Source organism: Streptosporangium sp. NPDC049644 (assembly GCF_040675205.1).
In the GTDB taxonomy this organism is placed as follows: Bacteria; Actinomycetota; Actinomycetes; order Streptosporangiales; family Streptosporangiaceae; genus Streptosporangium; species Streptosporangium fukuiense.
On sequence record NZ_JBFAOJ010000028.1, the window covers coordinates 55,185 to 96,932 of the forward strand.

Here is a 41,748-nt window from a genome sequence, read left to right on the forward strand (position 1 = left end):
TGGCACTCCCCGATCCCGGAGCTGCTCGCCGCCGCCACACCGGAACGGGTGCTGCGGAACGACGTCCACCACCTCGCCACCCCGTTGCCCGCCATGCACCGGGGCAGGGTCGCGCTGCTGGGCGACGCCGCGCACGCCATGCCCCCCAACCTCGGCCAGGGCGCCTGCCAGGCGATCGAGGACGCGGTGGTGCTGGCCCACGTGGTCGGCGACGGCGAGACGGGCAGGCTGGCCGACTACACCGCCGCCCGGCTGGAGCGCACCTCCAGGATCGTGGCCCGGTCCGCCGCGGTCTGCCGCGTCACCCGGCTGCGCAACCCGCTGGCCGTGCGGCTGCGCGACACGATGACGGCGCTCAGCTGGCGGATCGCCCCCTCACGCGCGAACGGCGCGATGGACGAGGTGCTCGGCTGGACGCCGCCCTCGGCCTGACCCGCCGCCCGGACGTCTACGGCGAGACCGCCGCCTTCTCGCGCGCCGCGGCCGGGACCCCCTGGTCCGGGGAGAGCCTCCCCAGGACGACCGTTCCCCAGACCACCAGCGCGCCCGCGAAGAGCGCGGGGACCACGTTCAGCCAGCCGGTGGGCACCGCCTCGTCGAGCAGGAGCACTCCGGCGAGGATCGAGGTGATCGGGTCGACCACCTGCACCGCCGCGTAGGAGATGCCGAAGTAACCCACCTCGTAGGTCTTCTGCAGCAACACGACCGCGCAGACGAGCAGCACCGGGATGGCGACCGTGAACCAGCTGAGCAGGTTGCCGAAGTCGCCGCCGAAGTTGCCGCCCACCACCCGGACGAAGGTGGAGACGCTGGCGGTCATCGCTCCGGCGGCGACCGACAGCATGAGCGCCTTGGCCGAGCCGCCCATCTTCCGCCCCAGCAGATGGGTCGCCAGGATGACCAGCCCGACGCAGCCGAGGAAGCCCAGCGCCTCCTGGTTCGTCAGGTGCGGTTTCACCGGGTGCACGGGAACCAGCAGCAGCAGGCCGAGCAGCCCGACGGCCACCGCGATCGAACCGCTGATCTCCGCCCGGTGCGGGCGTCTGCCGTGCAGTATCGCCGCCAGCGGCACCGCGAACACCAGCGTCGCCACGCTGATCGGCTGCACCGCTATCAGCGGCGCGAAGCTGAGGGCGACGGCGTGCAGGGACGCCCCGGTGAACCCGATGACACCGCCGATCCACCAGCGGGGCCGCCTCATCAGCTTCAGCGAGGCGCCCTCGGAGACCGCCTCGAACTGCTGGAGCGCGGCCCCCAGGGCGTAGCCCAGCGCACCGACCAACGCGATCGATATCCCGACCCAGGTCATCGCCACCCCGCAGAGCGAACAGGACATCTGGGAAGAAGCGCTTCTTGGGTCACCCCGCAAGCTTAGAGCGCGAGACGAACGGGTAGAGACTTGCGCCGCCTCTCATCGCACCCGGCGGCGGGCCGCCGGGTGCGATGACCGTCCACGCTCGCCGGGTTCGGCGGCGGGGCCCCGGAGACGGCCTACTGGTCGCCCGTCGGGCAGACGCAGAACAGGTGGCCCTCGGGGTCGGCGAGCACCACCCACTTTCCCTCGCCCGGTTGGAAGGCGGGCCTGGTGGCCCCGAGTTCCAGGTAGTCCCGGACCGCCGTCTCCACGTCGGCGACGCGGACGTCCAGGTGGAACTGCTTGTCGGGGCCGGGCCACGCGGCGGGCTTGCGGTCCAGGTTCTGCTGGAAGTAGAGGGTCATCGTGCCGTCGCCGATACCGGCGTAGGTGTCCTCCGCGTACTGCACCTGGTAGCCGAAGACGGCCGCGTAGAACTCGGCCAGTCGCCTGGGCTCGGCGCAGTCTATGTTCACGGCGAGGAATTTCGCTGTCATGGTCATGGCACGATCCTCTCGCCCATACCTGTCAGCTGCTGTCACGTTCACCGGCCGGTTCCCGGTGAAAACCGGTGGGCCCCGTTCTCCGCGCCCCACGACGAGCGTCCCCGGCCCGGCTCACCGCGCGGCCCGCGAGGTCACACCGGACGCCTCGTCCGGCGAGGGCACCGCGACGTCGAGCGCCCAGCAGCAGAAGCTCAGCTCGTCGACGTCCTGTTCGACGAGCGCCGTCAGCGTGGTGCCGCCGCCGTGTCCCGAGGCCCGGAGCGGCAGCAGGAGATAGGGGCCGCCCTCCTTGGCCTCGGACTGGAGCATGGCGACCATCTTGAGCGGATCGTGCGGCGGTGCGACCCGGTCGTTCAACGCCGGCACGAACGCCATCACGGGATAGCGGCGATCGGCTCGGACGTTGTGATACGGCGAGTACCCGGCGAGATAGGCGCCCTCGACGGGGTCGTCGGGCGAGCCGTATTCGACGGTCGCCGAGCTCAGGTGGCCGAATCTCGGAAAGTTCAGCATGTCGAGGACGGGCGCGCGGCAGTAGACGGCTCCGAACACCTCGGGTGCCTGCATGGCGGTGACGGCGACGAGCAGACCGCCGTTGCTGTTGCCGCGCGAGAGGAGCCTGGAGGGTGTCGTGTAGCCCGCCGACTCCAGCCGGCGGGCCGCCGCGATGTAGTCGTCGAAGGCGTTCTGCCGCCGCGTCTTGACCGCCCCCTCGTGCCAGGCGCGGCCGTACTCGCCGCCGCCTCGCACGTTGGCGAAGGCGAGCACGCCGCCCAGTTTCAGCCAGGCGGCGTTCAGCGCGGAGAAGCGCGGCTCCAGCGGGATGTTGAAGCCGCCGTAGCCGCTCAGCCGCACGGGCCGGCGGCCGTCGCGAGGCAGATCCCGGTGATGAACGACGAACATCGACACCCGGGTACCGTCCGGCGACTCGTACCAGTCCTGGTCCGTCACGTACGCGGAGGCGTCCAGCCCCACGTCGGGTACGTGGTACGGCGACAGGCGGTCGGCCGCGTAGTCGTACCGGTAGACCGACGGCGGCTGCACGTACGAGGTGAAGTTCACCCACACCTCGTCGCCGCTCCAGGAGCCGCTGACACCGCTGACGATGCCCTCGCCCTCGTTGCGATTCACCGAGCCGAGCCCCGGCAGCGCCAGGTCGCGCAGATAGGCGCCGTCTTCGGCGTGGATGCGCACCCGGTGCGACGCCGCGTGCGAGTAGACGGCGTAGAGCCGGCCGCCGATGCCCGTGACCGTCTGCAGCGTGTCCGAGTTCTCCGGGATGAGCGTCCGCCACTCCGTCGGGGCGGTGAGCGACGCGACACAGAGGCGGCCACGCGGCGCGTCGAGGTCGGTGTGGACGAGCAGGGAGTCGCCGACCACCTGCACCTGGTTGAGAGAGCACATGACGGGAGCGACCGGCAGGAACGCGTCGTCGGCGAGGCGCAGCAGGTGGACGACGTTGGCGTGCACGTAGTCCCACTTGTACAGCACGGCGAAGCGTCCGCACTCACTGATCCTGACGGAGCACCAGTACTCCTTCTCGTGGTCGTCACCGAAGATCCGGCGGGCCGGCTCGTCCGACCCGAGCCGGTGCTCGTAGACCGCGTTCCAGTGCGCCTCGTCGCCCGCGGGCACCTCGCCCGGCTCGGGACAGGCTGCGTAGAAGAACCCCGACCCGTCGGGTCGCCAGGCCGGTGCCGTGTGGCCCGTGCCGCGGGGCCGGTCGGGAAGGAGCCGCCCCGCCTCGACGTCGAGCACCTGGATCACCGCGTCGTGGGTACCGCCGACGGCCTTCCCGAACGCGACCAGCGCGCCGTCGGGCGACGGCACGGCGAACACCAGCGCCTCGTCGCTCGGCCAGGTGTTGGGGTCGAGCACCGCCTCCAGCGGTGCGCCCCCGTGGCGCCGGAGCATGAGGGAGAGCTTCTCGTCGCCGGCCTCCGCCCGCCAGACGAACTCGCGTCCGGGCGGCCCGGCGGGAATCGGCGGCGACAGCCGCGCGTGGCGCGCCGATCGGGACACCGCCGCGCGCAGCCAGTCGCGTCCGGGCTCCGCGCGCAGCACGGAGTGCGTGACGGCCTCCTGCGCCGCGATCCACGCCTGGGTCTCCGCGTCGTCGAGCCGCTCCAGCCAGGCGTAGGGGTCGGCGAACCACCTGCCGTGCAGCGTGCGGCCACTGTCCGGATCACGTCGCGTCCCGGGAACCGCCAGGGCCCGGTCCGGCTTCCTCGTCATCTGATCCTCCGCTGGTGCGACCAGCCTGTCGTCGGGAGCTTCCGTGAGCCCGGTTTCCGGGGGAATGCGAATTGAGAATCTACAGAACGCCTGGCTAGGGTGAGTCCGTGTTCCTGATCACTGCCCCGCCGACCGCCCGCTAGCGGGCGGCCCTCTCTCCTGACGACCGGACCCGAGCGGTCCGGTGGGTGCTTGCCGTCCGCATACGTGCGACCTGACGACGATCACCTCATCTGGGGAGACCTCCATGACGCATGTCTCCGTGCGGCGGGGCCTGCTGTACGTGTCCGTCGCGGCGACCGCCTGGGGCACCGGCGGTGCCGCGGGCGCGCTGCTCTACCGGGCGGGCGGGCTCGGCCCCGTCGCCGTCTCCTTCTGGCGGTTCGCCGCCGGAGCCGCCATGCTCCTGCTGGCCGCCGGCCTTTTCGGCCTCGGCGGAACCCGGTCCGCCGAATCGCCCACCATCCGCAGGACCCGTTCTTCACGGCCCCGGCTCGGTGGAGGGCTCACCGGTGTCCGGTTCGGGGCCGCCCTCGGGCGGATCCTGGTCACGGGCGTGGCGATGGCCGTCTACCAGACCGCCTACTTCGCGGCGATCGCCGGATCGGGACTGGCCGTGGCGACGGTGGTCACCATAGGCGCCACTCCCGTCCTCGTCGCCGCGGGCGGGCGGCTGCTCCTGGGCGAGCGGCTGGGCGCGGCCGGGCTGGGCGCGGTCACGATCGCCCTGACCGGTCTGGCGATGCTGACCCTCGACGACGGCTCCGCGGCCTTCTCCGCGGCCGGCATCGGGTGGGCGCTGCTGTCGGCGGCCGGGTACGCGGGCGTGACCCTGCTCAACCGGGCCTCCTCCGGCGAGCCGTACCGCACCGCCATGGGCGGCTTCGTCGTCGGCGGGCTCTGCCTGCTGCCCGTCGCGCTGGCCCAGGGCCTGCTGCCCTCCGGCGACCCGCTCGCCTCCTGGGCGATCATCGCCTTTCTGGGCACGGTTCCGACGGCGCTGGCCTACGGCCTCTTCTTCACCGGGCTCGCCGCGGTGCGTGCCACGACCGCCTCGGTGATCTCTCTGGTGGAGCCGGTCGGCGCGGCGCTCCTCGGCGTCCTGCTGCTCGGCGAGCGGCTCACCGTGGCGGCGGCGTGCGGCGGCGTCCTGCTGCTCGGCGCGGTCGCCCTGCTCGCGGCGGGCGAGAGGGGAGGGAGAAACGGCACGACCTGAGCCGTGCCGAATCACCGCGAGCCGCGGCGCCGTCCCCGGAGGAGGGCGACGCGGCTCGCGGGCCGTCAGTCGAACAGGTCGGGTTCCGTGGCGACGATCTGGTCGTGCAGCGGCTGGAAGTTGATCCAGCCGACCGTGTCGTTGCCGATCTGCCCGTGGGTGAGCTTGGCGTTCTCGTGGCTGATCTGGACGGTGGGCCCCGCGGCCTTGGCCAGCAGCTGCGCCTGGCACGAGCGCTCCATCGTGATGAACCACCAGGCCGCGGCGTCCACGCTGTCGCCTACCGTGAGCAGGCCATGGTTGCGCAGGATGACGGCCTTGTGGGAGCCGAGGGCCTGCGCGATGCGGCGGCCCTCCTCGGTCTCCACCACGACACCGGTGTAGTCGTCGAACAGCGCGTGGTCCTCGTAGAACGCGCAGGCGTCCTGGGTGAGCGGTTCCACGAGCGTGCCGAGCGACGACAGCGCCTTGCCGTACACCGAGTGGCTGTGCGCGGCGGCGACCACGTCCGGCCTGGCCTGGTGGACCATCGAGTGGATCGCGAACGCGGCCTGGTTGACGTGGTAGCGGCCCTCGACCACCTGGCCGTCGTGGTTGACCAGGATCAGATCGCTGACCTTGATGTGCTTGAACGACATGCCGAACGGGTTCACCCAGAAGTGGTCCAGGTGCTCCGGGTCGCGGACCGTGATGTGCCCGGCCACCCCCTCCTCGAAGCCGAACCTGCCGAACAGCCGCAGCGCGGCGGTCAGGCGTTCCTGGCGGTGCCGCCGCTCCTCCTTCACGTCGTCGAACTTCTGCGGCAGCCGGAAGGCGAGCTGGTCTGTGGGAACGGGCTGCAGGTCGGACAGGCTCATCGTGCCTCCAGGGCGGTCGTCGTTTCCACGGTGGTCGTATGTTCGGTGGTCGTCGTATGTTCGGCGGTCTCACAACCTTCGTGCCGATCATCGGGGATGTCCACGCCTCCCCGGCAGAGAATAAGTCCGATTTATTACGCTATGACATAACAAACCTTGGATAAATTCGTATCTCGCGTCATCGGCCGGGCCGGTGACCTGGCCCTTCGGTGTCCCTCGGTGTCCCACCGGCCCGACGTCCACGGCGAGCCACCCGCCGCCGCCCGGTACCGACCGGGTCTCGCCTGCCCGTTCCGATCCATAAACAATCGATCTTTGCACCACAATGTGCGAAGAGACGGAACGCGAGCCCGCAAACGGGCGTTGGAGGAGACGTGGCCTCGATAACTCAGCTCTTCAGGCGCTTCCTCGAACGCCCCGGCACCATCGACCTGTCGAAGTTCGAGCGGGTCGTGGCGGATGCCGGGACCCGCGAGGAGCGGATCCGCGCGCTCGACGAACTGCCCACGCCCTCGGTCGACGACCTGGCGGAGTTCTGCGCGATCGTCAGGGAGGCCGCGCGCCGCACGCTCGACCTGCGGCCGTATGACGTGCAGCTGGTCGGCATGCTGGCGATGCTGTCGGGAAACGTCGCGGAGATGGCGACCGGCGAGGGCAAGACCCTGTCCGGTGCGATGGCCGCCGCCGGATACGCCCTGCAGGGCAAGCGGGTCCACGTCATCTCGGTCAACGACTACCTGGCCCGGCGTGACGCCGAGTGGATGGGCCCGCTGTACGAGGCGCTCGGCGTCTCCTGCGGCTGGATCGGGCAGAGCTCCACGCCCGAGGAGCGCCGGGCGGCGTACGCGGCGGACGTGACGTACGGCTCGGTCAGCGAGATCGGTTTCGACGTGCTGCGCGACCGGCTGAGCACCCGGGTGGAGGACCTGATCGTGCCCGCGCCGGCCGTGGCGGTGGTCGACGAGGCCGACTCGGTGCTGGTCGACGAGGCCAGGGTGCCGCTGGTGCTGGCCGGGGCCGCCGACCCCGGTGACGCGGTGCCGGAGATGGCGGCGCTGGTCAGGCAGCTGGTCAAGGGCTACCACTACGAGCTCGACGACCAGGCGCGCAACGTCCACCTGACGACCAAGGGGATCGACACCGTCGAGCAGGCGCTCGGCCTCGACCTCTACGACACCCCCGCCACGCTGACCGAGGTCAACCTCGCCCTGCACGCGCACGCCCTGCTGACCAAGGACGTCGACTACATCGTCCGGGACGGCAAGGTGCACCTGATCAACCCGTCGCGGGGCCGGGTGGCGCTGCTGCAGCGCTGGCCGGACGGCCTGCAGGCGGCGGTGGAGGCCAAGGAGGCGCTGTCGCCCTCGGAGACCGGCGAGATCCTCGACTCGATCACCGTCCAGGCGCTGATCACCCGCTACCCGGAGAAGTGCGGCATGACCGGCACCGCGGTCGCGGTCGGCGACCAGCTGCGGGAGTTCTACGACCTCAAGGTGGCCGTGGTCTCCTCCAACCGGCCGTGCGTGCGGACCGACGAGCCCGACCGGCTCTTCGAGTACCGGATGGAGAAGGACCTCGCGCTGGTCGAGGAGATCGTCGAGGTGCACGCCACCGGCCGGCCGATCCTGATCGGCACCATGGACGTGGCCGAGTCCGAGCGCCTGGCGCTGACCCTGAGCGGCCGGGGGCTGGAGTGCGTGGTCCTCAACGCCAAGAACGACGCCGAGGAGGCGGCCATCATCTCCCGGGCCGGGGAGCGCGGCGCGCTCACCGTCTCCACCCAGATGGCCGGGCGCGGCACCGACATCCGCCTCGGCGAGGGCGTCGACGAACTCGGCGGCCTGTACGTCATCGGCTCGGGCCGGCACACCAGCAGCCGACTGGACGACCAGCTCCGCGGGCGCGCGGGCCGTCAGGGCGACCCCGGCGGCTCGGTCTTCTACGTCAGCGGCGAGGACGAGCTGATCGCCCACTACGTCGCCGACGAGTACGCCAAGGGCGTGCCCGAGCACTCCCTGGTGGGCCACGCCCAGCGGGTCGCCGAAGGCGTCAACATGGAGATCCACCGCAACACCTGGCGCTACACCCGGCTGCTCGAACGCCAGCGCGGCCAGTTGCTGGAGCGCCGCGACCGGGTCCTGCGCGGGCGGGTGGCCGGCGAGGCCCTGGCCTCGGCCGCTCCCGAGCGATGGTCGGAGCTGGTGGAGAGCGTCGGCGAGGAGGTGCTCCACGAGGCCGCCCGCCAGATCGTGCTGTTCCACCTCGACCGCGGCTGGGCCGACCACCTGGCCTATCTGGGAGAGCTGCGAGAGGGCATCCACCTGCGGGTTCTCGGTCGGCTCAACCCGATCGACGAGTTCCACAAGGACGCGGTCCCGGCCTACCAGCGCCTGCTGGCCGAGATCGAGTCACGCTCGGTCGAGACCTTCGAGACCGCCGTCGTCACCGCCGACGGCCTGGACCTCGACGGCGCGGGCCTCAAGCGCCCCACCGCCACCTGGACCTACCTCGTGCAGGACAACCCGTTCGGCACCGAGTGGGACCGCATCCTCAACCGCCTCACCACCAAGGTCCGCCACCGCTGACCACCCGGCCGAGCTCATCCATGTGACGCGTCTCGGGCCGGCCGTTCACAGGCGACCGGTCCGCCGGAGCTCGGCCTCCACCTCCTTCCGCCTCCGCATCATGAAAAGCGTTACATACGCAGTAATGGTTTCGCTGATCATCACCGGTTATCGTGGGCCGCATGACCACCACCAGCGCGTCCCGGCCGGTAGGTGAGCTTCTGCGCCAGTGGCGGGAGCGCCGGCGAATGAGCCAGATGGACCTGGCGATCCAGGCGGACATCTCCACCAGGCACCTGAGCTTCGTGGAGACCGGCAGGTCCAAACCGAGCAGGCAGATGATCCTGCACCTCGCCGAGGAGCTGGATCTCCCCCTCCGCGAGCGCAACCACCTGCTGCTCTCCGGCGGTTTCGCACCGCTCTACTCGGAGACACCGCTCAACTCCCCGCACATGGCGTCCGTGCGCGAGGCGCTGGGGCAGGTGCTCAGCGGGCACGAGCCGTACCCGGCGGTGGTCGTCGACCAGCGCTGGAACCTCATCGACCGCAACGCCGCCACCGGGTTGCTGCTCCGCGGGGTCGCGCCGGAACTGCTGGAACCCCCGGTCAACGTGCTCCGGCTGAGCCTGCACCCCAAGGGCATGGCGCAGCGGATCATCAACCTGGGCGAGTGGCGGGCCCACCTCCTGCACCGGCTCCGCCGCCAGATGAGCCTCACCGCCGACCCCGAGCTGGCCGCGCTCTGGCGGGAACTCGACGACTACCCCTGCGACCAGCCCGAGCCGGACATAGACCGGCCAGGGCCCGGTCACATCGTGATCCCGCTCAGGCTCCGCCGCGGCTACCGGGAGCTGGCCTTCTTCAGCACCATGGCCACCTTCGGCACCCCGCTGGACATCACCGTCGCCGAGCTGGCCATCGAGGCGTACTTCCCGGCCAACCCGGAGACCGCCGCCTACCTGCAGCACCAGCACCACCCGGACTGACCCGGACGGGGGTGCGGGCATGCCCGCACCCCCGTCGCTCAGCCGGAGACCCCGGCTCCGGACCTGGCGGCACCGGACCCGTCGGTGCTGGACCCGTCGGTGCTGGACCCGTCGGTGCCCGACCTCCCCACGCGCGCCCCCGCGATCCTGGCGAGGACGACGTCGATCACCAGGAAGGCCAGCAGCGAGACGCCCAGCAGCGGGAGGAACACGCCCACCGCGATCGCCGCCGCCATCAGGGGCAGGGCCACGACCAGGGGCAGCCTCCGCAGGCCGCCGCGCCGGTAGGGGGCGGCGAAACCCCGGGTCGGGCGGCGCAGCCACCACATGCGGTAGCCCCATACGATGACCGAGATCAGCGCCACCGCCAGCACGGCCAGCAGGATCTGGTTGGCCAGGCCGAACAGCACGCCCATGTGCCCGTCGATGCCCCACCTGGTCAGCTTGGCCGCCACGGGGAAGTCGTCGAAGCGCAGTTCCGCGGTCACCTGGCCGGTGGCGCGATCGACCGCCACCTGGTCGTTGCGCTGCGGCCAGAGCCGGTCCATCTCCTTCACCACGTACGAGCTCCCCGGCTCGGACGGCCAGACGACCTCCAGGGGCCCGGACAGTCCGCTGCCCGCCGCCGCCCGGACCACCTGGTCGGCGTCGAGGCTCCGGGTGCCGCCTCCCCCGTGTCCCCCGGCGGCGTGGTCACCGTGGCCGCCCGAGGAGGGCAGCGACGGGGTGGACCAGCCGAACGAGGTCTGCAGCACGTCGACATTGGCTCCGGCGTACTTCGACCAGGTCAGGCCGGTGGCCGACAGGGCGAGCAGGCCGATCAGCGCCCACAGGCCGACCGAGCCGTGCCAGGAGAGGGTCCCGCGCAGGCCGCGGGCGCCGCGCTCGGGCGCGACGACGCGGCGCAGCCGCCGGCCTGCCCGGCGGCGACGGGTCAGCCAGAGCACCAGCCCGCCGAGTCCGACCAGCCAGAGCCAGCCGGCGGCCATCTCGCTGTAGAGGCGTCCCGGCTCGCCCAGGTGCAGGTGGCGGTGGAGCTGGGAGATCCAGGTCCGCACGGGCAGGGCGCCCGAGCTGCCGTAGCTCTCCAGGGCGCCCCGGACCCGACCGGTGTACGGGTCGACGAAGACCGCCAGGCGGGTGCTCTCCGCGAGGCCGGGCACGTCGAGCAGCACCTGGGTCGTCTGGCCCGGCTCGTCGAAGGTCCGCACGGCTCCGAGGGTTCCCTCGGGGTGCGCGGCGGTGGCGGCGTCGATCTGTTGTGCCAGCGGCACCTTCCGCTGCCCCTCGGGGACCGGGGCGGTCAGCTCGTGGGAGTGGACCACCTTCTCCAGTTGGAAGGAGGCCGCGTACAGCAGGCCGGTCGTCGCCGCCACCAGCAGGAAGGGCGCGACGAGGATGCCGGCGTAGAAGTGCAGGCGGAGCAGGAGCGAGCGCAGCGTCGTCCAGGTGGAGGGCGTGCGTGGGGTGGCCGGTGTGGACGGCCCGGTCTCGGGCTGGAGCTCGACGTTCGACGTCATGGAGGTTCTCCGTTCGCAGGGAACGCGCGCACCGACAGGTACGCGTCACCGCGGTGTGGGGTTCGGTTCTCCGGGACGGCCGTCGCGAGAGCGTGACGGCATCGGGGCGGGAAGCCGGGAGGGCACTGCGAGAGCCGCGCTCGCCGCCCCGGGCAGGAGACGGGAAGCCGGCTCACCGCCCGGGGAGGGCGCGGAGGAGTTCGGGCCGACCGGCCGTGCCGGCAGCCGTCCGGGAAGGGCGCGACGGCTCACGGTCCGGGAGCACACGGCGTCCGGGGTCGCGTGCCCGGCGGGCACGACGGCATCCGGGCGCGGGCCCGATGTCAGATGGCGAGCGGGAGCGCGGGCGGCCCGCGGCGTGACACCGCGGCGGCGAGCAGCCGGGTGCGGAGTGGCACCCGGTCGTCGGGCGCGGCGGGCGGAGCGACGCGGCGGGCGACGGGCGCGCGCCACAGCAGCAGGGTGAGGACCGAGGCGAAGAGCAGGTACAGGAGCATGGCCAGGCCGCGCTCCCCCCGCTCCAGCCAGTGGGCGGACAGCAGCGCCATCACGGCGTGCACCAGCAGCATGAACACACCCGCGTACAGGCCGCCGGCACCGTGCTCGTGCCCGGTCACCGGTGTGACCTCACCGGAGGTGAACCACAGGTGCATGCCGTACTGCGCGGCGAAGCTCGCCCCGAGCAACGTGCCGAAGCCACGCTGCCGCCGGGCGAGCAGGAGGGCGCCCGCCGCGGTCGGCGGCACCGCCCAGACCAGCACGCCCGGCCCGACCGGGCTGCCTCCGGCCAGCACGTGCATGGCCAGCGACGCCGTCACGCACACGACCGCGAACACCGCGGCGCGCAGGAGGCGGAAGGCGTGCATAGGGCAATGGTGACAGAGACCGCCGCCTTCGCCATACCCCCGATTCGCAGTGAAAGCGTGGATCGGTATCGCTCGGTTGGTCCGGTGCCGCTCACCGGCGGCGCCCCGACCCGGCGATGCCCTCGGGGCGCCCGAAATCGTGCTCCAGATCACCTCATATCGGTCATTTTCCGTTATGACTCCGCGTACAGTCTCAAACTCCGATCCCGACGCCGAGGAGTGAACAGACGTGCGCCCTCCCGCCCATGACCTGCCGGACCATCGCAGTCGCGTGAGAGGTTGCCTGCTGGGCGGCGCGCTCGGCGACGCGCTGGGAGCTCCCGTCGAGTTCGAGTCGCTCGGCCGGATCCGTCATCAGCACGGCCCCGAGGGAGTGACCGGGCTGGTTCCCGACTGGCGCGGCGCGGTGGGCCTGATCACCGACGACACCCAGATGACGCTGTTCACCGTGGAGGGGTTGATTCGCGGGGGCGATGTCGGCGCGGTCCACCGCGCCTACCTGCGCTGGCTGGACACCCAGCGGCATCCCTCCCCGCCACCCGGCTCTTCCGGGAGCGACCCGATCCGCACCGGCCTGCTCCGCGAGCAGGGGTGGCTCTACTCCCGGCGGGCCCCCGGGAACGCCTGCCTGTCGGGCCTGCGACACCGGGGCGCGGTCGTCCCCGCGCCGTTCGGTGAGCCGGGTCCGGTCAACCCCGACTCCAAGGGCTGCGGAACGGTGATGCGCTCGGCCCCGTTCGGCCTGCGCGCGCGGAGCCCCCGAAGTCCCCTGAGCCCTCGGGACCCCCTGGGCCCCCGGCACGCCTTCGACCTGGCCGCCGAGTGCGCCCAGCTCACCCACGGCCACCCCACCGGCTACCTCGCCGCCGGCGCCTTCGCGGCCATCGTGCACTTCCTGGTGACTCCCGCCGGGCAGAGCGACCTCCCCGTGGCGGAGGACGAGCCGCTCGCGCGAGCCGTACGGAAGACGACGGACCTGCTGGTGACCTACCCCGCGCACGAGGAGACCAGCCGGGCGCTGCGCGCCGCCGTGTCCCTGGCGGCGAAGGGGGACCCGAGCCCGGAGCGGGTCGAGTCACTCGGCGGGGCGTGGGTCGCCGAGGAGGCGCTCGCCATCGCGGTCTACTGCGCGCTGGCCTACCCCGCGCCCGGCGACGTCGAACGGGCGCTGCTGCTCGCGGTCAACCACTCCGGCGACAGCGACTCCACCGGGGCCCTCTGCGGCAACCTGCTGGGCGCCCTGCACGGCGAGGCCGCGCTGCCCGCCGGTTGGCTCACCCACCTGGAGGGCCGCGACGCCATCACCGAACTGGCGGACGACTTCGCGGCCTGGTCCACCGGAGATCACGAGATCACCGACGCCTGGCTCAGGAGGTATCCCGGCCCCTGACCTCGGGGACCGCCCGCTGCTCCACGGATGTCGCGGGAACGGTCGGCAGGGATTCCAGGTCTTTGCGGAGGGTGCCGGTGATGGCCAGTCCCGTCTGGCGGGTCAGCGGGCCGTCGTGGGAGATCCCGAGCTGTACGGCCAGATCCCGGCCGTACAGGTCGACGGTGGCCTCGACGAGGTCGGCGAGGCCACCGGCGGCCTGGCGGGCCCTGACCCGGGCGGTGAGAGCGATGGCGACGGTGACCGGGATCGCGGGCCACCACCACCAGCCGAGGGGAAGGTAGAGGATCGCCCAGCCCGCGAGGCGGGCGGCGGCGGTGTGGTTGTCGCGGGCGACGGTGAGCTCCGCCCGGATCTGCTCGGGCATGATGAGCCACAGGCGCGGCCAGGCGGAGTCCAGATCGAGGTCATAGGCGGCGTGGACACGCTGGTCGGCCGCGTACAGGCGATCGCCGATCCAGGTGGGCCGCTGCGGGCGTGTCAGGCCGATGGCGTTCCGCGCGCCGATCGCGTCGCCGACCTCGCGGGCCGGTGCGCCGGAGACCGGGGACGCGGAGCCCGCCCCGGCCCGGACCGCGGCGGTGATCTCCCGCCGGACGCGCGCGTCGGCCTCGTCCCAGCGCCTCCTGCGGCGCTCGGTGAGCCGCCGGGCCAGCGGGTTGCGTCCGGGGGTGGTCCAGACCCGCTCGACCGCCTGCCCGAGTGCGGCGGCGGTCAGGGCCGCGGCGGCCGCCGCGGCCAGGATCCCGGCCGCGGCCAGCAGGACGGCGCCGGGACTGGCGGAGGCCGGTTGCGCGGCGATCCGGTTGGCGGTGTCGCGGAGTGCCGCCACGTCCAGGGCGCGGCCGTGCCGCAGGGTGGCGGCCACCACGGCGCAGGTCAGATAGACCAGACCGGGGAGGACGAGGAGGGTCAGCCATCTCTCGGCCAGCTTCTTGCCCAGCTCGGCCAGGAAGACGGTCATGTCGGTACCCGCACCAGCGCCATCGCGGTGCCGAGGGCCGCGCACACGGGCGGCGCGGACTCCCGCGTCACGGGTTCGACCCGGCCGCACCGCCTCACCAGGGGACAGGCCCACGCCTGCACCACGGGATGGCCGCCGCCGGTGACCGCCACCGGGCGGTAGACGCGCTCGGACGTCGTCACCGCTCCCAGCCCGAACCTGGCCATCGCCTCGTCCAGCGCGTCCAGATCTCTTTCCAGCGCCGCGCCGTACTCGCCACGGCCGAGGGCGTCCACGACGGCCGCCAGCGTCTCACCCGCACCCGCCTGCTCGACGTACCCGGACAGGTCGTCGTCCGCACCCAGCAGGGCGCACAGGTTTCCGATTCGCTCCGCCAGCCCGTCCATGATCCTCATTCCCGGTATGCGCCATGGCGAGTGTAAGGCGTGCGGTTCATACGTGATCTAACATCAGAAAACGGCGAGGCGGGCAGGGTCATCACACGGTACCGGTACCGGGAGGACGCCAGTGCGAGAGCTTCTTCTGGCCGCGATCCGCAGGCGGATCCTGGCGCTCCCGACCACCAGGGACCCCGGACTGCTCCTGGGTGCCGACGCCCTGGACGAGGTGAGACGGCTCCTGGAGCTGGTCGGTGACGTGGCCGGCGACATGGAGGTCGCGCACACCGTCGGCATGCTGTACATGTTCCGCTGGCAGTCGCTGTCCGGGGGCAAGGACAACGACGACATGCGGACCGCGGTGATCCTGCTGGCGCAGGTCCACCGGGTCGCTCCCGACCGCGTTCCCGAACCGTTGCGAACCTACTTCCGGCAGAATCCGAGCGTGGTCGCCGGCTTTCCGAAGCCCGGCGAGGACGGGCCCGAGCAGTGGATCGAGCAGGCTCGGCACCTGCTCGGTCGCGCCCGGCGAAGCGGGGATCCGGCCCTCGCCGTCGAGGCCGTGAACCTGCTGCGGCGCGCCCTGGCCGCCACCCCGCCCGGCCACCCGGACCATGTCACCGGCCGCGCCAACCTCGGGTTCGCCCTGCGGACCCTGTCCGGGGCGACCGGGGACCCGGAACCCACCCGCGAGGCGATCTCACTGTTCCGCCAGGCCCTGACCGCCGCCCCGCCCGGCCACCCGGATCACGGTTACGTTCTGGCGGGTCTCGCGGTCTGCCTGCAGAGCCTGTTCTGGCTGGCCGGCGACGTGGACGCGCTGACCGAGGGGGTCCAGGCGTACCGATCCGCGGTCGCCGCCACCCCACCCGGACACCCCGAGCACACCAGGCGTCTGGCGCGGCTCGGGGCCGCCCTGCAGGCGCTGTTCGAGCGGACCGGGAACGTGGACACCCTGACCGAGGCGGTGGAGGCGGGCCGGGCCGCGGTCGCCGCCACTCCCCCCGGACACCCCGACCGCGCCGGGCACCTGAACGAGCTCGGGGTCGCCCTGCGCCTGTCGTTCCAGGTGACGGGGGACCTGGGCAGGGTGACCGAGGCGGTGGAGGCGTACCGGGAGGCGATCGCCGCGACCCCGCGGAACGCCCCCCAGCGGGGCAGGGGCCTGCGCGAGCTCGGGATCGCCCTGATGGCCCTGTTCGTCAGGACCGGGAACGCGGATGCCCTGGCCGAGGCCGTGGAGGCGAACAGGGACGCGCTCGCCGTCACCCCGCCCGGCGACCCCGACCGCGCCGGCTACCTGCGTGACCTCGGGAGTGCCCTGATGATCCTGTTCGGCCGGACCGGGGACACCGGCACACTGACCGAGGCGGTGGAGGTGTGCCGGGCCGCGACCGCCGCCGTCCCTTCCGGCAACCTCCGCTACGCTCCGTGCTCCATGCTGCTCGGCAACGCGTTGCGGCTGAGATTCGAGCGGGCCGGCGATCTGGGGGACCTGCGGGAGGCGGTGCGGGCGAACCGGGACGCGCTCGCCGTCACCCCGCCGGAACACATCAACCACACCGCGTACTCGAACACCCTCGGCCTGACCCTGCTCGACCTGGCCAAGCGGACCAAGGATCCGGACGCCGAAGCCGAGGCGCTGGAGCTGTTCCGCCGGTCCCTGGCCGCGACCCCGGTCGGACACGCCGCCTACACCGCGTACTCGGCCAACCTCGGAGCGGCCCTCGGCAGGATGTTCGAGCGGACCGGAGACATGAACACCCTCGGCGAGGCGGTGCGGGCCTACCGGGACGCGCTCGCCACCACCTCACCCGAACATCCCGTTCACGGCGAGATCTCCCTCGCCCTGGGGCGGGCCCTGTGGATCTCCTTCGAGCGGACCGGAGATCCGGATGCGCGGCGGGAGGCCGGCGCCCTGTTCACCCGGGCCGCCGCCTCGACGGCCTCATCGGTGAGCACGAGATTCAACGCGATGAGAGGAATGGGGGCGCTGGCGATGGCGGCGGGGGACGCCACGACGGCGCTCACCACACTGGAGAACGCCATCGCGTTGCTACCGCAGTTCTCGCCGCGCCGGCTGTCGCGGGCGGATCGCGAACACGGCCTGGGAAGAGCGGCCTGGGTCGCCGCGGAGGCGGCGTCCGCGGCGATCGGGGCGGGACGCCCGGACCGGGCGGTGGAACTGCTTGAACAGGCTCGCGGGGTGCTGCTGGCCGAGACCATGGGGGCCCGGGGAGATCTCTCCGATCTGCATGCTCACGCACCGGAGCAGGCGGCGGAGTTCGTACGGCTCCGCGACGAGCTGGACGCCACGGACCCTTCCGGCTTCGACCCCGCCACCGGCGGCCCGGCCCTTCCTCCCATGACCTCGCCCGCCGGTGAAGCGGTCGGTGAGACCCGCGAGGAACAGGCACGGTGGGCGATCCGGCACCTCGCCGACCGGCGCCGGCGGCTGGCCGACCAGTGGGAGGAACTGCTCACCCGGATTCGCGAGGTTCCCGGCCTGGCGACGTTCCTGCTCCCGCCGCGGATCGACGACCTGCGCGGGCAGGCGGCCGACGGACCGGTGGCGATCGTGAACGTGAGCAACTTCCGATGTGACGTGCTGATCCTCACCTCGGACGCCGGACAGCCGGTCAAGCCGGTGGAACTGCCTGGCATCACCATCGGCGACGTGGTCGAACAGGTCAACCGCCTCCAGTCCGCGCTCGCCCTCACCACCGGCTCACCGGGCGAACGGCTGCGGGGCCAGCAGCAGGTGCGCGCCGTGCTCTCCTGGCTGTGGGACGAGATCACCGGCCCCGTGCTCTCCGAACTCGGCCTGACCGGCCCGGTCGAGGCGGGCGGTAGCCGGCCGCGTCTGTGGTGGTGCCCGGTCGGGGAGATGGCGTTCCTGCCGCTGCACGCCGCGGGCCACCACGGTGCGGCTCCGCCGGACACCGGCGAGGACGATCTCCACGACACGCCGCCGACGGTGATGGACCGGGTCGTCTCCTCCTACACGACCACCCTCCGCGCGCTGCGCCACGCCCGGCAGGCCCACCGCGACTCCCCCGGACCGGATGCCGGCCGGGGAAAGGGCGCGCTGATCGTCGCGATGCCGGAAACCCCCGGTGCCCTCGTCTCCGCCCTGCCGGGTGCCCGCTCCGAGGCACGGCGCCTGACCGAGTTACTCCCCGGCTCTCTCCTTCTCACCGGACCGGCCGCCGACCACGACGGCGTGCTGGCCGCGCTGCCCCGTCACCGCATCGTCCATCTGGCCTGCCACGGGCTCAGCGACGCGAACAACCCCGCCGCCGGCAGGCTGCTGCTGTACGACCACGAGACCAGACCGCTCACCGTCACGGCCCTGGCCCGGCTCCACCTCGCCCGTGCCGACCTGGCCTACCTGTCGGCGTGCGGCACCACGGAGACCAGCCAGCGTCTGGCCGACCAGGCCGTCCACATCACCGCCGCCTTCCAACTGGTCGGCTACAAGCACGTCATCGGCACCCTGTGGAGCATCAACGACAGGGTCGCCGTCACCGTCGCCGACGAGGTCTACACCCACCTCACCGACGGCGGTACGACCGAACCGCGCAGCGGGCGAACGGCCCATGCCCTGCACCACGCCATCCGGCGGCTCCGCGACGACTACCCGGCCAGCCCGACTCTGTGGGCCTCGCACATCCACGTCGGAATCTAGCGTTGTCCGGGTGGGGCCGACCGGGGCGGAGCGGCTGTCACCAGGGGACGGGTCCTGCCGCGTCGAAGTAGCCGCCGGTGGGACCGTCGGCGCCGACCATGGCCATCCGCACGATGATCTCCGTGCCCTGTTCGACGGTCTGCACACCGTTGTGGCCGTTGAGGTCGGTGGCGGTGTAGCCGGGGTCCACCACGTTGATCCTGATCTTTGGGTACGCCTTGGCGTACTGCACGGTGATCATGTTGAGCGCGGCCTTGGAGGAGCAGTAGACCAGGGCGGGTATCTTCGACTCGAAGCGGGTGGGGTCGGTGGTCACCGCCAGCGAGCCCAGACCGCTGCCGACGTTCACGATGACGGGAGCGTCACCGGCTTCGAGCAGCGGCAGGAACGCGTGCGTGACGCGCACGGCGCCGAAGACGTTGGTCTCGTAGACGGTCCTGGCGTCGGAGCCGGTGACCTCGCCGACCGGCTTGCGCGGTCCGGCGATACCCGCGTTGTTGACGAGGACGTCGAGGTGGCCGGCCTGCTCACGGACGACCGCGGCGGCGGCCCGGACGGAGTCGTCGTCGGTGACGTCGATCGGCAGCGGGCGGGCCTCGCCCGCTCCGCCGTGAGCGTTGAGCCTCTCCACCGCCTCCTTCCCGCGCAGGTCGTCGCGCGCCCCGACGTAGACGGTGTGTCCCGCCGCGATCAGGCGGCGGGCGGTCTCGAAGCCGAGACCCTTGTTCGCTCCGGTGATCAGTGTGGTTGTCATGCCCACCACTGTCGTCGGCGCGGAACCGCACAGGCAGTACCTCGCGCTTCCTGGGAACGGCGGTACCAGGCAGCGGACGCCACCCCGGACGGGAAACCTGCCTGGTACAGGCGGTACCAGGCAGTGGCCGGAGAACCATCGCATACTGGATGAATGACCGGGAACGGAGAGCTGGGTGCCGCGCTTCGGCACTGGCGGGACCGGGTCGGCCCGGCCACGGTCGGCCTACCGGCCGGCGGCCCGCGCCGGGCGGCCGGGCTGAGGCGCGAGGAGCTGGCGATGCTCGCGGGGGTGTCGGCCGACTACATCACCCGCCTCGAACAGGGCCGGGCCTCCTCCCCGTCCGCGCAGATCCTCACCGCACTGGCGCGGGCCCTGCGGCTGTCCGGGACGGAGCGGCAGCACCTGTTCCTGCTGGCCGGCCGGCCGCCGCCCACCACCGGGCAGATGTCGGCCCACATCACGCCGGGGGTGCAGCGGCTGCTCGACCAGCTGGACGGCACCCCGGTCAGCGTCCACGACGCCGCCTGGACCCTGCTCAGGTGGAACCCGCTGTGGGCCGCGCTCTTCGGGGACCCGTCCGTGCTGCGCGGACGCGACCGCAACCTGCTCTGGCGCCACTTCTCCGGCGGGTCCGGTCGCGTCAGCCACACCGCCGAGCAGGAGGCCCGGTTCGAGGCTGCCACGGTCGCCGACCTCAGATCGGCGACCGCCCGCTATCCCGCCGACGCCGACCTGAGATCGCTCGTCAACGACCTGCGGAACCTCAGCCCCCGCTTCGCGGAACTGTGGGACGCGCACGTCGTCGGCGTCCACGAGTCGGACACCAAGACCGTCGACCATCCCGAGCTCGGCCCGCTCACGCTCGACTGCGACGTGCTCACCGTGCACGGCAGCGATCTCCGCATCGTCGCCTACACCGCCGCCCCCGGCAGCGAGGCCGCCGACAGGCTGAGGCTGCTCGCCGTCATCGGCATCCAGAGCATGTCACCGCCCTGACCCTCGGCGCGTCCTCGATGTCGAGCGGGTACGAGATGTCCTCCGCGCTTCACCTGGTGCGAGACCTCCGACGGCGACCCCGACCCGCACGAGGTCGGCATCGTCTTCAATTGGTGCCGAGACGGTCTCCGTGCTGACCTTCAGCCCGGACGGCGCCACCCTGGCCTCGGCCGGGAGTGACGGCGCGGTCCGGCTGTGGACGGTGCGGCCATCGGAACTGCTCCGCCGGCTGTGCGTCAACACCGGTGAACCGATCACCCCGGCACGGCGGAACCAGTACCTGCAGAACCTGCCCTCCACCGCCTCCTGCGGCTGAGGACCGGTCCGCGCCACCGGGTGCCCGGCCTTGCCTTTCAAAGAGGGACGGAGCGCCGGTCGGCCTGGTGAGTGTTCGCTCCGGAGGAGAACAGCAGGATCGTCCCCGCGAGGTAGAGGAGCCAGGCCGTGTTCGCCAGCGAGAAGGCCAGGTACTCGTACGAGTATCTGGCCAGGCCCCCGGCTGATCCGGCCATGTCCATGGCCTCCCATCCGAGGTGGTAACAGAGCGCTGTGTACGGCACGAGGCCCACCGCCATGACGGTCCGCGCCCCGGCGGCCCCGCCCCGCCGCCACGCCAGGGCCACCAGCGCTGCCAGGGCCGGCGTGACCACGCCGGCCGCGGTATGGAGCCACAGGAGGGTCTGGGCCTTGCTCAGCGCGAGCATCTCCCACCCGAGGGAACCGCCGGCCTTCCTCTCCATCTCCAGCTCCGCCTCAAGGCCGGGCAGGAGGGCGAGGCTGACTCCCGCGACCACCAGCTCGCACAGGGACGCCGCCAGCAGGCACATGACAGCGCGTCCCGGAACCCGAACCCGCATCCGCCCCTCCTTTCTCAGGAGCCGAGCATGGAGGAACCCACTTGTGAGGCGCTTGCGGATCGGTGCGCCACCGCGCGAGCCTCCCGAGGGAGCGGCGCCGCTCATGTCCGGCGGGCGTTCGGTCCGGTGAAGAAGAGCAGGATCGTCCCCGCGAGACAGAGGAGCCAGGCAAGGTTCAGCAGCCAGGCGGCCAGGTACGAGTGCCAGCCCAGGACTTCCCTGGCCCTCAGCAGCGACCCCCACCAGAGGCCGTAGCAGAACACCGTGTACGGCACGACGGTCACCGCCATGACGGTCCGTATCGCGACGGTCCCGCCCCGCCACCACGCCAGGGCCGCCAAGGCCAGCGTGATCGCCCCGGCCGCGGCGCACAACCACAGGAGAGTCTCGGCCCTGCCCAGCGCGAACTCGGTGTGGAAGCTCGTCCCGTCTCCGATCCTCCGCTGTCCTTCCAGCTCCGCCTTGAGGACGAACAGAAGAACGAGGCTGACCGCCGCGACCACCAGCTCGCACAGGGACGCCGCTAGCAGGCACATGACAGCACGCCCCGGAACCCGAACCCGCATCCGCCCCTCCTTTCTCGGGAACCGAGCATGGAGGAACCCACTTGTGAGACGTTTGCGGATCACTGCGCCGGGGGCAGGATGACGCCCACAAGCCGCCTGTCCGGACAAAGGCCGGCCCCTCACTGTGGAGCGGACCAGGGAATGTCCGTTTTTCCGGCCCGTGGAATCTCTGGCGTTGACCCCGCACCCGCGCATGGTAAGGATCGGAGGAGACTGATTACGGAGGTGTTACGCGATGGCCAAGGTGCTGATCGTCACAGGTGACGCGGCGGAGGACCTGGAGGTGATGTATCCCTACCAGCGGCTGCTCGAAGAGGGGTACGAGGTGGACATCGCCGCGCCGAGCGCCAAGAAGCTCCAGTTCGTGGTGCACGACTTCGTCGACGGCTTCGACACCTACACCGAGAAGCCGGGGCACACCTGGCCCTCCGACCTCGCGTTCGCGGACGTCGACCCGGAGCGGTACGCGGCGCTGGTCATCCCCGGCGGCCGGGCGCCCGAGTACATCCGCAACGACCGTGACTGCCTGGAGATCGTCAGGCATTTCGCCGGGGCCGGCAAGCCGATCGCGGCGCTCTGCCACGGGCCGATCCTGCTGGCGGCCGCGGGTGTGCTGAAGGGCCGGGAGAGCAGCGCCTATCCGGCCTGCGCCCCGGACGTCGAGGTGGCGGGCGCGACCTGGATCGACAGCGAGGCCCATGTGGACGGAAACCTGGTGACCGGGCGGGCCTGGCCCGACCACCCGGCGTGGATGCGCGAGTTCATGAAGGTCCTCCGTGTCGCAACCGGCTGAGAGTCAGGGGCTTCTCTCCTCGGTCCAGCGCGCGTTGCACGTACTGGAGGTGGTGGCGTCGGCCGGTGACGGTGTCACCGCCAAGGCCGTGGCGCGGCGCTGCGGTTTCAAGCTGTCCACCACGTACCACCTGCTGAACACGCTCATCCACGAGGGTTACCTGGTCCGGCTGCCCAACTCCCGGGGCTACGGCCTGGGCTACAAGCTCACGTCGCTGAATCAGCGTCTCCGCGACCAGCTCGGCAACACGCCGCTGGTGTCGGAGGCGCTCCAGCACGCCCACCGGGTCTGCGGCACCGCCGTCTACTACAGCGTGCTGCGGGACGCCCACCTCGTGGTCGCGGAGGTGGTCGACTCGCCCGAGACGCCGCGCGTGCAGCCGCTGGACGTGGGCTTCCACGAGGCGGCGCACGCGACGGCGTTCGGAAAGGTGCTCCTCGCGCACCTGCCCGCCCGCCGGACCTACCTCGCCGAGTTCGGGCTGCGCCGCCTCACCAGCAGCACGATCACCCGGATGGAAGACTTCGAGGAGGAACTGGACCGGGTCAGGGCGACGGGCGTGGCCCAGGAGGTCGAGGAGTTCCGTCCCGACCTCGCCTGCGTCGCCGTTCCCGTCCTCGACGCCTCGGCGGGCGTGGTCGGCGCCGTCGCCGCCTCGGCCCCGCTCGGCTACTTCCGCGCACACCGCGACCTGATGATCGAGGGCGTACGCGAGAGCGCTCGGCTGCTCGGCCCGTACGGCTGACGGCGGCCGCATGACGGTCCAACGGACGACCTCCGTGGCTCACGCGGGCGCCGAGGGTCGGCAGGTCCCACGGAGCAGAACGGGCCGTGTCCCCTCGCGGTGCGCGGGGACACGGCCCGTGGCGTGTCTCTAGCGGAGCGAAGCCAACCGGTCCGCCGCCACTACGGCGACCCACACCATCGCGGTGATCGCGCCGATGGCCAGGGTCAGCGATCCCGCCTGGCCGCCCGACATCGCCCAGATGTCGCCGAGGGCGAAGACCAGGCCGCTGAGCCGCGAGGCGGCGGCGAAGCCGGGGCGGCCGGCGCGGGAGAAGTGGCGGCCCAGCACGAAGCAGGCGGCGATGAGCGCGGTGAACGCGATGGATCCGGCGACCATGTGCATGAGACCGCTCCCGCTCAACGTACCCGTCTGGCCCAGCGGGGTGCCTGCCGGGAAGCCGTCGCCCGGGTCCATCACGAACACCCCGGCGGCGGCCATCGCGACGCCGTTGACCAGGATCAGCCTGGGCGCCCAGGTGCCGCCGGGCGTGCCGCGCAGCACCCGGCGCAGGCCGATCGCGCCCGCGATCGTCAGAGCACCGCTGACCAGGAAGTTGGCGATCTGCAGCCAGCCCAGATCGCCGGTGCTCAGCATGCTCAGGGGGTGACGCGTCAGGTCGAAGCCCTCGCGGGTGAAGGCCTGGGCCAGCGACACGACCGCGAAGAGGGTCGTGGCGGCGACGGAGCAGGTGAGCAGGGCGCGCGTCGCGGGGATGACGGGGACGACGGTGCCGGACTGGACGGCGGTCATTGGGATTCCTCTCTGGTGCGACGGGGATCCGTCGCCGTACTCGGTCCGCCGGTCTCACCCGGCCTCGCTGACGCGTCGAACGAGGGGGCCGGGAATCGACACTGCCCCGCCGTCACGCCCCTGGACTGCGAATACGCCACCCCATGCGCATTCCCTGTCACATCGGGCCGCGCCCCGGGTCAGGCATCGACTCCGCCGCGCGGCTCGGGCCCGCCGCACGGACCACTGTCGGATACCGAGCGAAGGAACCTCTGGAACCCGGCCCAGCAGGCCGGGCGATAATGTTCAATAGTTCGTCCGATGTATCGGCGTCCGAGAGGGATGAGATGAATTCTCGCCCGGAGGACCTGGTGCCCAACCCGCGGCGTCAACTGCTGGAACAGACGTTGACGAAGGTCAGGGCACGGGTCGCCATCCTGGAGACCGCCCTCGACCCGGCCCACGGCCGGCTCACCGGCCGGCGGACCTGGGTGGGCCCGAAGGCCCGGACGTTCACCGAAGACCTCACCGCCCGCCGCGTACGACTACGCCAGGCGGCCAGGGCGCTCGTCGACGCCCTGGAGGAGGAACTCCGCTCCGCCCCGGCCAAGGTCCCGCCCTCCGCCGCGCGGTACTGACCCGCGCCGGCGACGCCGCCCCGGCACGCCGGTGCCGATCCCGGGCGGTCACCGACCAGCGCGGCGGACCTGAGCCCGGTAGTGGTCGAGGACGTCCTGGCGGAGGAGGTGACCGAAGCCCGCGGCCTCGATGCGCAGGCCGAGTTGCGCCTCGGTCACGCCGAGCGCGACGGCGGCGTCGGCCAGGTTCCAGCCGGCCGCGGCGAGCCGGGTCAGCAGATGACCGCGGCGGACCTGGTTCTCCGACAGACGGAACGTCTTGAGGTACGCGAGCCGGCCGGCGCCGTCGGTGACGAGCTCGCCGATGTGGTTCTCCCGCCGACGTTCGAAGGGCGGCAGGAAGCGCAGCCGGTTCCGGTCGGCTCGGCGAGCCATCCGGCGGTGGAACCGCAGCGGCATCCGGCTGGGCGTGCGGTCACGCTCGGCCGGCCCGCGCAGCTGGGTTCCGTACGCCGCGGCGGAGGTGCCGTCACGCGTCCAGCTCGCCACGAACCCGTGCGGAGTGTAGGAGAGGTACTCGGTCCGCGGGTCCACCTCGACGACGCCGGACTCCGCGTCGTAGAGGCGGGCGTCGAGCCGCAGGTCCTCGATCGGCTCCTCGCGGACCAGCGGGACGAGCCGTACGCCACCCCAGACCTGCGCGGGGCGGGTGGTGAGCCCGGTGAGGGCGAGATCTGTCATGCGTCCTCCCGCAGGAACCCCTCGACGCGGCGCGCCAGGTGGGCACGGAGCTCGAAGATCCCGGTGCGCCCCTCCGCGAACCGGGCCAGCTCCACCAGGGCGACCAGGTTCTCGGCGTCCCGAATCCCGGCGGTCGGGACGGTGGGCGCCAGCCGCCGTACGTCGAAGTCGGCGGCGTCGTACACCGGGTTGAGGTGCACGACGGCGCAGCCGTGGTCCGGGTCGAGCCGGGTGCGCCAGATCCGCAGCACCTCTCCCGCGAGCCCCGGCGGTGAGTTGTCCCATCCGTCGGAGACGATGACGAGGCGCCCGGGTTCGCGTTCAAAGCCGTGTTCGAGGCCGTCCAGGATGCGCTCGCCGAGCGGCGTCGCCCCGTACGGATGGACGAGCAGCGCGTCCGTACGACCCGACAGCCACAGCGGCGTGTACTCGGCGGCCAGCGCCTCCAGCAGGAAATGGCAGGCGAGCGCGACGGCGAGCGGACGGCGGCGCTTGTGCCCCGAGCCGTACGCGGAGAAGCTGTCGTCGAGGACGGCGGCCACCGCGCCCCAGCTCCCGGCCTGATCGCCCGCGGTCCGGCGGGCGGCCGCGCGCAGCGCCGCCGTCAGCTCGGCGCGGCGGCGCACGCGATCATCCAGCGAGAGGGCGAGCACGTACGACGCCAGCCGGGTCAGCGGCATCGTGGTGAGGTCGGCCCGCACCGCGTCGACCTTCAGGCCGCGCGCCGACTCCTGCAGGCGCAGCCGCTCCAGCCGGGTGAGCCGGGGCGCGATGCGCTCCAGGAAGGTGGCGCGGGCGATGCGGTGCTTCGCCGCGAACCCCTCCGCCACCGTGTAGGGCAGCCTGTACAGCGCGGCCTGCTCGTAGTGGGCCCGCCGCCAGGTCTCCAGGATCGGTGTGGTGTAGGCGGCCGGCCGGTGCGGGGTGAACAGGAACGGCCCCAGCTCCCCGGCCGGGCTCAGGTGGGCATGGCGGACGGCGTCCCTGACGGCGCCGCGGTACTTCACCGCGTCGAACGCGAAGTCGGGACGGGCGGCCAGCCAGTCCCGCATGATCGCCCTGGTCCGCCGGTTGTTGACCCTGGCGCGGCGCAGCTCGCGAAAGAGCCGGTACACCCGGGGCGGTGGCAGCAGGGCCAGTCGCCGGGCGATCAGGCGCCCCTCGGCCCGACGCTGCCCCAGGTCCGCCTCCCCCGCCGTGACCAGCAGGTTTCGAGCGATCAGTACGGCGTTGTGGTCGTTGACGTCCAGGGCGAGGGTGGCCGCGTACAGGTCGCGGTAGTTGCCCAGCAGGTACTCGTGCAGGAAGTCCAGCGAGAGGCTCTGCTGCTCCGCCCCGGAGTGGAACTCACGCTGGCCGGTGGCGGTGATCGCCGCGTTCACGAACAGCAGGACGTCCTCGGCGGCGATCAGATCCGCACTGGTCTCGATCTCCGCCTCCGGGATGGTGTACGGGGCCGGCCGGGGAATGGGGGCACGAGCTGCGAATCATCGCTTCAAAGGCGGGTCCCGGAAGTCGCACCGAAGTCCCGCGGCCGACCCCGGAAGGCTAGCACCGACATATCCCCTTCTTCTTCCTTATTTCCCGCCACCGCGGGGCCCGTCTCACCATCGGTACGTCCGGATGAACCGGCCCCGGTCACGGAATGGGCGATGCCGGCCATCCTCGACGGTCGCACCACCTGCCCGGACCTACTTCTCCCACCACAAGGGGAAGTGGATGCGCGTGTGCGTCAATGTCGACGGCATCACCCAGTGCGCGACCAACGGCAACAAGACCGGACCCGGCGGAAGCAAGTGGTGGGACGACTGACCTCGATCCAACAGAACGAACCGGGTCGGCCAATGGTCGCTGTTCCGGCAAGCTCGTCAGTGGCCCGCGGAACAGGAGCCACCAGTGGAGGCGACGGAGAACCGTTCCCGGTGAGAACCGGGAGTTGAACCTGACCTCGGCCCTCTGCCCGCTCGGCAGAGGGCCGAGGCGAAACGGCGGACAGTTCGGATACGGCATAATCGCCCTGCCCGTTGCACGCCGATTCGAGGAGCGTCATGACCGGTTCCGGGGCGGCGGGATGGTTCGGCGTCAGCGCGCGTGGCTGGGCTGATCTCGATGTGATCCGCGCCAGGCTGGAAGCGGGCGCCGACCCGAACTCGGGCGCCTACGCCTTCGGCGGCTACGACGGAAAGCCGCTGCACCTCGCGGCCGAGTGGGGAACGCCCGAGTCGGTGACCGAGCTGGCCGGTCACGTCGACGACGTCGACGCCGAGTTCGACGACCGGACCGCCCTGTGGGTGGCCGTCTTCGCCCACCGCCTGGACAACGCCCGCGCCCTGGTCGCCGCCGGAGCGGACCCGTGGCGGCCCATGATGGCCGGCTGGTCTCCTGGACGGCTCGCCCTCGCCGGTCCGGCGTCCGGCCTGTTCCCGATCCCCGCCGGGTACCCCGGCCTGTCCCCCGTCGAGGCCGCGACGGTCGCGGAGGCGCGACGCCTGATCGCCGCGCTGGGGGAATTCGACGAAGAAGGCTTGAGCGTGGCGTGCGTGGCGAACATCAGCGCGGCCGAGGCCGCTCGGCGGTTGGCGGCCCGGCCGGCCGACGACGCCGACGTCGAGGCGACCCTGGACGATCCGTGGTCCGACTTCGACGGCAGTCTGGGGATCGTCGGGGTCACCGACGTTCCCGGCGGATGCGTCGTCACCCAGCCGTGGGGATACGTCCCCTACACGCCCGAAGTGACCCTGCCGCTGTCGGTGGGAACCGTCTGCCACAGCATGGGCGCCAACCCCAAGAGCGGAAACCAGGGGGCCGTGAGCCGCGACGGCGTCCTCGAGGACTCGGACACGCATCCCGGCGGCGGCGACGCCGGTGGACACCTGACGGCCGATGAGATTCTCGCCGAGTACCTTTACCAGGGGGAGTCCGTGGCCTATTGCTGTGCCGCAGCGGGACTGCGGCTGCCCGACGCGCGGGCCGTCGTCGGCCCACCGGATCTGTGGTTGCGGCTACCGGAACGAGACCGCTGATCCCCCTCTACGCCTGTCTCAGCGGTGGTGGGCCGGGCGCGGAGTCGTGCGCGTCGCGGGCTTCGAGGAGGGCGGGGAGGTGCTCCCCGCTCCAGGCGCGTGCGGCCGCGATGAGGGTCAGCAGGCTGCGCCCCAGCGTCGTCAACTCGTACTCGACCCGGGGCGGGTTCTCGTCGTACGCAGTGCGGGTGACCAGACCGTCGCGTTCCATCGCCCGCAAGGTCTGGGTGAGCACTTTCGGGGTGACGCCGCGCAGCGGTCCCCGCAGTTCGGTGAACCGCCGCCGGCCGCCTTCGAGACAGAGCACGACCATCGCGGTCCACTTGTCGCCGATCTGTATCGGCATGGCGCTGGACGGGCACACGGGGTCGAACATCTGCGGGTCCAGGGGTTCGATCATGGACGCGAGGCTATCCCAGTATCTTTGAGGTAACCAGTATCTCCCAGATACCGTCCTGTCCGGCGGCGACCTACGCGGCCGGATTGGAGCGACATGAGCGACATCGTCATCTTCGGGGCAGGGGGCCGGGCGGGACGGGCGGTCACGGCCGAGGCACGTGAGCGCGGACATCGCGTCACGGCAGTGGTCCGGGATCCGGACAGGTACCCCGGCATTCAGGCGGACGGCGTCCGCGTGGTGCGGGGCGACGTCACGGACGCATCGGCGATCTCCTCGATCGCGCTCGGCCATGACGCCGCGGTTCAGGCGGTGAGCCCGTTCTCCGGCCCGGAGCAGGGCTTCGCCGACCTCGACCCGCGGTTCTTCGTGAAGGCGGCCGACGCCCTGCTGCACGGCCTGGCCGAAGCGCGCGTGCCCAGGCTCGTCCTGGTCGGGCTGTTCGCGAACCTCCGCGACGCCCACGGGCGTCCGGTGATGGACGACCCCTCGGTCTTCCCCGCTGAGATCCGGCCGTTCGCCATCGCGCACACGGCCGGTCTGGACCGGCTCCGCGAGGCTGGGGACACCGCGGTCGACTGGCTCATGCTGACCCCGCCCGCGCTGCTGGAATCGACGGGCCCCAGAACCGGCCGCTACCGGATCGGGGGAGAGAGCGTGCCACAGGCGGCATCGGCGCACCTGTCCTACGCGGACCTCGCGGTGGCGGTGATCGACGAGATCGACACACCACGACACCACCGCACCCGCGTCTCCGTCTTCGACTGAGCCGGGCACAGCACTTTCCCCGCGAGCGACCAGAGGCCGCTGAAACGAGGCCGTACGGCACGGCTGTGGACGCGACCTCGCGGGGGCGTCATCGATCGTCGAGGCCTTCGAGGATCGCGCGGACCTTACCGGCTTCGGCGTGCTGCGGACCGTATCTCCGCTCCAGGTCGCCCAGCAGGTCCTCCAGCGTGCGTCTGGCCTGGGCCCGGTCGCCCGAGCCGAGTTCCACCAGCCCGATCTGACGCCGGAGTTCGAAGATCCGCTCCTCGTCGGCGCCGAATCGCCTCTCGTCGGCCAGGAGCTCACGGAACTGCTTCAGGGCGAGACTCATCTCCCCGACCGCCGCGTGGCAGTTCGCCTCCATCAACCGGCATCGCAGTGCGAGATTGTTGCCCGGCCCCTCCACCCTGGCGACATCGGCCGCCAGCCGATGGAACTCGGGCGCCGCCCGGCGGTAGTCCCCGCCGAGGAAGAGCGCCTCGGCGAGCTCGATCCGCAGGTCCACCACCTCGGAGCTGGCCGAGCCGAACGAGCCCTCGGCGGGACGCATCACCTCCGCCAGCACGTCCGCCGCCTGGGTGAAGCGCGATTCCACCTTGAGCTTCCTGGCATCCCTACGGGCGCGTTCGAAGTCATCGCGTCCGATCTGCGCAGATTCTCCGGCGAGCCTGATCCGCGGCGGCCGTACCGGATCGGCGGGCCGGCGGTTCCGGTTCGCTCCCAGGGGAGCGACGCGTCCGACGACCGCGGCGTACATGCGCACCGGGTGCGGCGCGTCCAGGTTCACGTAACCGGGAAAGGGCGGCAGCTCGCGGCAGAAGTCCAGCAGCCGCTCGTAGACCACCTCCGCGGTGGCCGGCCGTTCCTCGGGCGACTTGGCGAGCAGCCACAGGACCAGCCGCTCCAGACCTTCGGGGATGCCCTGCCTTCTGGCGCGTAGCGGCCGGGGCGGGACGTCCGTGTGGTTGCGCATCGAGGCCAGCGCGGTGGGGGCGGCGAACTGGTTCTCGCCGGCGAGCATCTCGTCCAGGATCACGCCGAGGGAGTAGAGGTCGCTCTGCGGGCCGGCGACTCCGGTCGTGGCCTGCTCCGGTGCCATGTACGCCGGTGTGCCGAGCACCTCGCCCGTTCTGGTGAGCCGGGTCGTCTCCGCGCCGGCCCGGACGGCGGCGATCCCGAAGTCGAGCACCTTCACCGTGCCGTCGGGGCTGAGCATCAGGTTGGCGGGCTTGAGGTCGCGGTGTACCAGCGAGTTGGCGTGGGCCACGGCCAGCACCGAGCAGACCTGGGCGGCGATCGCCACCGCCCAGCCGACGGGCACCTCCGTCTCGTCGAGGAGCGCGGAGACGGAGGCGCCGTTGACGAGCTGCATGACGAGGTAGAGGTCGTCGCCGTGCGATCCGCAGTCGTAGACCGTGGGAACCCCCGGGTGCTCAAGCCGGGCGGTGATCCGTGACTCGCGCACGAAGCGTCTGGTCAGTTCCTCGTCGCTCCGGCCGTCGGGCAGTTTGTCGGCCCTGATGAACTTGATGGCGATCGGCCGGTCGAGGCGCTTGTCGTAGCCGAACCAGACCTCGCCCATTCCTCCCGAGCGACGCGACAGGGGGTCCAGCTCGTAGCGGGCTCCGATGATCGTCCGCCTGCTCAAAACCGCCCGCCTTCCAGAGATGTCGTGAATCCCCGGGATCTTCCGAGGAGACGCATAGGTTGATCGGCCGGACCACGGCTCGCGTTCCAACTAATGAGTGATTTCGTCGGCTAAAAGTGAATGATATTCAGAAGAACAGCAGATCGGCGGTGTCCGAGGCGTCGGCGGCGTACTCGGGGTCGGTGAGCGGCTCGATGTCGAAGCAGACATGAATAACATTAACGGATATATGAGGATATTTCTCGCCGAATACTCCGTATCCTCTGATCGGCGGGGCGGGACCGCTCGTTCCGCCGTGTCCGCCGGTACGGCGGTGCCGCGCTAAGATCGCGCATCGTGCTTTCGGATAATTTCTGGCGGATTATCAGGATTGGATTAGTAGGTCTGGTTCTTGCGGCGGCGGTCGCGGGCCTGGTGCTCGGCGACGCCTGGCTCTGGGTGGCCGTCGAATGGTCGCCGCCGGCCTATGCGGGCTTCTACGCGCCCGGCGGGTTCGACACCCCGACGACTGTGACGCTGCTCGTGGCCGCCCCGGTGAAGGCCGCGCTCCTGTGGCTGATCCTGCGTGCCCCCGCGCCCGGACCGCTGAACCGCCGGGAGAAGGCACTGCGCCGGCTGCTGTACCTGGCGGTGGCGTACGCCCTCGTGCTGTGGTACCCGATCGCGCTGCTTCCCGACGCGGTCGACGCGGCGTTCCAGCTCGCGCTGTGGACCGCGATCGACGTCCTCTACCTGTTCGTCATCCGCTGGCGATCCCGCATGCTGCGCGCCGCGGCCGGAGCGATGTTCGCGGTCGAGCTGGCCGGAATGGCCGACGAACTGCTCGACGAACTCGACCTCCCTGAGCTCGGGTCGGGCGACATCGTCGCACTGGGCCTGATGCTGGGCGGAGTGGCGGCGACCGTCATCACGGTCGTCGGGCAGCGGCGCGACGGCCGGTGGAGCCTCGGCACGCAGGTCGCCGGGTGGTTGTCGGTGGGCGTCTACGCGCTGACGATCCCGCTCAACATTCTCCTCGCGAGGATCTCCAGCGGCAGTCTGGCGATGCTGGTCACAATGGACGCGGTCGGGCTCGTCGGCACCGTGTGGATCGCGGCGACCGCCCGTGAACTGCCCGTTGAGGGCCGCCCGGCGGACCTTCCACCCGCGCGGCGGCGCGTGCCCCGCGTGGCGGTGGCGGCCGTGGCCGTACTGCCGATCATCGCACTGGTCCACCCGGAGCAGACCCCGCACCTCACCTACACCGGCTGGTCGATGGACTGCTATGACCGGCCCAGCTTCGGCGACCTGAAACCCGCGGAACGCGACGCCGCGTTCCTGTGCCGGGCGCGGAACACAGATGGCGGGGTCCCGCCCATGTTCCCGGACAGCCTGTCGGACCAGGGAGTCCTCGCGTACGGGCGGGCGCTGTGCCGTGCGAAGGACCGCGACGAGCAGGAGGCGATTCTGACGCGGGCCGGGAGCGCGCGGCCCGCCTGGGGCGCGGACCCGTGGGACCTCGTCTACGTCTGCCCGGAGATCGTCGGCGCGACCCATCCCGAACTGCTGCGGTCGACCGCGGAGACGGAGGCGGCGAACACCGCCTACATCGCCGAGGAGAACGCGAGGTGCCGCGACCCGTGGCCCCGGACGAAGGGTGTCGTCCAGGCCACGGCCAAATACTTCCTGTTCGCCGACGGCGATCACGGCTATCTGGTCCACGACCCCGGAGACGAAGCGGTCGGCGAGGCGGCGGAACGGGCGATAGACAAGCTCTACGACGACCGCACCCTCATCGGGGTGGCCGGCAGCGCGGTGCTCGTCGGGCACGTCGCGGACGTCATTGATCTGTGCCTTACCGTGAAGGCCCTCCGCACCGCGCCACCACGGCGGATGACCGGGTGGGACCAGGTCAACGAGGTGCCGATCGTCAGCCGCAGCGGCCGGCTCACCGTGCCGGAGATGGGCGAGGGCGGAGAGGTGGGCGCGGGCGCCCCGATGCCGAACCTGGCGATCGCGGGAAAGGGCCGCTACCGGCTCCGTGTCTACGTGCGGGTCAATGCAGGAGAGGAGCAGCACCTGGTCGTCGTGTTCCCGGGCGCGTCGAGGAAGAGGCTCAAAGTCAGCTTCTCGGCCGTGAACGACCGAGCTTGCAGCTCCTCGCCGTCGATGGGTTCGACGGTTCAGGCCGCGTCGTCGGCAGCGTGACTCACTGCCCAGCCCGCCACCCCGCGCGAGGCGATGTTGCGGGCCGCGTTGACGTCGGCGTGCTCAGCGAAGCCGCACGACGTGCAGGAGAAGGTCGCCTGGCCGGGCCGGTTCCTCTTGTCCACGTGCCCGCACGATGAGCAGGCCTGCGAGGTGTGGGCCGGATCGACGTGAATCACGGCGACGCCCTGGCGGGCGGCCTTGTAGGCGATGAAGGAGCCGAGCTGGTGGAAGCTCCACGAGTGCAGTGTGACCCGCTGGGGCTTGCGGAGCCGTACCCGGTCACGGATGCCCTGGAGATCTTCCAGGGCGATGCCTTGCCCGGTGCGTGCAGCCTCGGTCACGATCTGCTTGGCGATGGTGTGGTTGGTGTTCGCGGCGAACCGGGCCTCGGCCCGGCGACGCCGCTTCAGCAGCCGTTTGGCGGATTTGGTCTGCTTCGCCTGCAGGCGGCGGCGCAGCTCGCGGTGGCGGTGGCGGACCGCGTTCAGGGCCTTGCCGCTGTGGCGAACCCCGCCACTGGTGGTCGCGATGTTCGCGATCCCCAGATCCACCCCCAGGAATCCATCCGGGGCGGCGACCGGCCGGTCGGGAATGTCACAGGTGGCGATCAAGAACCACATGCCGTCGCGGTACAGCAGGTCCGATTCGCCCTTGCGGTAGACGGCCAACGTCTGGAGTTGCTCGGCCGAGGCGGTGAACGCCACGCTCTTCATCCGCCCGCGCGTGGTCCAGATCGACACTGTGCGCGCGTCCATCTGCCAGGACAGGCAGCGGTCGTCGAACGGCTGGGCCGCACCGGGACGAAAGACGATCGGTTTGGCCAGGGCCCGCTCGCGCCGCGCGGAGCCGGGCCTGCCCACGTTGCCGTTGCGGACATTGGCGTGCAGCGTGGCGTAGGCGTCGGCGACCTTCTTGATGACATGCTGCGCGGCTTGGGCCGCCAGCCGGTAGTCGTCCTTGATCTGCCCATAAGTGTGCCGGCGCAGGTCGTAGTTACGAAACACCCGCCGGTGGTGGGCGAGCGCTGAGGCCCAGGTGGCCGCGGCGTTGACCACGCACAAGGTCGCCTCCAGCGCCGCCGCCTGCTCAGGCGTCGGCAGGAGTCTCACCTGCACCACCAGCTTCACAACGCCCAAACTATCCTTTGGCCCATGTCACCGTGATAGGAATCCGACCTGCGCCGGGGCCGAACCGTTGTCCGCACGCTGCACGCGCATTCGGTCTTCACACCCGGGTATCGGTGCGGGGTCTTCACCGGCGAACCGCCGCGTCGCCGCGAAGAAATCATGATCGAGGTATGCGGCTTGTTGAGTTCAACGGCGAGCGCGACCATGTCCGCCTGCTCGTCGGCTGCCCGCCCAAGGTCGTCCTTGCGGCCCTGGTCGATTCCCTCAAGGGCGTCTCGGCCCGCCTGCTGCGCAAGGAGTATCCCGCTGTCCACAGGTATCTGCGGGGCGGCCGCTTGCGGTCTCCGTCCTACGTCGCCGCCTCCTGCGGCGGCGCCCTTTTGAGCCTTATCAAAAAATACATCGAAAACCAGGAGCGCCCGGACCAACGACCGGACGTTCACAACCCCAGGACCGGGAAGCGATTCCTCCCGGGCGTGAACGCCCGGGGTTCCCCGCTAGATAACGCTGAAGGCGTCCCGGGCGCCGACGGGGCGGTGGCCCGGGTGTGGGCGCTGACGTGCCCACAGATCGAGCAGACCGACCCCTGGCGGTCCGCGCGCTGCGAGTGCTGGCCCGCTACGCGCCCGAGGACCTGCCGCGCCGAGCATGCCCATTGGGCGAGGTACGCCAGATTCTTAGCTTGGAGGCAATGGTTTCGGAGACGGTGAACGACAGCAGCGACGCCATCGCGAGCACCGGTCTCTTCTACTACGGCTTCCACGTCATCGACGGAATCGGGATCCTCCCCTTGTCGCAGGGCCTTGGCATCGGCTATCTGGGCTCTGTCGGCGTGGACATCATGCAGGTGCTGTGGGATGCCGAAGTCGTCGTGCTGGCCTTCGCGCTGCCCGTGCCCATGGTGGCCGTGGCGGCCTTGCTCCGGCGAAGGTGGCGGGATCGAAACACCCTGGCCCTAGGAGTCGTTCTGGGAATTCTCGCGGGATGTCCTTGGCCGATCGGCTCTGCCTTCCGAACAATCGAAACCGCTCGGGGGGCGACATCATCGAGGAGCTGTACCGCGAGCACTGGCCGCTCGTGTGCGGGTTCCTCCTGCGCAGGACCCGTGATCCGCATCTCGCCGAGGACCTGGCGCAGGAGACGTTCATCAAGACGACCAGGGCACTGCCCGGCTGGCGGGGGGGGAGAACGCGGCGGCGTGGCTGCTCACGATCGCGCGTAACGCCCTGGTGGATCACGTACGCAGGAGCCACCGCGAGCCGGCCCTCCCGAACCCCGACGAGCTGGGCGTGCCGCCACTTCAGTCGAGGGGACCCTGAGCTTATCGGCGATCGCCTCCGACTCCTCGCCGGCCCTCATCATGGCCGCCGGCTCGGAAACGAGTCCGAGGTGGCTTTTCAGCAGCACGGTCGGCACATCGACGTCGCGGACAGCCAGGTCACGGCTGTCGCCTTTCGCGTCGGCCCACACGCCGTCAGCGAGGTTGAGCCGCTTCACATGGCTGTCGACTGGCGCGATATCCGAGTCGTAGCTGGACACCCTGGCATGAGCCGCCTTCACGACTCCGTCCAGGGCCCGGGCGATGCGGAGCACGCTGCCCGCTCCCCCGGGCACCGCGTCGAACATGACGAGTCCGATCCGGTTGCCCGGACGCGCGTACAGCGCGCCGCCGATGTCGTCGCGGCTCAGTTCGAGTTCCTCCGCCGCCCCCTCCGGCATCGCGTAGAGCAGCGAGTGCCGGCTCGCCGTGTTGGTGGCGAGCGGTACGACGAGGTGGTCGAAGTCCAGCGCCAGGATGTCGGTCTCGTAGGGGTGGGCCGGCGAGCGCCGCCGAAGTGTTCCGGTGCAGTCCGTGCCACTCAGCGGGTGCGACTGGGACCGGCTCCGGCAGCCGGGGGAGGGGCACCGCGCGTCGACGGCCGCCCCGGCCATCTGACGGAGCACTACCGTAGCTCCTGGCGCTCCTTCGGGTGGAGCACGCTGGACAGGAAGGCCCTGGTCCGTTCGTGACCCGGGTTGGCCAGGAGTTCGCGGGGCCGGCCCCGCTCGACGACCACGCCGTCGGCGAAGAAGGTCAGCCAGTCGCCGACCTCCCGGGCGAAGGCGATCTCGTGGGTCACCACGACCATCGTCATCCCCTCGGCGGCCAGGCCCTTCATGACCTCCAGCACCTCGTCGACCAGCTCCGGGTCCAGGGCGGAGGTGGGCTCGTCGAACAGCATCAGCGCCGGGTTCATCGCCAGCGCCCTGGCGATGGCCACCCGCTGCTGCTGGCCACCGGAGAGCTGGTGGGGCCGCTTGTGCGCGTGGTCGGCCAGGCCAACCCGCTCCAGGTGCTCCATGGCCAGCACCCGTGCCCGGTCCGCCGGGGTGCCCAGGACGTGGACGGGGCCGCAGGCGACGTTCTCCAGCGCGCTGTGGTGGGCGAACAGGTTGAAGCGCTGGAACACCATGCCGATGTTCCTGCGGAAGGCGGCGAACTCCTTGGGCGTCCAGGGGTGGTACCTGCCGCCGCGCAGGGTGTGGCCGACCTCCTGGTCGAGCACCCGCAGGCTGCCGTCGAGCACCGGCTCCAGTCCGTTGATGCACCGCAGGAACGTGGACTTGCCCGAGCCCGACGGGCCGATGACGCAGCTCACCTCGCCGGCGGCCACGGTGAGGTCCACGCCGTTGAGCACCTGCACCTCGCCGTAGCTCATCCGGACGCCCGAGGCCCGTACGACCTGCTTGTCCGGCGCGTTCATGCGGCCGCCTTCGGCAGGATCCTGGCGGCCAGGCCGCCGCCGCGCACCAGCCGTACGGCCTCGGAGCCGAAGCGGCGTTCCAGTCTGCCCTGCAGGAAGGTCGCCACGGCGGTCATGAGCATGTACCAAAGGCTCGCCACGATCAGCAGCTCCATGATCAGATTGTTCACCTTGTAGATCTGGCTGGCATTGGTCATCAGGTCGTGCCCGGCGACCACGTAGACCAGCGAGGTGGTCTTCAGCATGGAGATGAACTCGTTGCCGGTGGGCGGGATGATGATGCGCAGCGCCTGGGGCAGCACGATGACCCGCATCCGCTTGGCCGGGGTCATGCCCAGCGCGTACGCCGCCTCTGTCTGGCCGTTGTCGACGGCCTGGATCCCGGCGCGCACGGTCTCGGCGAAGTAGGCCGCCAGGTTCAGCCCCAGCCCCAGCATGGACGCGGTGAAGCCGGTCATCACCTCGTTGGTGTCCCACTTGACGCCGATCATGGTGAACGGGATCTTGAGCACCAGCTCGGGGAACAGGAATGCCAGGTTGTACCAGAAGATGAGCTGCACCAGCACCGGCGTGCCACGGAAGAACCAGATGTAGAACGTGGCCAGCCCGCTCAGCACCGGGTTGTGCGCCAGCCGCATGATCGCGACCAGCACGCCCAGGATCAGCCCGAGGACCGTGGCCAGGACCGAGATCTCGATGGTCACCCAGACCCCGCTCAGGATCCGCTCGTGGAACACGTACTCGGCGACCTTGCCCCAGTCCAGGTTCGGGTTGGCCACGATGAGGTAGGCCAGCTGGGCCGCGACCGCCAGTGCGACCGCCGCGGCCAGCCAGCGGCCCCAGTGCCAGGTCCGCGCGACGGGGATCGGCCTGCCCGACGCGTCGGTGATCGGTTCGGTCCGCACGGTCACTTACCGCCGTTGATCACAGCGGACTGGACGGCCAGCTTGTCGAGGTTCCACGCCGCGAGCAGCTTGCCGTACTCCCCGCTCTGGATGAGCGCGTCCAGCGCACCCCTGACGGACTCGATGAGCTCCTTGTTGTCCGGCTTCATCCCGATGCCCCACGGGCTCTCGGTGCCTTCGAGGGCGATCGCCTCCATGGCGAGCTTGGGATCTGCGGACTTGTAGGCGGCCACCACGTAGTCGGTGACGGTGGCCTGCGCGCGACCGTTGCGCACCTGGAGCATGGCCTCCGTGTCGCCGGGGAACTTCAGGATGTTCACCGCGGCCTTGCCGTCCTTCTTGCAGTCGGCGTCGTAGTTCTCGGCCAGCTCCATCGAGGAGCCGTTGTCGACGACGGAGACGGTCTTGCCGCAGATGTCCGCCGGCCCGGCGATGCCGGCCGGGTTGCCCTTCTTGACCAGCAGCGCCGAGCCCGCCTGCACGTAGTCGACGAAGGTGACCTGTCCCTGCCGCTCGGGGTTGTCGGTCATCGAGGAGATGACGAAGTCGTAGCGACCGGTGAGCACCCCGGGGATCTGCGAGTTGAACTCCTCGTCGGTGATGGTCACGTTGACGCCGAGCTTCCTGGCGATGGCCCTGGTCAGGGCGGGGTCGAAACCGATCGCCGTCTTGCCGTCACTGGCGAACATCTCCATCGGCGGGTAGCCCATGGAGGAGACGACCTTCAGGCCGGCGGACTTCACGTTCGCCGGAGCCTTGGCGGCGAGGTCCTTGTCGGGGGTAATGGCGTTGATGACGTCGGCCGCCTTCTCCTCGGTGGGAGCCGGGTCGAGGACGACGTCCGGCGCCGCGGCCGCCGCGTCGGACGGGCCGCCGTCCAGGGACTGGGCGCCGCAGGCCGTGGTGGCGGCCAGCAGTGCGCCGGCGGCGAGCGTGGTGAGAATCCGGGTGTTCAAGGGGGTGCTCCTTCAGGAGTGCTGCCAGCGGACTTCGCCGCCGACGACAGTGGTCATGACCTTGGTGCGCAGCACCGCGTCTGGCGACTCCACGAAGGGGTCGGTGTCCACCGCGATGAAGTCGGCGAGCTTGCCGGGAGCGAGGACGCCCTTGCGGTCCTCCTCGCCCGCGGCGTAGGCCGCGCCGAGGGTGTGGGCGGTGAGGGCCTCGCCCATGCTCAGCCGCTGCTCGGGCTGCCAGCCACCGGCGGGCGTGCCGTCGGTGCGGGTACGGGTCACCGCGGCGTACAGCGCGGCGAAGGGGTTGGGGTGCTCGACCGGGGCATCTGAGCCGAAGGCCAGCGCGACGCCGACGTTCAGCATCCCACGCCAGGCGTAGGAGGCCAGCTCGTGCCCGGCCAGCAGGGAGTCGACCAGGTCGATGTCGCTGGTGCAGTGCACGGGCTGCATCGAGGCGGCGATGCCCAACCTGGCCATCCTGGTCAGGTCGCCGGTCCGCAGGTGCTGGGCGTGCTCGATGCGGTGCCGCAGCCCCGCCGTACGGCCGACGGCCTCGTAGGCGTCGATGACCAGGTGGTTGGCCTGGTCCCCGATGGCGTGCGTGGCCACCGCGATGCCGGCCCCGGCGGCCGTGCCGAACAGCTTGACCAGGTCCTCGTACGGCGTGACCGCGATGCCCACGTTGCCCTGCTCGCCGGCGAAGGACTCGCCCATGTGGCAGGTGTGCGAGCCCAGCGCCCCGTCACTGAAGATCTTCACGGGCCCGGTGCGGAACCAGTCGTCGCCCTGCCCGGTGCGGCGCCCCTCGGCGATGGCCGCCTCCAGGTGGATCATCGGGATCGCCTTGTGCACGCGCAGCTTCAGCTCACCGGCCTCGCGCAGCTCCAGGTAGGCGGCCCGACAGTCCTCGCCGTCGATGTCGTGCACGCTGGTCAGACCGAGTGCGAGCAGTTCCTCCTGGGCGGCGCGGAGCTGGTCGCGCAGGTCGGCGGAGACCATGAGGTTGCGCAGCGGGTAGGAGGCCGACTCGCGCAGGATTCCGGTGGGCTCCCCGCTCGCGTCCCTGACGATCTCACCGCCCACCGGGTCGGGGGTGGTGGCGTCGATGCCGGCCAGCCGCAGGGCGGCGGAATTGGCCCACACCGTGTGGCCGTCGACGCTGGGCAGCGCGACCGGCAGCTCGGGGCAGACCGAGTCCAGCGCGTACCTGTCCGGCTGCGCCGGCGGATCCCAGGTGTTGCTGTTCCACCGGCCGCCGAACAGCCAGGCGCCCGGTCGCAGCCGCGCCGCGTGCGCGGCCACCATGGTCAGCGCTTCGTGCAGGGAGCGCACGTCGCGCAGGTCCACCGCGTCCAGGCTCTGGGCGTACTGCGCGGTGTGGATGTGGGCGTCGTAGAGCCCTGGGAGCACGGCGGCGCCCTCCAGGTCGATCAGCTCCGCTCCCCGGCCCGCGGCCTCGCGTACCTCCGCCTCTTCGCCGACGGCCAGCAGCCGCTCGCCGTCCACGGCCATGGCCCGGGCCAACGGGTTGCCGCTGTCTCCTGTGCGGATGGCGGCGTTGCGGTATACGCGGATGCTCATGTGACTCTCTAGGGCTCGGTTGACGGTGACCATCACTGTAGGAGTGGCAGAAAGATGTCGGAAGCGCTATAAACACGACATTTAGCAACCCTGAGCACAAGGAACCCTTATGCTGAAGCCGGAACACCTGCGCACTCTCCGTGAAGTCGTTCAGCTGGGGTCCTTCGCCGCCGCCGCCAACCGGCTCGGCTACACCTCATCGGCCGTCTCCCAGCAGATGGCCTCGCTGGAGCGGGAGATCGGCGTGAAGCTGTTCGCCCGCTCCGCCCACAGCGTGCTGCCCACCAGCGCCGCCGAGGTGCTGGCCAGGCAGGCGGAGACCGTACTCATCGACATCGAGCGCATGGTCGCCACCGTCCAGGCCGTACACAGGAACAGTGAGCGGCAGATCCGCCTGGGCATCTTCCCCAGCTTCGCCGACGTGCTGACCGGAGTCCTGCGGCGGATGGAGCCCGAGGAGCGCGCCGGCATCAGGGTCTCCGTCGCCGAGTCCTCCCAGCTCATCCCACGCCTGGGCGCCGGCGGCGAGATGGACGCGGCGATCATCTACCAGGTGGGGAACTCCGGCCTGTCATGGCCGTCGGCACTGGGCCGGCGCTGGATCGCCGAGGACCGCTACAAGCTCGTCCTGCCGCGCAGCTGGCCCGACCTGGCGCCCTACCGGGTCGAGCACCTCGTCGACCTGCCGTGGATCATGCACCACCCGGCGACCAGCGACGCCTCCCTCTTCGAAGGCCTGTTCGCCCACTGGGGCCTGCACCCCCGGGTGGCCTGCCACTCTGACGACTTCAAGATCACCATAGCCATGATCGGAGCGGGGATGGGCGCCGCGCTCGTCCCCGACCTCGCGCTGCGCGGGCACGGCCCGGACATCGTGGTCGTCGACGTGCCGTGGCTGAACATCAGCCGCAGCATCTTCACCCTCGTCCATCCCGACCGCGAGACCGCCCGGCTGCAGTCCTTGCTGGACGCGCTGACGGTCTGACCGCTCCCGCGCACTCGACTGGACATGGTGGATCTGCCAGCATGTGCCGGATTACGGGCGCAGCCGGTGACGGACCCGGCGCGCCGGGTCCGTCACC

The 41,748-nt window shown here is 71.1% G+C and carries 37 protein-coding genes and 2 pseudogenes (1 of these 39 cut by a window edge); 17 read left to right on the top strand and 22 right to left on the bottom strand.

Annotation, left to right across the window (positions count from 1 at the left end; translation table 11 throughout):
- Positions 1-432, top strand: partial view of an FAD-dependent oxidoreductase gene (locus AB0J58_RS18260; RefSeq protein ID WP_364216896.1) — the 3' portion only. It extends 711 nt beyond the left edge of the window; the window shows 432 of its 1,143 coding nt (coding positions 712-1,143); its start codon lies beyond the left edge, outside the window; the stop codon is at positions 430-432.
- A 16-nt stretch (positions 433-448) separates the two neighbouring features.
- On the opposite strand, the gene AB0J58_RS18265 is transcribed toward AB0J58_RS18260, so the two are convergent.
- The 3 genes from AB0J58_RS18265 to AB0J58_RS18275 all read right to left on the bottom strand — a co-directional run bounded on the left by AB0J58_RS18265 (position 449) and on the right by AB0J58_RS18275 (position 4,095).
- Complete coding sequence (locus AB0J58_RS18265) at positions 449-1,336, bottom strand: DMT family transporter (RefSeq protein ID WP_364216899.1); 888 nt, start codon at positions 1,334-1,336, stop codon at positions 449-451.
- A gap of 155 nt (positions 1,337-1,491) precedes the next feature.
- Positions 1,492-1,857, bottom strand: a complete 366-nt coding sequence (locus AB0J58_RS18270) for a VOC family protein (RefSeq protein WP_364216901.1) — start codon at positions 1,855-1,857, stop codon at positions 1,492-1,494.
- A gap of 114 nt (positions 1,858-1,971) precedes the next feature.
- Positions 1,972-4,095, bottom strand: coding sequence for a prolyl oligopeptidase family serine peptidase (locus tag AB0J58_RS18275; RefSeq protein WP_364216904.1), 2,124 nt, complete (start codon positions 4,093-4,095; stop codon positions 1,972-1,974).
- A gap of 247 nt (positions 4,096-4,342) precedes the next feature.
- On the opposite strand from AB0J58_RS18275, the gene AB0J58_RS18280 reads away from it, so the two are divergent.
- The gene (locus tag AB0J58_RS18280; protein WP_364216907.1) at positions 4,343-5,311 is read left to right on the top strand and encodes an EamA family transporter; all 969 of its coding nucleotides are present in this window, start codon (positions 4,343-4,345) and stop codon (positions 5,309-5,311) included.
- Between the two features lie 65 nt (positions 5,312-5,376).
- Here AB0J58_RS18280 and AB0J58_RS18285 read toward each other — a convergent pair whose 3' ends face one another.
- Positions 5,377-6,168 (bottom strand): class II aldolase/adducin family protein, encoded by a 792-nt coding sequence (locus AB0J58_RS18285; RefSeq protein ID WP_343975053.1) that lies wholly within the window; start codon positions 6,166-6,168, stop codon positions 5,377-5,379.
- A 383-nt stretch (positions 6,169-6,551) separates the two neighbouring features.
- Here AB0J58_RS18285 and secA2 point away from each other — a divergent pair, with 383 nt between their 5' ends.
- Together secA2 and AB0J58_RS18295 are read left to right on the top strand one after the other, a co-directional pair.
- Positions 6,552-8,753, top strand: coding sequence for an accessory Sec system translocase SecA2 (gene secA2, locus AB0J58_RS18290; RefSeq protein ID WP_364217004.1), 2,202 nt, complete (start codon positions 6,552-6,554; stop codon positions 8,751-8,753).
- 161 nt (positions 8,754-8,914) lie between these two features.
- Entirely contained in the window at positions 8,915-9,718 is an 804-nt protein-coding gene (locus AB0J58_RS18295; RefSeq protein WP_364216910.1) for a helix-turn-helix transcriptional regulator, read from the top strand.
- Between the two features lie 38 nt (positions 9,719-9,756).
- Here the strand turns inward: AB0J58_RS18295 and AB0J58_RS18300 are convergent, their stop codons facing one another.
- Complete coding sequence (locus tag AB0J58_RS18300; protein ID WP_364216913.1) at positions 9,757-11,238, bottom strand: PepSY domain-containing protein; 1,482 nt, start codon at positions 11,236-11,238, stop codon at positions 9,757-9,759.
- 323 nt (positions 11,239-11,561) lie between these two features.
- Positions 11,562-12,104, bottom strand: coding sequence for a hypothetical protein (locus AB0J58_RS18305; RefSeq protein WP_364216915.1), 543 nt, complete (start codon positions 12,102-12,104; stop codon positions 11,562-11,564).
- Positions 12,105-12,375: 271 nt separating this feature from the next.
- Between AB0J58_RS18305 and AB0J58_RS18310 the strand changes: the two genes are divergently transcribed.
- Positions 12,376-13,494: an ADP-ribosylglycohydrolase family protein gene (locus AB0J58_RS18310; protein WP_364216919.1), complete on the top strand. Its 1,119-nt coding sequence runs from the start codon at positions 12,376-12,378 to the stop codon at positions 13,492-13,494.
- On the opposite strand, the gene AB0J58_RS18315 is transcribed toward AB0J58_RS18310, so the two are convergent.
- Positions 13,472-14,458, bottom strand: a complete 987-nt coding sequence (locus tag AB0J58_RS18315) for a hypothetical protein (protein WP_364216922.1) — start codon at positions 14,456-14,458, stop codon at positions 13,472-13,474. The genes AB0J58_RS18310 and AB0J58_RS18315 overlap by 23 nt on opposite strands.
- Complete coding sequence (locus AB0J58_RS18320) at positions 14,455-14,844, bottom strand: hypothetical protein (protein WP_364216925.1); 390 nt, start codon at positions 14,842-14,844, stop codon at positions 14,455-14,457. Before AB0J58_RS18320 ends, AB0J58_RS18315 begins: the two co-directional genes overlap by 4 nt.
- A 121-nt stretch (positions 14,845-14,965) precedes the next feature.
- Between AB0J58_RS18320 and AB0J58_RS18325 the strand changes: the two genes are divergently transcribed.
- Positions 14,966-18,523, top strand: a complete 3,558-nt coding sequence (locus tag AB0J58_RS18325; protein WP_364216928.1) for a CHAT domain-containing protein — start codon at positions 14,966-14,968, stop codon at positions 18,521-18,523.
- Between the two features lie 37 nt (positions 18,524-18,560).
- On the opposite strand, the gene AB0J58_RS18330 is transcribed toward AB0J58_RS18325, so the two are convergent.
- On the bottom strand, positions 18,561-19,277 hold the full coding sequence (locus tag AB0J58_RS18330) for an SDR family NAD(P)-dependent oxidoreductase (RefSeq protein WP_364216931.1): 717 nt from the start codon (positions 19,275-19,277) through the stop codon (positions 18,561-18,563).
- Positions 19,278-19,430: 153 nt separating this feature from the next.
- On the opposite strand from AB0J58_RS18330, the gene AB0J58_RS18335 reads away from it, so the two are divergent.
- On the top strand, positions 19,431-20,276 hold the full coding sequence (locus tag AB0J58_RS18335) for a helix-turn-helix transcriptional regulator (RefSeq protein ID WP_364216934.1): 846 nt from the start codon (positions 19,431-19,433) through the stop codon (positions 20,274-20,276).
- Between the two features lie 130 nt (positions 20,277-20,406).
- Positions 20,407-20,592, top strand: coding sequence for a hypothetical protein (locus AB0J58_RS18340; protein ID WP_364216937.1), 186 nt, complete (start codon positions 20,407-20,409; stop codon positions 20,590-20,592).
- Positions 20,593-20,629: 37 nt separating this feature from the next.
- Here AB0J58_RS18340 and AB0J58_RS18345 read toward each other — a convergent pair whose 3' ends face one another.
- Both AB0J58_RS18345 and AB0J58_RS18350 read right to left on the bottom strand, forming a co-directional pair.
- Positions 20,630-21,133 (bottom strand): hypothetical protein, encoded by a 504-nt coding sequence (locus AB0J58_RS18345; protein WP_364216940.1) that lies wholly within the window; start codon positions 21,131-21,133, stop codon positions 20,630-20,632.
- Positions 21,134-21,234: 101 nt separating this feature from the next.
- Positions 21,235-21,699, bottom strand: a complete 465-nt coding sequence (locus tag AB0J58_RS18350; protein ID WP_364216943.1) for a hypothetical protein — start codon at positions 21,697-21,699, stop codon at positions 21,235-21,237.
- 235 nt (positions 21,700-21,934) lie between these two features.
- Between AB0J58_RS18350 and AB0J58_RS18355 the strand changes: the two genes are divergently transcribed.
- Together AB0J58_RS18355 and AB0J58_RS18360 are read left to right on the top strand one after the other, a co-directional pair.
- A complete protein-coding gene (locus AB0J58_RS18355; protein WP_364216946.1) occupies positions 21,935-22,492 on the top strand; it encodes a DJ-1/PfpI family protein in 558 nt (185 codons plus the stop codon).
- A complete protein-coding gene (locus AB0J58_RS18360) occupies positions 22,476-23,237 on the top strand; it encodes an IclR family transcriptional regulator (RefSeq protein WP_364216949.1) in 762 nt (253 codons plus the stop codon). Before AB0J58_RS18355 ends, AB0J58_RS18360 begins: the two co-directional genes overlap by 17 nt.
- Before the next feature lie 129 nt (positions 23,238-23,366).
- On the opposite strand, the gene AB0J58_RS18365 is transcribed toward AB0J58_RS18360, so the two are convergent.
- Entirely contained in the window at positions 23,367-24,029 is a 663-nt protein-coding gene (locus tag AB0J58_RS18365) for a DUF998 domain-containing protein (RefSeq protein ID WP_364216952.1), read from the bottom strand.
- A gap of 326 nt (positions 24,030-24,355) precedes the next feature.
- Between AB0J58_RS18365 and AB0J58_RS18370 the strand changes: the two genes are divergently transcribed.
- Entirely contained in the window at positions 24,356-24,646 is a 291-nt protein-coding gene (locus AB0J58_RS18370) for a hypothetical protein (RefSeq protein WP_364216955.1), read from the top strand.
- A gap of 48 nt (positions 24,647-24,694) precedes the next feature.
- Here the strand turns inward: AB0J58_RS18370 and AB0J58_RS18375 are convergent, their stop codons facing one another.
- Together AB0J58_RS18375 and AB0J58_RS18380 are read right to left on the bottom strand one after the other, a co-directional pair.
- Positions 24,695-25,327, bottom strand: coding sequence for a hypothetical protein (locus tag AB0J58_RS18375; RefSeq protein ID WP_364216958.1), 633 nt, complete (start codon positions 25,325-25,327; stop codon positions 24,695-24,697).
- The gene (locus AB0J58_RS18380) at positions 25,324-26,709 is read right to left on the bottom strand and encodes a hypothetical protein (RefSeq protein WP_364216961.1); all 1,386 of its coding nucleotides are present in this window, start codon (positions 26,707-26,709) and stop codon (positions 25,324-25,326) included. Before AB0J58_RS18380 ends, AB0J58_RS18375 begins: the two co-directional genes overlap by 4 nt.
- Before the next feature lie 666 nt (positions 26,710-27,375).
- Here AB0J58_RS18380 and AB0J58_RS18385 point away from each other — a divergent pair.
- Complete coding sequence (locus AB0J58_RS18385; protein WP_364216963.1) at positions 27,376-28,350, top strand: ankyrin repeat domain-containing protein; 975 nt, start codon at positions 27,376-27,378, stop codon at positions 28,348-28,350.
- 7 nt (positions 28,351-28,357) lie between these two features.
- Here AB0J58_RS18385 and AB0J58_RS18390 read toward each other — a convergent pair whose 3' ends face one another.
- Positions 28,358-28,750, bottom strand: a complete 393-nt coding sequence (locus AB0J58_RS18390) for a helix-turn-helix domain-containing protein (protein WP_364216966.1) — start codon at positions 28,748-28,750, stop codon at positions 28,358-28,360.
- A 93-nt stretch (positions 28,751-28,843) separates the two neighbouring features.
- Between AB0J58_RS18390 and AB0J58_RS18395 the strand changes: the two genes are divergently transcribed.
- A complete protein-coding gene (locus AB0J58_RS18395; protein WP_364216969.1) occupies positions 28,844-29,515 on the top strand; it encodes an NAD(P)H-binding protein in 672 nt (223 codons plus the stop codon).
- Positions 29,516-29,603: 88 nt separating this feature from the next.
- On the opposite strand, the gene AB0J58_RS18400 is transcribed toward AB0J58_RS18395, so the two are convergent.
- A complete protein-coding gene (locus AB0J58_RS18400; protein WP_364216972.1) occupies positions 29,604-31,163 on the bottom strand; it encodes a serine/threonine-protein kinase in 1,560 nt (519 codons plus the stop codon).
- A gap of 336 nt (positions 31,164-31,499) precedes the next feature.
- Here AB0J58_RS18400 and AB0J58_RS18405 point away from each other — a divergent pair, with 336 nt between their 5' ends.
- Positions 31,500-33,350 (top strand): hypothetical protein, encoded by a 1,851-nt coding sequence (locus AB0J58_RS18405; protein WP_364216974.1) that lies wholly within the window; start codon positions 31,500-31,502, stop codon positions 33,348-33,350.
- Here AB0J58_RS18405 and AB0J58_RS18410 read toward each other — a convergent pair.
- Entirely contained in the window at positions 33,326-34,489 is a 1,164-nt protein-coding gene (locus tag AB0J58_RS18410; RefSeq protein ID WP_364216977.1) for a transposase, read from the bottom strand. The two genes, AB0J58_RS18405 and AB0J58_RS18410, sit on opposite strands and share 25 nt — an antisense overlap.
- A gap of 39 nt (positions 34,490-34,528) precedes the next feature.
- Here AB0J58_RS18410 and tnpA point away from each other — a divergent pair.
- Positions 34,529-34,902, top strand: a pseudogene (gene tnpA / locus AB0J58_RS18415) (IS200/IS605 family transposase); the annotation flags it as partial.
- Between the two features lie 562 nt (positions 34,903-35,464).
- Positions 35,465-35,653: pseudogene (locus tag AB0J58_RS18420) on the top strand (sigma factor); the annotation flags it as partial.
- Between the two features lie 33 nt (positions 35,654-35,686).
- Here AB0J58_RS18420 and AB0J58_RS18425 read toward each other — a convergent pair.
- From AB0J58_RS18425 to AB0J58_RS18445, 5 genes are read right to left on the bottom strand one after another with little or no spacing between them, the layout of a single operon-like run.
- Positions 35,687-36,424 (bottom strand): DUF1998 domain-containing protein, encoded by a 738-nt coding sequence (locus AB0J58_RS18425; protein ID WP_364216980.1) that lies wholly within the window; start codon positions 36,422-36,424, stop codon positions 35,687-35,689.
- The gene (locus AB0J58_RS18430; protein WP_364216983.1) at positions 36,424-37,224 is read right to left on the bottom strand and encodes an amino acid ABC transporter ATP-binding protein; all 801 of its coding nucleotides are present in this window, start codon (positions 37,222-37,224) and stop codon (positions 36,424-36,426) included. Before AB0J58_RS18430 ends, AB0J58_RS18425 begins: the two co-directional genes overlap by 1 nt.
- Entirely contained in the window at positions 37,221-38,135 is a 915-nt protein-coding gene (locus tag AB0J58_RS18435; protein WP_364216986.1) for an amino acid ABC transporter permease, read from the bottom strand. Before AB0J58_RS18435 ends, AB0J58_RS18430 begins: the two co-directional genes overlap by 4 nt.
- Positions 38,132-39,085, bottom strand: a complete 954-nt coding sequence (locus AB0J58_RS18440; RefSeq protein ID WP_364216989.1) for an ABC transporter substrate-binding protein — start codon at positions 39,083-39,085, stop codon at positions 38,132-38,134. The genes AB0J58_RS18435 and AB0J58_RS18440 overlap by 4 nt, the downstream gene beginning before the upstream one ends.
- A gap of 12 nt (positions 39,086-39,097) precedes the next feature.
- Positions 39,098-40,666, bottom strand: coding sequence for an amidohydrolase (locus AB0J58_RS18445; protein ID WP_364216992.1), 1,569 nt, complete (start codon positions 40,664-40,666; stop codon positions 39,098-39,100).
- A 109-nt stretch (positions 40,667-40,775) separates the two neighbouring features.
- On the opposite strand from AB0J58_RS18445, the gene AB0J58_RS18450 reads away from it, so the two are divergent.
- On the top strand, positions 40,776-41,651 hold the full coding sequence (locus AB0J58_RS18450; RefSeq protein ID WP_364216995.1) for a LysR family transcriptional regulator: 876 nt from the start codon (positions 40,776-40,778) through the stop codon (positions 41,649-41,651).
- The last annotated feature ends 97 nt before the right edge of the window (positions 41,652-41,748 follow it).

What these genes read in the sequence shown, in the direction of transcription:
- AB0J58_RS18265 (WP_364216899.1), bottom strand. Translation starts at nt 1,336, where the DNA reads ATGTCCTGTTCGCTCTGCGGGGTGGCGATGACCTGGGTCGGGATATCG.
- AB0J58_RS18270 (WP_364216901.1), bottom strand. Translation starts at nt 1,857, where the DNA reads ATGACCATGACAGCGAAATTCCTCGCCGTGAACATAGACTGCGCCGAG.
- AB0J58_RS18275 (WP_364216904.1), bottom strand. Translation starts at nt 4,095, where the DNA reads ATGACGAGGAAGCCGGACCGGGCCCTGGCGGTTCCCGGGACGCGACGT.
- AB0J58_RS18280 (WP_364216907.1), top strand. Translation starts at nt 4,343, where the DNA reads ATGACGCATGTCTCCGTGCGGCGGGGCCTGCTGTACGTGTCCGTCGCG.
- AB0J58_RS18285 (WP_343975053.1), bottom strand. Translation starts at nt 6,168, where the DNA reads ATGAGCCTGTCCGACCTGCAGCCCGTTCCCACAGACCAGCTCGCCTTC.
- AB0J58_RS18295 (WP_364216910.1), top strand. Translation starts at nt 8,915, where the DNA reads ATGACCACCACCAGCGCGTCCCGGCCGGTAGGTGAGCTTCTGCGCCAG.
- AB0J58_RS18300 (WP_364216913.1), bottom strand. Translation starts at nt 11,238, where the DNA reads ATGACGTCGAACGTCGAGCTCCAGCCCGAGACCGGGCCGTCCACACCG.
- AB0J58_RS18305 (WP_364216915.1), bottom strand. Translation starts at nt 12,104, where the DNA reads ATGCACGCCTTCCGCCTCCTGCGCGCCGCGGTGTTCGCGGTCGTGTGC.
- AB0J58_RS18315 (WP_364216922.1), bottom strand. Translation starts at nt 14,458, where the DNA reads ATGACCGTCTTCCTGGCCGAGCTGGGCAAGAAGCTGGCCGAGAGATGG.
- AB0J58_RS18320 (WP_364216925.1), bottom strand. Translation starts at nt 14,844, where the DNA reads ATGGACGGGCTGGCGGAGCGAATCGGAAACCTGTGCGCCCTGCTGGGT.
- AB0J58_RS18330 (WP_364216931.1), bottom strand. Translation starts at nt 19,277, where the DNA reads ATGACAACCACACTGATCACCGGAGCGAACAAGGGTCTCGGCTTCGAG.
- AB0J58_RS18335 (WP_364216934.1), top strand. Translation starts at nt 19,431, where the DNA reads ATGACCGGGAACGGAGAGCTGGGTGCCGCGCTTCGGCACTGGCGGGAC.
- AB0J58_RS18345 (WP_364216940.1), bottom strand. Translation starts at nt 21,133, where the DNA reads ATGCGGGTTCGGGTTCCGGGACGCGCTGTCATGTGCCTGCTGGCGGCG.
- AB0J58_RS18350 (WP_364216943.1), bottom strand. Translation starts at nt 21,699, where the DNA reads ATGCGGGTTCGGGTTCCGGGGCGTGCTGTCATGTGCCTGCTAGCGGCG.
- AB0J58_RS18355 (WP_364216946.1), top strand. Translation starts at nt 21,935, where the DNA reads ATGGCCAAGGTGCTGATCGTCACAGGTGACGCGGCGGAGGACCTGGAG.
- AB0J58_RS18365 (WP_364216952.1), bottom strand. Translation starts at nt 24,029, where the DNA reads ATGACCGCCGTCCAGTCCGGCACCGTCGTCCCCGTCATCCCCGCGACG.
- AB0J58_RS18370 (WP_364216955.1), top strand. Translation starts at nt 24,356, where the DNA reads ATGAATTCTCGCCCGGAGGACCTGGTGCCCAACCCGCGGCGTCAACTG.
- AB0J58_RS18375 (WP_364216958.1), bottom strand. Translation starts at nt 25,327, where the DNA reads ATGACAGATCTCGCCCTCACCGGGCTCACCACCCGCCCCGCGCAGGTC.
- AB0J58_RS18385 (WP_364216963.1), top strand. Translation starts at nt 27,376, where the DNA reads ATGACCGGTTCCGGGGCGGCGGGATGGTTCGGCGTCAGCGCGCGTGGC.
- AB0J58_RS18390 (WP_364216966.1), bottom strand. Translation starts at nt 28,750, where the DNA reads ATGATCGAACCCCTGGACCCGCAGATGTTCGACCCCGTGTGCCCGTCC.
- AB0J58_RS18395 (WP_364216969.1), top strand. Translation starts at nt 28,844, where the DNA reads ATGAGCGACATCGTCATCTTCGGGGCAGGGGGCCGGGCGGGACGGGCG.
- AB0J58_RS18430 (WP_364216983.1), bottom strand. Translation starts at nt 37,224, where the DNA reads ATGAACGCGCCGGACAAGCAGGTCGTACGGGCCTCGGGCGTCCGGATG.
- AB0J58_RS18445 (WP_364216992.1), bottom strand. Translation starts at nt 40,666, where the DNA reads ATGAGCATCCGCGTATACCGCAACGCCGCCATCCGCACAGGAGACAGC.
- AB0J58_RS18450 (WP_364216995.1), top strand. Translation starts at nt 40,776, where the DNA reads ATGCTGAAGCCGGAACACCTGCGCACTCTCCGTGAAGTCGTTCAGCTG.